Raw genomic sequence first — 57671 nt, 5'->3', positions numbered from 1 at the left:
AGCTGAATAATGCGGATCAGTGTACTATGTCCTACAAAATCCATCTTACTAAATGTAGTCGTTATTGAATGGATAAGTACGATACTTAAACAAGCAATCGTGCGCATCCAAAAAATAACAGAGGTATATGTTTTCATTGTGCATGTTTCCTTTCATGTTTCTCTGTTTATATGATTAGAAATTAAAGCGTATACGCAAATGTAACATATCTGTTTATAAGTGAATGTAAATTTTAAGTTACAAATTGTTAAAATATTTTGATGTTTATTTTTATTAAAATATGGAAATATTATGGAATATAATAACAAAGTACAATAAAATATGCGAATTAGACGATATACTATTTATTTTCACAAAAATGGTTGTAAGCGATTGCATTTGTTGTGCTATACATATACAATGAAAAAGAATGGATTGTTTCCATTTCAGTTTTCTATTTACAAACTAACATGGGGGTAGAAAAATGGTAGTTAATTATCACAACGAGCCAGGCATTGACTTCACTGATGGTAGCAATGTCGAAGCATTCAAAGAGGTTTTAAAAAAAGTTAAAGGTGAATTAAATCAAAAAATTCCATTAGTTATTAATGGTGAACATAAATTCACTGATGACACGTATCAGTCTATCAATCCTGCCAATACTAGCGAAGTAATTGCAGAAGTCTCTAAAGCGACTAAAGCAGACGTGGATAAAGCGTTTGAAGCTGCTAATGAAGCTTATAAATCATGGAAGAAATGGACACACAAAGATCGTGCAGAATTTTTAATTAGGGTTGCTGCAATTATCAGACGTCGCAAACAAGAAATTTCAGCCTTAATGGTTTATGAAGCAGGTAAACCATGGGATGAAGCGGTTGGCGATGCTGCAGAAGGTATTGATTTCATCGAATACTATGCAAGATCAATGATGGAATTAGCAGATGGTAAACCTGTATTGGATAGAGAAGGAGAGCACAATCATTACTTCTACAAACCTATTGGTACTGGTGTTACGATTCCACCATGGAACTTCCCATTCGCAATTATGGCTGGTACAACATTAGCACCGGTCGTTGCAGGGAATACAGTATTATTAAAACCGGCAGAAGACACACCATTAACTGCCTATAAATTAATAGAAATCTTAGAAGAAGCTGGATTACCTAAAGGTGTTGTAAACTTTGTACCTGGTGACCCTAAAGAAATTGGTGACTACCTTGTAGATAGTGTACACACACACTTTGTAACATTTACAGGTTCACGTGCTACTGGTACACGTATCTTCGAAAGAGCGGCTAAAGTTCAAGAAGGTCAACAGTTCTTAAAACGCGTGATTGCTGAAATGGGTGGTAAAGACGCGATTGTTGTCGATGAGAATATCGATACTGATTTAGCGGCTGAAGCAATTGTTACTTCAGCATTTGGTTTCTCAGGTCAGAAGTGTTCTGCATGTTCACGTGCAATTGTACACAAAGATGTATATGATGAAGTATTAGAAAAAGCTGTTAAATTAACTAAAGAATTAACAGTTGGTAATACTGAAACAAATACGTACATGGGACCAGTAATTAATAAGAAACAATTCGATAAGATTAAAAATTATATAGATATCGGAAGTAAAGAAGGTAAATTAGAACAAGGTGGCGGAGCAGACGACTCTACTGGTTACTTTGTTGAACCTACTATTATTTCTGGTTTGAAATCAAGTGATCAAATTATGCAAGAGGAAATCTTCGGACCAGTTGTTGGTTTCGTTAAAGGTAACGATTTCGAAGAATTACTTGAAATCGCAAACGACACAGATTACGGTTTAACTGGTGCAGTTATCACGAACAATCGTGAACACTGGATCAAAGCAGTACAAGAATACGATGTAGGTAACTTATACCTTAACCGTGGATGTACTTCAGCTGTTGTAGGTTACCATCCATTTGGTGGTTTCAAAATGTCTGGTACAGATGCGAAGACAGGAAGTCCTGACTACTTATTAAACTTCTTAGAACAAAAGGTAGTTTCAGAGATGTTCTAAATTTAGCTATTGCTAAATTATAAATGATATACACAAATAAAGAGGGCACATCCGTTTTTATGACGGTTGTGCCCTTTTTGTATGTGGCATTTTTGGGGTGTTGAACATATAAGTTTGCTAAAGCATATAGATTAAAAAATACAAAGAAGATGACCGTTGCTCATACCTTTATGTTAAAACGTATAATGTTGTTGTTTATTTTGATAGTTGCTGCTGTTAATAGAGAAAGCGTAAGGTTCTTAATAACTAATTATCAGAACACTTTAGTCCTTTATTTTAATGTTAATTAATTTATGAAAATAATCATCAAGCGCTTGTGCAGTACAGTTGGCATTATTTTCACGTGACCATTCCATAATACCGAAAAGGCTAGAACCATAAATATAAAAAATTAAGTCCTTTGGTATCGTTGGATCAACTTCAATTCGATGTATGTTTTGTTTAATATCTTCTTGGATTACTTTAATAAAATGATTCCCAGTAGTTCGTTCAAATTCTTTATCCCCTTGTTGAAAATCACCAATTTTTTTCAATTTATCAATGTGGTTAATCGTTTTTTCCATAGTGCTAAAGGGGCTATTGATACGTTCCTTTAAATCTATAGAAAAATAGTCTTTGGTTAAATCAGTGATTAAATAAATGAGTAAATCATATTTGTCATAGAAATGTTTGTAAAATGTTGTTCTATGAATTAACGCATTTTCACATATTTGATTTACTGAAATTGATGAAAATAGTGTTGTTTCCAAAAGCGTATAAAAACTGTGACTTAAGGCGCGTTTCGTTTTAATCACACGTAAATCATTTTCATTCATTCTACAATTCTCCTTATGTGTAGTTTAAATATACAGTTCTATATTATTAATTCTTTATAAAAGAATCAAAAATGATTAGTATGTTACTATGAATATGTAAGATACAGATAATCTACATAATATATTTAAAATATAACGTTGATTAAATAGGGAGGCAAATAGTTTGGCAAAATTTTTGTATAAGTTAGGGTCTTTTGTCGCAAAACATAAGTGGTGGAGCATTATTGCATGGCTTATCCTGCTGGCTGCGATTATTACACCGTTGACATTAAATTCACCCAAATTTGATAATGACATCACGATGAATGGCCTGAAATCATTAGATACAAATAAAAAAATTGAAGATGAATTTGGGCAAGATAGTGAGAAAGCTCAGATTAGAGTTGTATTTAAAAGTGATGCCGATAATGGCATTGTTAAACCCCAAGTTACAAAAGATATTAAATCAGCATTAAAAGATATTAAAGATGATGATAAAGATGTTAAAAATGTAACTGATCCATTTGAGAGTAAACAGATTAGTAAAGATAAAACGACTGCCTTTGCAGATGTAAACTACGATGTTTCTGCAACGAATTTATCTGATAAATCTAGAGATAATGTCAAAGATAAAATAGACAAAATTGAAAAAGAACATAATGTCCAAGTCGAGCGTATGGGAACAGGTATGGAAAGTACAGAGATTGGTGGCTCTTCTGAATCAATTGGTATTATTGTTGCATTTGTCGTATTATTTATTACATTTGGTTCGTTCATTGCTGCAGGTATGCCAATTGTCAGTGCTATTCTAGGTCTTGGTACCGGTGTCGGAATTATTTCATTGTTAACTTATGCCTTTGATATTCCTAATATAACATTAACATTAGCTATTATGATTGGTTTAGCTGTTGGTATCGATTATGCGTTATTTATTCTATTTAGATATAGACAGATTATGAAGACGGAAACAGATCATGTGAAAGCAGTTGGTTTGGCTGTAGGTACTGCAGGGAGTGCGGTTATCTTTGCTGGAATCACTGTAATTATCGCTGTATGTGGTCTATCACTCGTTGGAATCGACTTCTTAGCGGTAATGGGATTTGCATCCGCTATTAGTGTGTTAGTTGCTGTATTAAGTGCGCTTACACTATTACCAGCATTAATTAGTATATTCCATAAACAAATTAAACCTAAGAAAACAAAGTCAGAATTCAAAAATGATGTTGATACATTTTGGTCTAAATTTGTTGTTGATAAAGCATTTGTAGCAATTTTAATTGGTTTAATTATTCTTGTCTTAGCAGCAATTCCTATTAAAGACATGCGTCTTGGTATACCAGATGATGGTGTGAAGGCTGCTGATTCAACACAGAAAAAAGCATACGATATTATATCTGATAAATTTGGCGAAGGTTTTAATGGTCAAATTGCAATGCTTGTAAATGTTAAAGATAAGAAAGATAATCCGCAACAGCTTAAACAAGATTTACAGAAAATGTCACAAGACTTAAAAGATAAAAAGAATGTTGATTTAGTGACACCACCACAGTTATCAAAAGATAAAGATTATGCATTAATTGCTGTAATTCCTGAAAAAGGACCTAATGCAGAATCTACAAATAATCTCGTTCATGACTTACGTGATTATAATGATACTGCTAAAAAAGACTATGATTTCAAAACTGAAGTATCAGGTCAAAGTGTAATTAATATTGATATGTCGCAAAAATTAAATAATGCAATTCCGTTATTTGCTGGTGTTATCGTCGTATTAGCCTTTATATTATTAATGGTTGTATTCCGTTCGATTATCGTACCGTTAAAGGCAGTACTCGGATTCGTACTGTCTCTTGCGGCAACACTTGGCTTTACTACATTAGTTATGCAAGAAGGTTTCTTATCTAATATATTTGGCGTCAGTGAAACAGGGCCATTATTGGCATTCTTACCAGTAATTGCTATTGGTTTACTCTTTGGTTTAGCCATGGACTACGAAGTATTCTTAATGTCACGTATTCATGAAGAGTATAGTAAAACGGGTCAAAATAAATACTCTATTCGAGTAGGAATTAAGGAAAGTGGACCAGTGATTGTAGCTGCTGCATTAATCATGTTTAGTGTATTCTTTGCTTTCGTATTCCAAGAAGATGTAATGATTAAATCGATGGGTATATCATTAGCGTTTGGTGTATTATTTGATGCCTTTATTGTGAGATTAATGCTTATTCCAGCGTTAACTGCGTTATTTGGCAAAGCTTCTTGGTATGTTCCAAGTTGGTTGAATCGTATTATGCCGAATATTGATATTGAAGGACATGCATTACAAGAGAAATATACTAAAAAATAATGATTGAAGTATAACAACATGAAAGTAGTTCGACGAAATGGTCGGGCTACTTTTTTTGTCTAAAAATCAACAAAATAAATATTTTATAGAAAAAATATGTAAAGTCATTGAAAATATATTGTGATGAGGTGAAATATGAACAGCGAATACAATATAACATTTAATGACACGATGCATAGTACACGGCGGATTAATAAAGGTATGTTAATCGTCTTGGTATTAAATGGTTCACTTTCTGTAGAACAGGGATATACATCGACCATTTATCCTAAGGGCGGAATATTTATTATTAACCATAATGAAACATACCAATTCAAAGAATTAGCAGATTGTTATTATATTAGTATCCATATTCTACAAAATTACTTACAGATGACGTTATCAGAAGATATTGGGAAATATTTTATATTAAAAAGAAAAAAACTACAAGATACAATATATCAACAGTTAGGACATACTATTGCCAAAATAGGTACAGTATTTATTAGAAAAGGACGGTTTCATCAACTTTATATCGCACAACAAATGATAGATTTACTTTTTATTATCATACGTTATATACCGACTAAAGAAGAATCTACAACCATAGTCAAAAATAAAGATAAACGTATTGTAGCAGTTTGTGATTATATTAAACATTATTATAGTGAACCGATAACTTTGAATGAAGTTGCTGATCACTTTGATGTAAGTGTGTCATATTTATCACGTAAATTTAAACAACAAATGGGTATTGGCTTCACGCATTATATTAACCAAATTCGCTTAGAACATGCGAAAGATGATTTGTTGCATACACAACTCACAGTTACGCAAATTGCCTTTAAAAATGGCTTCAATTCTTCTAATTTACTAATTAAATATTTTAGACAAGAGATGAAACAAACGCCTTCTGAATACAGAAAGCAGTCTCATGAATCGAGACGATATACAACATTAGAACATATAAAAGAACCACATAATTATCAAAAATATTTGTATTATTTATCACTATTTATAAATCAAAATATGGATAATATTGTGCACTCACCTGAAGCGCAAAAGGTTATTAATGTACAATTAAAATCTAGCAACAAGGTATTGACACCGATTAAGCAAGTCGTACAAATAGGAACTTTGGATAACTTACTAGTTGAGCGCTATAAACAACAATTAAATGAAATAGAGCGAGACATGGGGGTAAGCCATATAATCATTAAAGATCCGATATTTGTAGGTGGATTAAATCAAACTTATATGGACAGTGATGAACAAATCCCTCATGTGCATCCATATATGCATATTGATGAAAGTTTAAATTATTTGATGATGAAAGGTATTGCTTTAGGGATAGAACTTGTACCACCACAGTCGGCGTTTCAATTTAAGCAGTATTTTAAAGAATTGAAACAATTGATTAAACATATGTGTAATGTCTATACACACCAAACTGCTTTACAGTTAGTAATCTATATACAAAGTGGAGATAAACAACAATTTTTGGATATAAGCAAGTTATTTAAAGCGTATTTTGTAGAAGTAAAAATGATACTTAATATACCTGTGCTTGACTTAGCGCACTTGGATCAAGATATAGATTGTTATCTAGAATTGATAGATGGAGTCGCGTTTTCAGCGAATCAAAATGATGTGATAGACCTTCAATCATTAGAAAGTGAACAATTTAATTTAGCAGAGAAGCATATACAGCAACAAATACGTCAGTTGAAGCATTACCTACAATCAAGGCAGCGTACATTATCATTTACGTTACTGAATTGGAACACGCTTACAGGTAATACGAATCTAACAAATGGTGAATACTTTAGAGCGGGAATTATATTTGAGCAATTGTTACAAATTAATCATGAGATAGATTACATAGGGTATTGGCTTAATTTCGAAATTCATCAAGCCTTTAATAGTGATGCCAGACCATCACAAGTGGGGGGCATAGAACTCTATCATCAATTTGATGCTAAACGTCCGGCGTACTTCACAAGTATGTTTTATAAACGTTTGTTCAAGCAAATTATGTATCAATGTGATTATTGTCTAGTTGTTGGTGATAAAGCACACTTTCAACTCGTTCTTTGGGATGCAGAGCATTATAATCCTTACTTTATAACAAAGAATGGGCGACAACAGTTAAATCATAGTGAATATCAAATTAATATCCGTGATATGGATGCTGGAAAGTATAAAGTTAAGCACTTTACCTTAGATAAAAATAATGGCGCGCTATATAAAATATGGCAACAATACAATACAACACATGGCATGGACCAAGAAACAATAGATTATGTCAATCGAATCACCTATCCTCAATTAAAGGTTAATGAGGTAGAGGTATTGTCATTTTTTACGTATCATATAAAATTGACAACTAATGCAATACATATAATTGAATTTAAGAAATATATATAGGGTATAAGAAAACATGTGATTTATTGCAACAGGCGCAAGCAATAAGCATTATTTGTATGAATCGAATTAGTGTAAAAGTATTTGTATTATGCATGAGTTGCAACGATCTATAGTGATAACGTTGGTGCCGTCTCAGTTATTGATATCTTTGAAATATAAATCAAATAAAAATTGAAGGAGGTAATAGAAAAAACAGGAAATAGCCGTGAATGTTTTGCAAATAACAAAAATGAATGACTCAAATTTGCTTTATTTTACTAAGGTGAAAAATCTGTCATAAATTATCATGGTTGATAGCAAAAATGGCATATATCGTCCGAAGCACGTTCTCTATAATGATTTTTGAACTAAGAAATGTCTAAAGCATTAATTGTATTTTAAGACATGGTTATTATAGGAGGACAAGTTTATGGCAGAAGAGGTCAATACACAGCACTATAAAGGTGATAATAAACTGATATTAGGTATTGTGTTAGGTGTAGTTACGTTTTGGTTATTTGCGCAATCACTATTAAATGTTGTACCTGAATTACAACGTTCATTCCATAGTAATATTGGTACGATTAGTATTGCAGTAAGTATTACCGCTTTATTTTCCGGCATGTTTGTCGTAGGTGCAGGTAGTTTAGCTGACAAAATTGGACGTGTAAGAGTAACTTATATAGGGTTATGGTTAAGTATTATAGGATCGCTCTTGATTATAAGTACCAATATCCCATTATTCTTAATCTTAGGAAGAATTATACAAGGTTTATCTGCAGCAGCGATTATGCCTGCAACGTTGGCAATTATGAAGGCATATTACGAAGGGAAAGAGCGTCAACGTGCGCTTAGCTTTTGGTCTATTGGATCTTGGGGTGGCTCAGGATTAGCATCATTATTTGGTGGCATGGTATCCACATTTATTGGTTGGCGTTGGATATTTATACTTTCAATTATCATTGCATTAATTTCAATGTTGCTGATTAAAGGAACACCAGAAACAAAATCTAAAGGCAATGTTGCAAGTAAATTTGATTTCTTAGGATTAATTCTTTTTGTAGTCATGATGTTAAGTATTAATGTTGTGATTACGCAAAGTGCAACATTTGGGTTACTTTCTCCAATTATACTAGTACTCATCGTAGTATTTATTATATCTACTGTGGCATTTATTAAAGTTGAAAATAAAATTAACAATCCGTTGATTGATTTTAAATTATTTAAAAATAAGGCCTATACAGGTGCTACATTATCTAACTTTCTATTAAATGGTGTCGCAGGGGCACTATTAGTAGCAAATACTTTTGTACAAAGAGGTATTGGATTTAACGCCTTCCAAACAGGACTGTTGTCAATTACGTATCTTATTACAGTATTGTTTATGATTCGAGTTGGAGAAAAGGTGTTACAAAAGGTTGGCGCTAAAAAACCGATGTTGTTAGGTACTGCTTGTAACATGGTTGGTATTATTTTAATATCATTTACATTTTTACCTAATATGGTCTATGTCGTGGTATGTATTGTAGGTTATTTATTATATGGTTTAGGTCTAGGTTTTTATGCAACGCCTTCAACAGATATGGCAATATCAAACTCTCCAGAAGATAAAGTAGGCGTAGCTTCTGGAATCTATAAAATGGCGTCATCTCTTGGCGGTGCATTTGGTATTGCTTTGTCAGGTGCATTGTTTGGCATTGTGTCAAGTATGACAAATATTCATGTTGGTGCACTTGTTGGACTATGGCTCAATGTATTAATGGCAATCTTGTCGTTCGTAATCATTGTATTTACTGTCCCAACAACCAAAAAATATTAATTTTTTAGAGAATTTAAACATTTAACTTTTAAAGAATTAGTCAGAAAATAACAGTATGTTACGTATTAAGCTATATAGGAGGAATGCACTATGATGAATGCATTAATAGAAAAATTAAAAACTAAAGAACAACGTATGATAGATATACGAAGATATTTACATCAACATCCTGAACTGTCATTTCACGAGGAAGCAACACCGAAATATATCGCTGATTTTTACAAGGATAAAGATTGTAAAGTTGAAACGAATGTGGGTCCAAATGGCGTTAAAGTAACGATAGATAGTGGTAAGGCAGGAAAGACGATTGCGATTCGTGCTGATTTTGATGCATTACCAATTGAAGAGCAAACAGGTCTATCCTTTGCATCGAAAACACAGGGCGTTATGCATGCGTGTGGTCATGATGCACATACGGCATATATGTTGATCTTGGCTGAAACTTTAATTGAACTAAAAGACGAGTTTAAAGGTAAAGTAGTTATCATACATCAACCTGCCGAAGAAGTACCACCAGGTGGCGCACAAGGTATGATTAAAGATGGCGTGTTAGATGGTGTTGATCATGTGTTAGGCTTACATGTGATGAGTAACATGGAAGCAGGTAATATATATTATCGTGAAAAAAATGTCCAAACAGGCAGAGACTTCTTTAAATTGAAAGTCATTGGTCAAGGAGGACATGGTTCTTCACCTCATTCTGCTAATGATGCGATTGTAGCAGGTGCGCATTTTGTATCTGTATTACAAACAATTGTATCTCGTCGTTTAAATCCGTTTGAAACAGGTGTAGTAACGATAGGTTCATTCGATGGTAAAGGGCAATTTAATGTAATCAAAGACAGTGTTGAAATCGAAGGGGATGTACGTGCTTTAACAGATGAAACAAAGCAAACAATTAAAAATGAAGTACATCGCTTATCTACAGGTTTAGAGGCAATGTTTGGAGTGACTTGTGAATTAGAATATCACGATGATTATCCAGCGTTATATAATGACCCTGAATTTACAACATTTGTAGTAGACTCTATTAATAATGCAGAAACGGATGCTATCAAGAACGTTGAACGATGTGAAGCACAACCACCATCAGAAGACTTTGCATATTATGCGAAAGAACTACCTAGTGCATTTATCTATGCTGGTGCTGCACCTGAGGATGGCAAGATTTACCCGCATCATCATCCGAAATTTAATATCAGTGAGTCATCTATGAGAGTTGCTGCTGAAGCGGTTGGCTTAACTGTATTAAATTACTTGAAATAATCAATTGTAAATATTAGAAACAAGGGTTGGGGCATAATGTCTCAACCTATTTTTGTTAAGGTAAACATTTTATAAGAGGTGAATATTTAATGTCATTTCTAAATAGTAATTAGGGTTATTTGTTATGCTTATACATCAACGCGGGTGTATCTTCCATCTAGTTTAATATTGTATATTTGAGTGTATATATAAACTAATAAGAATTTATTCAAAGGATGATGGAAGATGAATGGAGATAAGAAACTGACAAGTTTGCTTGAAACATATAATAAATCGTTAAAAAAGTTATTTAAATACGATAAATCTAAAGCATTAAAGTTTGATCAGGATAGTAGAAGTAAAGTGAAGGAACAAAAAGGTGTATTTGTTATTTTTAATAATAAGCAGCCATTGTTTGTCGGGCAAGCCGGAGGTTATATGACAGGATATAAATTGACGCAAAAGGATTTAAACGACAAATTAGCGCAATTTAATTCGAAATCAGAAGCAGGTACAGCTAAATTTAGAAAAGCATTTTTAGAACAACAAAATATTACTGAAATTGAGTCGAAGGATTTTAGAGCGGAAGATTATCAATTAAAGTTTCAATACATTAAAGTTAAAGGGAATCCAGCACTAATAAATCTGCTTGAAATACTTGCTTTAGAATATGCCAAGGAAAATGATATTAAGTTATATAATTTTCAATGATATAAATAGTGAGTAGGATAGCAGAGAAGGAAGTAGGCGATAATGATGAATATGAGAAAGTTAAATCTTTGTTACGATAGCTTTGAGCTCAAGGTAAAGTTGCCGAAAAGTTATTTTAATAATTCAACTCGAAACTATCCACTCCTTATTGTACAAGATGGTGATTATTTATTTAAGGATGTTGAAGCAGAAGTTATTTTCGTAGGGGTATTACCTCATGATAGAACGGCGGAATACACACCGTGGCCAGAAGAGGTATCTAGCAAGCATTATCTTGGTGAAGCCGATGCTTATTTAAATTGGATTGTACAATCACTCATTCCTTATATGAGAAAATGCTTTAATATATCTGATAAGAGAGAGGAAATCGGTATAGCTGGTGCTTCATTTGGAGGATTGGTTTCCTTATATGCTTTATTTAAATATCATGATGTATTCGGTCACTATATATTATTATCTCCTTCAATTTGGTATCCGAATTTCATTTCATTTATGCGACATCAAACGATTATTGAAACAACACAACATATCTATTGGTATGTCGGTGCGCTTGAAGGTATAGATAGCACACATCTAAATCGTTATATGGTACCAAATACAGAACGTGGCGTTGATATATTAGATGAACTATTGATATCTGAAGAAACGACATTGCAGTTTATCCAAAATAGAAAAGGACTGCATAGGGATCATTTCTTTAAAAAGTATTTTGCTAAGGCAATTAAAAAAATATACTGATTTTGTAAAAATATTGCTGTTGATTGTTTATAGCACCTGAAACTAAGTTGTAAATAAACACTTTTTAGTATGAATAGTGCTAAGGTAAAAAGTATAAGTATAAGTTGAATTGCATTGCATTAATAATGCAATATAGTAATAAAAGTTCGAGGTTGAGAAACATTACAGTTCACAACCTCGTTTTTATTTTATGTTCAACGACTTTTTGTTTTAACTATTTTACTAAGGGTGGGGGATACTTTATGAAACAGCAAAACAAAAATATAAGTGAGCAGCAATTATTGTTAGGTATTGTACTGGCAATTTTGACCTATTGGTTATTTGCGCAGTCATTTCTTAATATTGGACCAAAAGTACAAGGGACTGTCAGCACTTCTCCAGATATAGTGAATATTTCTATCAGCCTTACTTCATTTGTGACAGGGGTATTTATGGTTGTCGCAGGTAATATTTCAGACAGATACGGTATGTTAAAGATGACACGCATTGCATTAGTATTAAGTATAGTTGGTTCATTAATGTTAATCATTACAAATAGTGTTGTGCTGTTGTTAGTTGGAAGAATGATTCAAGGATTGTCAGCAGCAATTTTAATGCCAGCAACAATATCGATGGTCAATTATTACTTTGAAGGTGCTTCAAGACAACGTGCTTTAAGCTTTTGGTCAATAGGTGCATTTGGCGGTACAGGACTTTCTTCATTTTTCGCAGGGGCAATTGCAACATTTTTTAATTGGCAAGCGATATTTATGATTTCGATTATTGTCTCGGTATGTGCCTTGTTTTTATTTAAAAATTTATCTAACCAGCAGTTTGAAAAACACGCTAAAGTAACCAAATTTGACATCAAAGGCTTAGTATTATTTATTGTGATGATTGCGAGTATAAGTTTCGTGATTACGCAAGGCTATAAGATTGGTTGGTTGAGCGCAATTACCTTCATATGTATAGGGGTATTTATTATTTGTGGTTATTTATTTTATTATGTTGAACAACGACAGTCGACGCCATTCATCAATCTACAACTATTTAAGAATAAGCCATATATTGGCGCAGTGATTGCAAACTTCTTGTTAAATACAGGGGTTGGTGTGATTGCGTTGTTAAATATGTATATCCAATCTGGAATTCACTTAAGTCCTTTATATGCTGGATTAATTACATTGCCTTATTTGATTGCTTTACTCATTGTCATACGGTTAGGAGAAAAAAGTATCAAGCGCTTTGGTGCGAAACGTGCAATGATTGTAGGACCGATATTGACTGCTTTAGGTGTTATATTATTTAGTTGTACCTTTTTAAACGCGACACAATATATTGTATTAGCATTGATTGCTTCTGTACTGTTTGGTGCAGGGACAGGTCTATTTGCTACGCCAGCATTGAGTACAGCAGTATCAACGACTGACCCGGATAAGGTTGGAGTAGCATCCGGAATTTTTAAGATGGGGTCGACGTTAGGTGGTGCATTTGGTATTGCGATTATGACTTCTCTTTTTACTGGTGTGATGCAAGGAGGATATAGCGTACATGTAGCGGCGGGAGTTGGTTTTATTGTAGGTAGTATGCTTATCTTTGGAGCAGTTTGTGCAAGTGCAATTGTGATACCAACACGGTCAGTGAAGGGGTCGGTTATAAATAGTAGATAGTTAGTATCAAAGGTTGAACAATGAGTTGTAACTAAATGGATGTTAACACATGATGTAACAGACGATTTAGACAATGAATAATGTTCAACCTTTTGTTTTGTTTATGATTTGTATTTAAATGCTAAGTGTACATCATGAGCAAAAGCAATTAGAGGTCGAATGGTCATTTGAATACTCCCTATGACAAAGAGTACGGTTCCGCTAAAGGTTGTTGCACTATTGAAAAAGAGCAAACTACCAACTAAAAAGACTAATCCTAAAATAACATCATTTAATTGATAAAGAGCTTTATAAATCATTGTAAGCCGTGTAGGTTGTGTATGATGATTAAAGTTAAGATCAGGATTTGTGGCGTTTCTATTTAGTTTGTTCAACTTATTTTTACTTGGCATTTGAGCATCCCTCTTTTCTTTGAGATATAGCAATCGTTCCCTCAATTAGTTTACATCAAACGCTGTGAGCATTATGATGATATTAATAATTGGGGAATGAAATGAGGGTGTGCTATGCATTATAAAACATATTATGAATCACCAATTGGGCGTATTGCTTTAACGTCTGATGGTACTAATCTAACTGGATTGTGGTTGCCAAAGCATAAAGACTTTGAACAACAATATAATGAAACATTAAGAGAGGCTGAGCTACCTGTATTTGATAAGGTAAGCAATTGGTTAAATGACTATTTCTCAGGAAATAATCCAGAGATAAACTTTCCATTAGCTCCTGAAGGAACGGAATTTCGAAAGCGAGTTTGGAATTTGTTGCTTAAAATACCATATGGCGAGACCGTTACTTATGGAGATATTGCACAAGACATTGCACGACAACTAGGCAAGGAGAAGATGTCTTCTCAGGCTATTGGCGGTGCCGTTGGTAGTAATCCAATTTCTATTATTATTCCATGTCATAGAGTGGTAGGAAAAGATGGAAATCTAACGGGATACGGAGGCGGAATAGACACTAAAATAGCCTTGTTTAAAATTGAACAAATGAATATGGCTAATTACTATAGACCTAAATTTAGTACCAAACCATGATGTACTAAATTTGTATACTGTCATTAGTATTAAGTGCAAGTAGCAGAAAAATAAAAAAGCCGCTTAGCTCAAAATGTTTATGAGCATGTAGCGGCGAATTTTTATGCATTTAGTTTTCGTAAGTATCTGTCCTAAATAATTTATCACAATCTTAATTCACAGGATAAGATTAAGTGATTTAAGCATTAATTTAAGGTATTATAGTTACGGATATGATCATTGATGCTATCTAAGTAGAAAATACTATTTTGTTCATTATCTAATTCAGTTTTATGATCAAATTCTAAATTGTCAAAACGTTTGAAGAATGTTTCATACGTATCTACTGAAATCTCAGTACGGTTATTTAATAAATCTTTATGGCCTTGAATATCTAAAGCATTTTGGTAGCCTTCTACTAATTTTCCGCTAAAGAATTCACCGACTGAACCAGAACCGTAACTGAATAAACCAATGTTTTCACCAGCAGAAAGGTTATGAGTTTCTAATAATGAAATGAGGCTGAGATATAAAGAACCAGTGTAAATATTACCTACATAGCGGTTATAATATGTTGCTGCATCGTAGCCAGTAGTTAAACGTTCTTTTGTATCTTCGTCAATGTCATCTGTTAGAATAGAATCAAGTGCTTTTTTACCCATTTTTGTAAATGGAACATGGAAGCACAATGATGAAAAATCACTGAGCGATTTATTGTGACGGCGTGCATATTCATTCCAACTTTCTTGGAAAGAATGAATGTAAGCATCTTTTGATAATGCACCATCAACAAGTGGATAAGGTTGGCCACTTGGACGCCAGAAATCATATACATCTTCAGTAAATGCAACTGCATCATCATTTAGTTCAAGAATACGTGGATTTTGTGATATTATCATGGCAACAGCACCTGCACCTTGTGTAGGCTCACCACCAGAATTTAAACCATATCGTGCAGTATCACTGGCGATGACTAATACTTTTTCGTCTGGACGTTGAGCTAAATAATCTTTAGCTAACTGAATTGCTGGCGTTGCAGCGTAACAAGCTTCTTTCATTTCAATACAACGTGCGAATGGTTGTATACCTAGCAAGTTATGTATTTGGACTGCAGATGCTTTAGCCGAATCAATAGCAGATTCTGTTGCAACAATAACCATGCTAATTTGTTTTTTGTCTTCATCCGTGATGATTTCTTTGGCAGCATTTGCACCCATAGACACGATATCTTGGCTCATAGGACTTACTGACATTTCAGTTTGCCCAATACCGAGTAAAAATTTATTTGGATCAACTTGACGAGCTTCGGCAAGTTTGGCCATGTCTACATAAAATTTTGGAACATAAAAATTAATTTGATCAATACCAACTGTCATAAAGCGTATCGACACCTTTCTGTATATAAATAAGCAATTGTATCATACCAAATCAAACGAAGAAAATACAATAATTTAAAAATAGTTACAAAGGAGATTTATAATGAATAATATAGCTATTGTTAGCGCAAAGCGTACACCAATCGGGAGATATAAAGGGAAGTTAAGCAATTATTCAGCTGTAGAGCTTGGTACTAAAACATTAGAAGCAGCTATGAAAGCGGTTGAAATTAATCCGGAAATCGTAGATCAAGTCATTTACGGAAATGTATTGCAAAGTGGTAGTGGGCAAAATCCAGCACGCCAAATTAGTATAAATGCTGGTATCCCGAATACTGTACCAGCGATGACAATTAATGAAGTGTGTGGTTCGGGACTGAAATCGATTATCTTGGGTAAACAGCTCATTCAATTGGGAGAAGCCAAGGTCGTTGCTGTAGGCGGTGTAGAAAGTATGACTAATGCACCTAAGTTAATACTAAACGATGATGAAACACCTGTAGCAAGCTTTATGCATGATGGTTTAACAGATGCTTTTATGGATGTACCAATGGGCATCACTGCAGAGAAAATAGCAGAGAAATATGATGTGACAAGAGAACAACAAGATGCATTTGCTAACGAATCTCAAAGAAAAGCACATGAAGCAACATTATCAGGGAAGTTCGACAACGAAATTGTACCGTTAAAAGATATAGACGGTGAATGGATGACGACAGATGAAGGTATTAGAGGCAATAGTAGTATAGAGAAATTAGCGACATTAAAAACAATCTTTAAAGAAGATGGAACTGTAACAGGTGGCAATGCTTCAAGTATCAATGATGGTGCGTCAACAGTGATACTTATGGATGCAGATTACGCGAAACAAGAAGGTTTTGAAATACTAGCTTATGTTGGTGAACATGCAGAAATTGGTTGTGATCCAGAATTTATGGGTTATGCACCATATCATGCTGTCACACAACTATTAAATAAAGCTGATAGAGATATTGATGAAGTTGATATAGTTGAAATGACAGAAGCATTTGCAGCACAAAGTATTCCTGTAACAAAGAATTTAAATATTCCTGAAGAAAAACTTAATTTATATGGTGGTGCAATTGCTTTAGGTCATCCAATTGGTGCGAGTGGCACAAGATTAGTAACAACTTTAGTGAACGCTTTAGCACAAGAGCAAAAGCAAACAGGTGTTGCAACGGCTTGTATTGGTGGGGGCTTAGGTATCGCTATGTTGATTGAGAAGGGGGATAAATGATGGAAAGCTTAGGCAAGACATTTCGTCATTTGTCACGTAAAGAAAAATTAGAGGAATTGGTTACTAAAGGCTGGTTAAGTGAAGAGAATCGGGATATGTTTTTACATGATCCATTAATTTCCGAGGAAATCGCTGATAGTTTAATTGAAAATGTAATTGGACAAGGTGCATTACCAGTAGGTTTATTGCCGGAAATTATTGTCGATGGTAAATCATATGTCGTGCCAATGATGGTAGAGGAACCGTCAGTTGTTGCAGCAGCAAGTTATGGTGCAAAGTTAGTAAATCAGACTGGTGGGTTTAAAGTTGTAGCTAGTGAGCGCTTGATGATAGGTCAAATCGTATTTGATGGCGTTACTGATACAACAGCATTAGCCAACAAATTACAAGAATTAGAACCGAAGATTAAGCAAATTGCTGATGAATCTTATCCATCTATTTTAAAGCGTGGCGGTGGGTATCATAAAATAGAAATTGATACCTTTGCAGAAGCGCAATTATTGTCATTAAAGGTATATGTTGATACACAAGATGCAATGGGCGCTAATATGCTAAATACTATTTTGGAAGGTATTACGGCCTACTTGAATAATGAATTGTCAGATATAGATATTTTAATGAGTATACTGTCAAACCATGCGACAGCATCAGTTGTGAAAGTGCAAGGTGAAATTGACGTCGATGCTTTGACAAAGGGTGATCGAGACGGACACGTTGTTGCAAAACGCATGGAACGAGCTTCTGTCTTAGCACAAGTGGATATTCATCGTGCTGCTACACATAATAAAGGTGTTATGAATGGAATTCATGCAGTAGTGTTAGCTACAGGTAATGATACAAGAGGAGCTGAAGCTAGCGCACATGCTTATGCTAGTAAAGATGGTCAATATCGAGGTATTGCTACATGGGAATATGATGAGCAACGACAAAAATTAATCGGCACAATCGAAGTTCCAATGACATTAGCAACCGTTGGTGGAGGTACGAAAGTATTACCCGTTGCAAAGGCGGCATTAGATTTAATGAAAGTAACCTCAGCTAAAGAATTAGGTCATGTTGTTGCAGCAGTTGGACTTGCACAGAATTTCTCAGCTTGTCGAGCACTTGTATCTGAAGGGATCCAACAAGGACATATGAGTTTGCAATTTAAGTCGTTAGCTATCGTAGTTGGCGCACAAGGTGCAGAAATTGAACAAGTTGCTCAGTTGTTAAAGCAACAGCCACAAGCCAATACGGCAGTTGCCGAGCAATTATTAGCTGACATTAGAACGCATCAATAATAAATATAATATAGTCTAAACGCTAGTATCAGATTTGAAGTACGATGTACTTTATTATAGATGATAACTGGCTTTAGGCTTTTTTTATAGTATTACTACAAATAAAGTAAGCGTTATCATATAATAAGTGAGGATACTATTTGAGGAGGAATAAGCATGACAAATGAAATTCCAAAGTTAAATTATACGGGTGCAGCAGCTACTGCAGTTCCTTTACAAGCACACGAACAATACTTACAAACTGTTACTGCAGAACCATGGGTGAAAATTTCTGATGATGGTTTACAATTAGAAGGACTATGTTTTGATCGTCAAGGAGATTTAATGTTGTGTGAGGTTTTTGGAGGGACTATCTTTAAAGTTGAAATGCCTGAAAAGAAAGTAAAAGCACATTTTACTGCTAATAAACAAAATCCTGCTGCAGTCAAAATTCATAAAGATGGTCGATTGTTTGTATGTTATTTAGGAGATTTTGAAAGTTCAGGTGGTATTTATGCGGTCGATGCTAACGGTGAACAACAACAAATGATTATTTCGGATATTGAAACGGAATACTGTGTCGATGACTTAGTATTTGATAGTAAAGGTGGTTTTTATTTTACTGATTTTAGGGGCTATTCGACAAATCCAAAAGGTGGCGTTTATTACGTCGATCCTGAATATAAAAGTGTGACACCTGTTCTGTTAAATCTTGCAGTAGCAAATGGTATTGCATTGAGCACGGATGAGCGTACTCTATGGGTAACTGAGACGAATGCGAATCGTTTGCATAGAGTCGATTTATTAGAAGATGGTGTCACAATTGCACCGTTTGGCGCATCAATCCCTTATCATTTTACAGGGCATGAAGGACCAGACTCTTGTTGTATAGATGCAGATGATAATTTATATGTTGCGATGTATGGTCAAGGACGTGTGTTAGTTTTTAATCCTAAAGGTTACCCTATAGGCCAAATATTAATTCCAGGTAGAGATAGTGGGAAGATGTTACGTTCAACACATCCTGCATTTATCCCTGGTACAGATCAGTTGCTGATTTGTTCAAATGATATTGAAAAAGGTGGCGCATCTTGGATATATACAGCTAAAGGTTTTGCCAAAGGTCATCATAGTTACCAATTTCATTAAGATAACTATTCATAGATCGTTAGCGTTCGGAATGTTACTTGTCGCTAGCGATTTTTAAGATTTAATGCTTTCAATTAAAGATTGGTAAAAGCTGAAAATATAAAGTACAAATTATATAGAATATATTATGTTCAATGATAATTAGTGCTGAATAAAATACAGATAAAAGATAAATACGTTGTTGAAAGCGCTTTCTTTTTTAGGTATTATTTATTTAACAAAGGGAGGCGCTGTTAATGTTTAATAAGAAAAAAGGAACTGAACAAGACAAAGTCACTACGAAAAAAGAAATAGGGATTACTGCTGCAGTATTTACATTAGCAATAATGATAGCTTGCATGTTATTTACAGTTGCTGTACTTGAGAAGGAACCCCACATTCCACTCATGATTGGAACTGCAGTTGCTATTATTGTCACTATGTTACACGGTTATACATTTGAAGAAGTGGAAGAAATGATGTATAAGGGGATACGTCATGCTTTGCCAGCGATCGTTATTATTATCTTAGTTGGTTTGATCATCGGTTCATGGATTGGTAGCGGTGTTGTAGCTACGATGATTTATTACGGTTTACAATTAATTGATCCTAGATACTTTTTAACGGTGGTCGTTATTCTATGTGGAATTGTGGCTTTAGCTATTGGTAGTAGTTGGTCGACTATGGCAACAGTTGGTGTAGCTTCTATGGGGATTGGTATTAGTATGGGAATATCACCTGGGATGGTTGCCGGTGCGGTCATTTGTGGTTCGTATTTTGGTGATAAAATGAGTCCACTGTCAGACACTACCAATTTGGCTTCAGGTCTAAGTGATGTAGATTTATTTGATCACATTAAACACATGCTTTATACAACAATTCCTGCGTTGATAATTACGTTGATTGCCTTTTTCTTTATTGGTCAACAATTTGGTGCTAAGCATTTTGATACTAAAAATATCGACAAAATATTACATACAATGCAAGATCAATTCGTAATTACGCCATGGTTATTATTAATTCCACTTATTGTAATTGGGCTTGTCGTAGTTAAAGTTCCAGCAATACCAGCCATTGTCGTAGGTATTATTCTAGGATTCTTTGCACAAATCTTTATTCAAGGTGGCAGCTTAACGGAAGCATTAACAGCCTTACAAACGGGTTATACGATTGATTCAGGTAATAAGTTAGTCGATGAATTGTTTAACCGTGGTGGTTTGGAGTCAATGTTCTACACGATATCATTAACGCTTGTTGCAATGACATTTGGTGGAGTATTGGAATATTCCGGTATGCTTGCAGCATTGATTTCTGTAATCTTAAAGTTTGCAAAATCGACGGGATCACTTATTGCGTCAGTAATTGTGTCATGCATAGGAACAAACTTTACATGCTCAGAACAATATATATCAATCATTGTACCTTCTCGCATGTATGCAAGTACGTTTAAAGAGAAGGGATTACATCCGAAGAACTTATCAAGAGCATTAGAAGATGGAGGGACACTGACGTCTGTATTTGCGCCATGGAATACTTGTGGTGTGTTTATCGCTTCGACATTAGGTGTTTCAGTTATGGAATATGCACCTTATGCTATCTTAAATTATACTGTGCCTATTATATCTATTATATTTGGTTATATTGGCTTTAAAATTATTAAATTAGACGATGATAATGATGGAAAATCATTAAATAATACTAAAGGAACAGAGTTAGTTTAATTACACTTTGTTAAAGCATACTTTAGACACTCGTTAAAGTCTATCGGCATGATAAGACAACATATGCGAATCAATATGTGAATATGGCTAATATTAATGGCTTACTGTTCAATATTGTAGGATGTGTATGAGTTAAGTCTGAATCATTGAGTCCGAATGACTATGCCGGGTGTCTATCTTTTTTTGTCACAGCTCAATCAGTGTTATACTACTGATAATCAAGCTTTCACTTTGTTTGGATTAGGGGAGACATACTATGGATATTAAGCAGATGAAATACTTTGTTGAAGTGGTAAATCAAGATGGCATGACAAATGCGTCTAAATCATTATATATTGCACAACCGACAATCAGTAAGGCGATCAAAGATTTAGAGAAAGAACTTAATATGCCACTATTTGACAGAAGTAAACGTCAATTGGTATTAACGGATGCGGGTAAAATATTCTTTCAAAAATGTAAAGAAATATTGACGCTTTATAATGATTTACCCAAGGAGATTAATAGCTTACTTGGTTTAGAGACAGGACATATTAGCATTGGATTATCTGCTGTAATGAATATGAATCAATTTATCCATATTTTAGGACAATTCCATCAACAATATCCAAATGTAACATATAACCTAGTTGAAAATGGCGGAAAAATGATTGAAACACAACTTATTAATGATGAAATTGATATAGGTATAACAACATTACCCGTAGATAAAACGATATTTCATTCAATACCACTTTATCAAGAAGATTTACGTCTCGTACTGAATAAGGAACATGAGCTAGCACGTTACGACGAGATTGAAATGCACATGTTAAAAGATGAAGACTTTATTTTATTTAATGAAGATTTCTATTTAAATGATAAAATTATTGAAGCAGCTAAAAATGCAGGGTTTATCCCTAATACAATTTCCAAGATTTCGCAGTGGAACTTTATAGAAAATTTATTAAGTGCGCACCTTGGTGTAAGTATATTGCCAGAAAATATTGTGAATATGCTTGATAACAATTTTAAAAATATAAAAATTGTAGATCAATCCATGCGTTGGGAATTAGGAGTTATTTGGAAAAAGGATAAATATTTAAGTCATGCCACAAGACAGTGGATAGATTTTATGAAATTACATTTATAATGCGTGACATAATATAGAATAGATTATTGAATGATAGCTCTATCGACAACTGAAAAGTCGATGGGGCTTTTTTTAATGTAATAAATTCATATTATAAATAACTATAATGTAAAGCGTTTCCATAGAAAAAAGTAATACTTTATATTAAAAATCAATATTTTTATTATGAGTGATTCTCACTTATACTTATATATGTAAACAAAAATAACAGTTCGTGAAACTGTTCTAAAGGAATGATGAGTATTGCATATCGCACGCAAAGTTATTAGAACACTGATGCAAATCATGGTCATAATGGTTATTACTTATTTGGGCAATGTGCTACAACAAGTGTTACACATCCCCATCGCAGGTAGTATTGTAGGTTTATTTTTATTTTTCTTATTATTACAATTTAAAGTTATACCATCTAAATGGGTGAATGATGGTGCTAACTTCTTTTTAACATTTATGGTGTTTTTCTTTATACCTTCAGTGGTAGGTGTCATGGATGTTGTGTCGGAAATTGATGTTAACTTCGTGTTGTTCTTTACAATGGTAATATTTGGAACATGTTGTGTGGCATTAATTTCAGGATTTATTGCTGAAAAAATGGTTAAAATCACAAGATACGGGAATGGACAAAATTAGATGTTAATACTAAAAACAATTTTCATGATTGTATTAACTGTAATCATGTATATCGGCGCCAAGAAATTACAACAACGATACAAAAGTCCATTTTTAAATCCAGCATTAATATCATCCATAGGCATCATCATCGTACTATTATTATCAAATGAAGGTTATCAAGATTATATGGTCGGTGGACAATGGATCAATTATCTTCTAAATTGTACGGTTGTATGCCTTGCTTTTCCTCTTTATCAAAACCGTCAAAAGATAATGGCCCATTTAAAGATAATTGTTAGTAGTGTACTCGCAGCAGTGTTATTAAATTTCATATTTGTATATAGTATTCTTAAACTATTTGGCTATTCTAAAGAAGTGATAGTTACAATGTTGCCAAGATCTATGACTGCAGCAGTAGGTATTGAAGTATCTCATCAACTCGGTGGTATAGACACGATTACCGTTATGTTTATCGTTGCAACTGGTTTGATTGGCAGTATTGTGGGTTCTTATTTGTTAAGATTCGGCAGATTTGAAACATCAATAGCTAAAGGTTTAACATATGGAAATGCGTCACATGCATTTGGTACGGCAAAGGCATTAGAAATGGATCTAGAATCAGGTGCATTTAGCTCAATAGGTATGATTTTAACTGCAGTGATGAGCTCAGTGTTGTTACCAATACTCATCCTTTTCTTATATTAGAGTAATCGTTTTTTAGATTTTTGAATTATGGAAATTAAAAATATATAGTGAAATGTTTGAAAGGGGCTATTTTAAAATGGCAAAAATTAAAGCAAATCATGCATTAGTTAAAGCGTTACAAGCTTGGGATATTGATCACTTATATGGTATTCCAGGAGATTCAATAGATGCTGTCGTAGACAGTTTAAGAACAGTGAGAGAAAATATTGAGTTTGTACATGTAAGACACGAAGAAGTTGCAAGTTTAGCTGCAGCTAGTTATACAAAATTAACAGGGAAAATTGGGGTCGCTTTAAGTATTGGTGGACCTGGTATTGTTCATTTATTAAATGGTATGTATGATGCCAAGATGGATAATGTGCCACAATTGATTTTATCAGGACAAACAAATAGCACAGCATTAGGTACTAAAGCATTCCAAGAAACTGATATTAGTAAAATGGTTGAAGATGTAGCTGTGTATAATCGCCAAATTTCAGAAAATGATAAAGATATCTTTGGCATTGTTAATGAAGCGATTCGTACAGCTTACGAGAAAAAAGGTGTGGCAGTACTTATCTTGCCAAATAACTTGTTAACTAATAAGGTTAAAGACAATACCAATACACCAGTTGATACTGCTCCACCAGCACGTATTGCACCTAAACCTAGAAGTATTAAAAAAGCAACTAAATTAATCAATAAGAGTAAACGACCAGTTATGTTAATCGGTACTGGTGCTAAACATGCTAAAGATGAAGTACGTGAATTTATCGAAGCGGTAAAAATCCCTTCAATTATCACATTACCTGCAAAAGGAATTTTACCTGATGCACATCCATATAATATTGGTAATTTAGGTAAAATAGGGACTAAAACATCTTATCAAACGATTCAAGAAGCAGATTTATTAATTATGGTAGGTACAAATTATCCATATGTAGATTATTTACCTAAGAAAAATATCAAAGCAATTCAAATTGATACAAATCCGGAAGCAATTGGACATCGCTTTGACATTAATGTAGGTATAATTGGAGACAGTAAATATGCTTTACAACAACTTACAGATTCTGTGAAGTTTGTTTCTAATAGAGATTTCTTAAATAAAACATTAGAACGTAAGGCTACGTGGGACTCTTGGATGACTGCAGATAAACAAGATGAAAGCAGTCCAATTCGTCCAGAGCGCTTAATGGATGCGATTAATAAAGTCAGAACAGATGATGCAATCTTCTCTATAGATGTTGGTACATCTACAGTTTGGTCAACACGTTATTTAGATTTAACTGTTAATAATAAATTTATTATTTCAAGTTGGTTAGGTACAATGGGTTGTGCATTACCAGGTGCAATTGCTGCTAAACGTGCATATCCAAATCGCCAAGTCGTAGGTATTGCAGGTGACGGTGGCTTTGAAATGGTAATGCAAGACTTTGCCACTGCAGTTCAATATGACTTACCGATGACAATATTTGTCTTAAATAATCAACAATTGTCATTTATTAAATACGAGCAACAAGCAGCAGGTGAATTAGAATATGCTATTGACTTTACAGACATTGATTTAGCAAAATTTGCTGAAAGTTGTGGCGGTGTCGGTTATACATTAACTGACCCACATCGAATCGATGAAGTTGTTGAAGATGCAATGTCACAAGACAAACCAACAATTGTCAATGTATATGTTGATCCAACTGCAGCACCATTACCAGGTAAAATTGTTAAAGATGAAGCAATTAATTATGGTAAATGGGCGTATAGATCAATCACAGAAGATAAAAAATTAGACTTTGATGAATTACCACCAATGTCTACTGCAATGAGACGTTTCTTCTAATCATTTAAATAGTAATCAATCAACAACCCGAAATGAGCAACGAGCTTATTTCGGGTTGTTTTTTATATGAAATTAAGGTAATTGAATATTTCCCGGAAAATAGGTTATTGATATATAGTAAAATTACATATGTGATGTATTGAAGGGGATGTTTATTCACAATGACAAAACGAATTAAACAATTGAAACATATTAAAACACCACATACTTATGCGCTACTATTATCTATTATTGTCTGTGCAAGTGTATTAACTTATATTATACCTGCCGGTGCATATGATAGAGAGAAAAAGGATGGACAAACATTAGTGGTATCAGGTACATACCATGAGATTAATCAGCATGGTGTATCATTTTTTGATATATTTCGTGCAATACCAGAAGGGCTTATTAGTGGTGGCGAAATTGTATTTTATATCTTTTTAGTTGGTGGCGCGTTTGGAATAGTTCATAAGACTGGTGCATTTGAAAATGGTGTCAACACAGCGATGCAAATATTGGGTAGATTTAAAGTGCTGATGATTCCGTTAACGATGCTCATATTTTCAATATTAGGATTTACAATTGGATTAGCGGAAGAAACAATCATATTTGTGCCAATAGGCATTATTATTGCACGAACATTGGGGTATGATGCAATGACTGGCGTTTCAATGGTTATACTTGGTGCCGCAAGTGGATTTTTAGGAGGCATGCTCAATCCATTTACCGTTGGTGTTGCACAATCTGTAGCAGAATTGCCTATGTTTTCAGGTTGGGGATTACGAACAGTGATTTATATTGTGGTGTTACTTGTAGCGATATCTGTCGTTATGTTATATGGTCGCCGGGTGAAAAATGACATGTCTAAAAGTATCGTTTATGAATTAGAGCAGAAAGAAAGGTCAGTACAAACGACGGTCGAGCAGTCTCGTTTTTGTAAGAGACAAGCGCTTGGTCTACTTTTTATTGTTGCAACCATCTTGTTAAATGTTTACGGTATATTTTCTTTCGGGTGGTCATTTAATGAAATGAGTGCAAACTTTATTATAGCAGGTTTATTAGCAGGATTTGTTGGTGGTTTGGGCGTAAATGGGACCTTCGACGCAATGATTGAAGGGATGAAAGACATCTTATTTGGTGCTATGATCGTTGGTTTTGCAAAAGGTATTATCGTCATATTAGAAAATGGCCATATCATAGATTCTATAGTTCATGGTATGACATTATTGTTACATGGCGTACATCCAACAATAGTGATATTGATGATGTTTGTATTACAATTTTTATTAAACTTCTTTATTCCTTCCGGGTCTGGTCAAGCATTAACAACGATGCCGTTAATGGTTCCAATTTCCGATTTGTTGGAAATCAATAGACAACTTACAGTTTTGGCCTTTCAATATGGTGATGCGATTAGTAATGTATTATTTCCAACATCAGCCATTTTGATGGGGGCGTTAGCAGTAGGCAAGATTACGTATATACAATGGTTAAAGTTTGCTTGGAAGCTCATACTACTTTGGGTGGTTGTTTGTAGTGTAGCAATGACACTTGCATTGTTATTAGGGTATTAAACTGCATTGTTGTATGAATGTAAGAAATTTTTCTTTAAATATGAAAAAAGATATTGTCGAAATAGCGCTTTCATTATATAATGATTTTAAATACAATATCATATTGCGTGTTACTGGTGATGCAGGCATGAGCAAACGAAATGACTATGGAAATGTATAGTCTTGTTTGTTCATGCCTTTTTTATATGCTTATAACGCGTAATAAATGAATTAAGAAGGGATGTTATTCATGTTTAAGAAGCTTTTTGGACAATTGCAACGAATTGGGAAGGCATTGATGTTACCTGTTGCAATTCTTCCAGCTGCTGGTCTATTACTAGCACTTGGAACAGCTTTTCAAGGAGAGTTTTTACAGTCTTATTTACCATTTATTAAAGCGGAAGGTTTTCAAAATGTAGCTCAAATGATGGAAGGTGCCGGTGGGATAATCTTTGATAATTTACCGATTATCTTTGCGCTCGGTGTAGCCATTGGTTTAGCGAGTGGTGATGGTGTAGCAGCTATTGCTGCCTTTGTTGGATTTATTGTTATGAATAAGACAATGGGTGCATTTTTGCATATTACACCTGAAAATGTTAATGACACTGCAAGTGGTTATGCTAGTGTGTTGGGTATACCGACATTACAAACAGGGGTGTTTGGCGGTATTATCGTCGGGGCACTAGCTGCATGGTGTTACAACAAATTCTATAATATATCGCTACCGAGTTATTTAGGATTCTTTGCTGGTAAACGTTTTGTACCAATTATGATGGCAACATGTTCGTTTATCTTAGCATTTCCAATGGGAGTAATTTGGCCGTTTATTCAAACTGGCTTAAATGCCTTTAGTGAAGGATTACTTGATTCAAATACAGGTTTAGCCGTATTCTTATTTGGGTTTATCAAACGTTTACTCATTCCATTTGGCTTGCATCATATTTTCCATGCACCATTCTGGTTTGAATTTGGTAGTTATAAAAATGCAGCAGGTCAAATCATTCATGGTGATCAGCGTATATTTATAGAGCAAATTAGAGACAATGTACCATTGACTGCAGGTAAATTTATGGGTGGGGAATTCCCTGTTATGATGTTTGGTTTACCAGCAGCTGCCTTAGCAATTTATCATTCTGCTAAAAAGGAAAATCGTAAAGTAGTCGGAGGTTTAATGCTTTCAGGTGCTTTAACGTCATTCTTAACAGGTATTACAGAACCATTAGAATTCTCATTCTTATTTGTAGCACCATTATTATTCTTTATTCATGCAGTGCTCGATGGTTTGAGTTTCTTAATTATGTATGTACTTCATGTATATCTAGGTTATACATTCTCAGGTGGCTTTATAGACTTTTTATTATTAAATATTATGCCAAATAAAACAGCATGGTGGCTTGTTATACCTGTTGGTCTTGTGTATGGCGTATTATACTACTTTATCTTTAGATTTATTATTAAGAAATTCAACTATAAAACACCAGGCCGAGAAGATAAAGATATGCAAAGTAACAGTGTAGCGAAAAATGATCTGCCGTTTAAAGTCTTAGATGCTATGGGTGGAAAATCTAATATTAAACATTTAGATGCTTGTATCACACGTTTAAGAGTTGAAGTGAATGATAAGTCAGCTGTAAACGTTGAAGCATTAAAGCAACTAGGTGCATCTGGAGTACTTGAGGTTGGAAATAATATGCAAGCTATTTTCGGTCCTAAATCAGATCAAATCAAGCATGACATGGCAATGATTATGAGTGGTGAAATCACGAAACCAAGTGAAACAACGGTTACAGATGATGATGTAGTACAAGTACCAGCAGCAGATAATCAAGATACAGCCGATAAACAGACATTGATAGAAGTATTTGCCCCTGGTACTGGTAAAATCGTACCTTTAAGTGAAGTGCCGGATCAGGTATTTGCACAAAAAATGATGGGCGAAGGTTTAGGCTTTATTCCAGAGGATGGCACGATTGTTGCACCATTTAATGGTACTGTTAAGACAATATTCCCAACAAAACATGCGATAGGGTTAATTTCAGAAGATGGATTAGAACTATTAATTCATATTGGAATAGATACAGTTAAGCTAGAAGGTAAAGGATTTGAAAGCTTAGTAGCAACAGATGAACATATTAAAAAAGGTCAGCCAATTATGAAAGTGGACCTTGATTATATTAAAGAACACGCACCAAGTATTGTGACACCGTTAATATTAACAAACTTAGAAGAGCGTAACTTTAAAGTTCAAGATGTGGAACATGTAACAAGTGGTGACTTGTTGATTACTGTGAGATAATCAATACATTTACTTACTGTTAGATTATAGTAAGACAGTATCAAAGATATAATATAGAGTCTGGGACATATTTAACCAGCAAAAAGCCCCTCAAAGATCAAAAATCTTTGAGGGGCTTGTTAATTTATATCAATACTTCGTATTATTATTGCTTGCTCGTCTAGGAAGTTGATTCGAGTCTCATGTCGACACTCACCTTACTCACATAGATGTCTCGCAAACCATACACAGTGCTTTTATCTTATTACTAAAAAATAAGACCCGATCGTATCATTTAATAAACACCACTAAACAAAATTAACGAGGCACGGGGCGTCTGATGTATAAAAATTTATAATATGTCTCAATTAACGCTACTGGTGGAAACGGAAATGTTTATCTCTGAAAATGATAACTTTAAATAGCTAATTTCAACAATCCATACTTCGTCCAAATTAAATGTTGAAAAATTCTGAATTTATATCTACTATGAAATAAATAGAAAAAAAGGGTGATTATATGGAGTATCAACTAGCGATAAATGTTACACCTCAAATTAAACTTGTACAGCCAGAATTATATATGGCAGAAGCGTTGTACAATACAATAAAATCAAACTTTCAACATTTAGTAACCTTTCTAGATTTTATTCAAGAGGATATGACGCTTGAAGATGAGCAACAATATTTAACAATGATGCTAAATCATCAAGCACAAAATAAAGGTCGCTTGTATCTTATCTATTTTGAAGATGAATTGATTGGTACAATTGATTTGCATAAGATTCAAATGCAACATAAAAAGGCGGAAATTGGTTATTGGATTGCGGAAAGTTATGCAGGTCGTCAAATAACGACGCAATGTGTTCAACATTTGTGCTATCTTGCCTTTGAAGTATTTGGCTTGAATAAATTAACTATCAAGGCAGATGTACGCAATATTGCTAGTAATAAAGTAGCAGAAAAGGTTGGTTTCTCTTATGTTGGAACAGACTTAGAAGATATGTTTGATGGTGAGGCATACAGAGATATGAATCGTTATTCACTATTAAAGCGCGATTATAACAAGCAATAATCATTGCTCATACAGAATTATTTTACATGTTACGTGTTCTGAAATTTTAACGCGTTGTAGTAATGATTTAATGGAACAAAGATAATCGAAGGGGGAATGACCAATGTTACAAAGAAAGTTAAATATAGCGAATTTAAATACACCTATTCAAAAATTAGATCAATTAAGTAGTACATTAGGAAAGCAAATTTATGTAAAACGTGATGACTATACGGGAGCAGAAATATCTGGAAATAAAGTGAGAAAGCTAGAATATACGATTCAATATGTGTTTGATAATGGATATGACACAGTTATTACAACGGGAGCTATTACTTCAAATCATGCCCGCGCAACAGCAGCATTATGTGCTAAATACAATCTAGAGTGTCATTTGGTATTACGAGGAGATGCAGCTATTTTCGAAGGTAATTTATTTTTAGGTACGATGCTCGGTGCAAAAATTCATCAAATCAGTGCTGACACTTCGAGAGAAGATACAATGGATGAACTGTATCATCAATTAAAGTCTGAGGGTAAACATCCGTTGATTATACCCGTAGGTGCCTCGGATTGGATTGGTACTCATGGATATATCAATGCATATGAGGAAATACTTAAACAACAACAAACGATGAATATTCATTTTGACTCTATCAATGTAGCAGTAGGTTCAGGTGGTACATATGCAGGCTTGTGGTATGGGAACAACGTACATAATGAGCAGACAAAAGTGATTGGTTATGCAGTCGATCAAAGTGCGCCTGCCTTTACCGATAAAGTGAAAGAAATCATACATGATATAGATAAATCAGTAACATCATTCGATTCAATAAATATTAATGATCATTATATTGGTTTAGGATATGGTCAAGCTACGGATGAAGAATTAGCATTCTATGTTGAAATTGCGCAACAAGAGGGGATTATTTTTGATCCTACTTATACTGGTAAAGCCTTTCGTGGTTTAATCTCCGAGATAAAGCAAGGAAACTATAATAATCAAGAGCACATATTATTTATTCATACTGGTGGTCTACAGGGCTATACAGAAGAGACAAGACAACGCATTCAACACATGATTAGTAACCAAGATTAAGTTGACCAATGTAAAATATATTTGAATTTTAGATAGAATATAAAGCTAAATTGAAAAGACTATAAAAAAGCAAATTGATTGCTATTTTATAGGACAATGTTTCATAATGAGATACACTTTATGTGGTAAGGAAGGTGGTCATAAGTGGAGCAATTATTGTCAACAATTGCAGCATATCAGGATTTTGTTCATACGCATAAACTAGCTGTCATACATGTTATGAGAGATAATTGTAGTGTGTGTCATGCTGTATTACCACAGATCAGAGGTTTAGTCGAAGAGTATCCAGGCGTAGTTCTAGGCGTAATTAATCAGAGTGAATTAGAAGCCATTGCAGGTGAATTAAATATCTTCACTGTACCTGTTGATTTAATATATTTAGAAGGCAAAGAAATGCATAGGCAGGGAAGATTTATTGATATGCAATTATTTGAAAAGCAATTAAACTTAATGTATCAAAGTATAGCGTGAAAAATGAATATAGAAGGAAGTATGGATGCTTCTTTGACGAACAATCACTCAGTTGGCATGGTTCGTTGGAGAAGCTTTCTTTATGTAAAGTGCTAGCTATAAATGTTGTGCAAAATAAAAGATGGTTTCATTAAATAAGTTGTATCTTTATTAAATGAAATATTGTATTATAGTGATAATCAATAGGGGGAGGTTAATTGTATGAGAATTGAGCGAATATGTCCCGACGAAGCTGAAGCGCTATATCGTTGTATGAAACAAATTGATAAAGAGTCACAATTTATGCTGTATTTGCCCGATGAAAGAAATTTTAATCAAGAAAAGTTAGCAGAAGAGCTTAAATTAAACTTTTTTATCGGTGTGAAAACAGATAACAATGATATTGTAGGATATTTAATGGTTCATATTAGTACAGTTTCTAAAATAAAGCACATTGGTTATATTGTTATTGGAATGATGAATGATTATCGTAAACGTGGATATGCCACACAGATGTTTGAGGAAACATTGAAATGGGCTGAACGTAAGGGTTTGAGAAGATTAGAATTAACTGTGATAACGACGAATACCCCCGCAGTGAACTTTTATGAAAAGTTAGGATTTAAGATAGAAGGTATCAAACGTCAATCTATATTTATGGACGAACATTACTTTGATGAATTGTATATGGCAAAGTTATTAAATGAAGGTATAGATGGAGATAATGGCATAGTTTGGTAATTTCTACATTGAAGCACTTTGTACGTTATGCTTAATACATAATTTTATAAAACAAAACCTTTTTCAAATAAATATTAATTCATTATGATTGGAAAAGGAGGCGATAATATGCTGAAAAAAATAATGCTTGTACCATTGATAACCATTGGTGCTACCTTTGCTTATGCTAAGATTAAGGAGAAGAGAAGTTACAAAAGCTTTCTCATTGAACAGGTATTCAAAATGACAAGAAGTAAATTGACATTTTCGACAGTTGAAGGGGCGCAGCGTGCACAATCTGTCACTCAATATGAAACGAAAGGATTGCATCAGCAACCGAAACATCAATTTGAGAATACAGTAGAAAGATGTGACCAGAATGATACTACAACTTACATAATTAATCAGCAACCGGATGATGCGCAAGATATTGTATTATATATTCACGGTGGTGCTTGGTTTAAAGATCCACTGCAAGGCCATTTTGAATTTGTTGATCAATTAGCCAGTGAATTATCAGCTACCATTATAATGCCAATATACCAGAAAGTACCTCATGCGGATTATCGTGCGACGTTTAAACTTATCACTGCTATTTATGAGCGTATACTAGACACATATCAAGCTCAAGACTGTTCTCGCATTATTCTAATGGGCGATTCTGCTGGTGGACAAATTGCTTTAGCCTTTGCACAGTTACTGAAGCATAAAGACATGAGACAACCGGATAATATAGTATTAATATCTCCTGTTCTTGATGCAACATTCAATCATTCAGCAACGATTGAATATGAAACTGTTGATCCGTTATTAGGTATACAAGGGTTAAATTATTTCTTGAAACAATGGGCAGCAACGCTTCCACTAGAACATAGTATATTGTCACCAATAAATGGAGATATGACTGGATTAGGTCACATTACATTAGTAATTGGTACAAAAGAGTTACTTTATCCAGATGCGTTGAGGCTATCGACAAAGTTAAATCACAATAACATCGAACATGAATTTATTGTTGGATATAATCAATTTCATATTTATCCTATTTTTAATATACCTGAACGCCGACAAACAATTAATAAATTAAAGCGAATATTGAAGCGATAATTGAATAAACGATGCAATTCGTACCTAAGCTGACGCTTAGGTATAGGTTATTAAAGATATTGAGTAGTGAACATAATTAACAAAGCGTGCGCTTGAACCTTTAAGTTCTTGCGACACGCTTCTTTTATAATATCAAGTTTGCTGTATATTGATTGTTTAATCATTCAGTATCGCTAGGTTGTTTCTTTAACGATAATGTTAAAATTAAAATAATAATTAATAGAATGCCTAGAATTTGTAATGGTAAAAATTGAACATGTAGCCAAAGTGCACTAGAAACAATGGCCATTACTGGTTCTATTGTCCCAAATAATGTAGTTTCCTTTGCACTTAGATAATTTAAGCTTTGGATAAAAAATAAAAATGCTACTGCCGTGCCAAATATAATCCCGAAAGCAAGGTATATACCGGTTGAGTATGTGATATGATTAACATCAATGTGCCAAATTGGTGCTTTGAAATTAAGTAAAATACCTGAAATTAACATTGCCCAACCAACGACTAAAATAGAAGGATAACGTAACAATAACCTCGTAGCATATAATGTATAAAAGGTGAGGGACAATCCTGAAATAATCCCCCAGTAAACACTAGGCATCGGCACAGTTAAATTGCTTATGGAACCATTCGTTAGTAATAAAAATGTACCTGACAATGTCAGTAAAATAGCTATACAGTCAAACATTTTAAATCGTTCTTGTCCTCGTAGTACATACCATATAATAATATATAATGGTGCGATATATTGTAATAATGTAGCCACTGCTGCATTACCGTAGTTAATAGATGCCATATATGAATATTGCACTAATAACATACCGAATATAGAAAAAATAATCAGTTGTATAAAACTACGTTTTGATGTAAATATGATGAAAATGGATTTACGAGGATTAAGTAGCTTATATATAATCAGCAGTAAGATGCCACTAATTAATAATCGTGCTGTAACGTACCAGTTTATTTCAATGTTGCGATGTTGAAATAAAAAATCTGATACAGTTCCCCCTAATCCCCAAAAGGAAGCGCCAGCAATAGCTAGAAAAATACCTAAAATTCTCTTTTCTGTGTTGTGTTGCATAATATCACCTATAAAATATAATTATATTTAAACTATAAGCTAAAATTCAGTGATATAATACGTAAATATCATTAAAAAATAACAATATATAGAGGTGGTGGCATATTGTATAGTGAAATTATTGTTACAGATACAAGAGAAGAATTGGTTCAATATCCGAATCAACAATGGAAACATGTCGTATTGTATACTGTGTTAAACCAAACACGTTTTGGATATATACCATTACATTGGCATAAGGCATTACAATTCATTTATGTAATTGAAGGTGCGTTAGACGTTGCAATGTCAGAACTTAATGTTCCACTTAAGCAAGGAGAAGGACTCTTTATCAATTCTAATACGGTACATGAAATTACAGAACAGGATCACGACACAAAATTTTATTGTTGGAATATAGAACTTACCGATCCATCTAACTACATTGAATATAGTTACGTGAGTCAAATCGTTACCAACGCGACGAAATTACCATATTTAAAGTTAACATCAGATATAGCTATTCACAATCAAATATTAAAATTAATTGTCGAAGCCGCTAATCTATATCTAAGTAAAACGACAGATTACATGTTAGATGTAACTATTAATTACTTTCAAATATTAAAATTTATTAATAGAATAATGGATAACCAAGTGACAACTAACGCATATCATTTTGATTCGCGTGTTAAACAACTGATTGAATATATTCAAAATCATGCTTATACAAAGCTAACACTTGCAGAGCTGAGTCAAGTCATCCACATGAGTGAATCTGAAACGATTAAACTATTTAAACAATATATGCAACAAACACCTTTTCAATATTTACTCAATTTTCGATTGGAACAAAGTATAGACATGCTCTGTAGTAACAGTGAATATACTATTACTGAAATAGCATTAGGATGTGGTTTCTCTACAACAAGTTATTACATCAAATTATTTAAAGTGAAATACGGTGAAACACCGAAACAATATCAAAGACGCATGCGTCAGTTAAATATATAAGTGCAAATACCATAACACCCACTACCTATAGATTAAGGAACATTGTTCGTATTGTGTGAACAATATTAACCTGAAGTAGTGGGTGTTTGATTTATTTTAAATTTTGTAAATATGTGGGGAACATTTCGCTAAATAATTTAACAAATGATAAATATATTGCTTTATCTACATGTTCGTCAACTTGATGTGCTTGGCTAACATTACCGGGACCAAACATTATAAATGGGAATTGTTCATCCTTATCGACTAATAAATCAGCAGCATCTGTTACGCCTGGAGAAGCTTGTGCTTCTAGCTTTGTATTTAAGTATTTCATGGCGAAAGTTTGTGCAATCTGTACCAGTGAATTGTCACCTGTTGTAAAGACTGGTGGTCTTGACATATAAGTATCCATGACGAGTTGTGACTCTGTTGATTCAACTTGTTGAAGGATGCGTTTGAAATAAGAAATGAATTGATTATTATCATGCTCAGGAATTGTACGAATATTAAATTCTGTTTCGGCATGTTCAGGTAATGAATTGACCTGATTTCCGCCTTTGAAGATTGTCGCATTAAGTATTGGTGGACCTAGTAAACTGTTCGTTTGAGTGAAGTCCTTAAAGCCCTCGTCTACAGTATAGACAAATTTTATTAAAGGCTTAATTGCATTAAAGCCTAAATGTGGCATAGAACTGTGTGCGGCTTTACCTTTAGAGGTTACACGTATATCCATCGAGCCTTTATGTGCGTAAATAATTCTGTCTTCTGAAGGTTCGGCAATGATTAAGGCACTAACATCATCCATATAACCTTGTTGATGAAAAGCCTTTGCACCTTCACCGACGATTTCCTCTCCTGCAGTAGCAAGCAGACGAATTTTACCATAGTTTAAAGTGCCAGCAGCTTGAATTTGAATCATACTAATAACAAGAGCAGCTAATCCTGATTTCATATCAGCTGTCCCACGACCATATAACTTGCCATCGACTTCTGTCATAACAAAAGGATCATAATGCCACTTTGAAATATCTCCTTCAGACACGACATCCATATGACCAGATATAGCTAATACTGGACCATGCTCTCCAATTTCTGCAACTAGATTCGCACGCGTTTCAGATAATTTAATAATTTGAGCAGGAATGTTATGTGCCGCTAGTAAATCTTGCAGATAATGACATACTTCAATTTCATTGTCATTTACAGATTTAATACGAACTAAATCACTTAATATGTTTACAATTTCTGTATCAGTTAATTTACCCATTAATAAAACCTCACTTTAAACACAGAATAATAATTCAACTTAATTATAACTTAGTTGATATTAGAATTTGGGAAATTCACCTATGTGTAAAGTGTAGCCTCAAGGTTAAGGTTAAAAATTAAATAAAATTGCGCGATTTATTCATAAAAATAACTCATACATGACTGGTAGATTTAGTGCTATCTACTGACCATGTATGAGTTAATTTTTCATATTGAATGGCTTTATTTTGTGTATTGAATGATTGAGTATCTTTTGGAATACGAGATGTTTCAGAAGTTGTTGCTTCCTTTGAACTATTTGAATTATTATTTTTATTTATATTTTCGACATTTTTATTATTATCAGCATCTAAGACAGCGCCGCGCATATCATTTCCTTGAAAAGTACCAATTAAAATCATGATTAAATAACTACAACATAATACTGCTACGACTGTAAGATAAATTGAAACGGCAAACTTAACAGATCTACTCAATGAACTGCCTCCTAAATATAGTTATTAACTACTTCACATATAATGTAACACTTAATCTTTAATATCATGTAAAGATGCAGTAAAGTTTATATTTTTTACAAAAGCTAATTACTGTAAGAATAAAAATTTATTAAAATTTCTTTGTGGTTTTTATAAAATTATATTTTGTTTATAAAACGTTGTCATAACAGTATTTCAAACGGCACAACAGTGTAATATTACTTGCATTGTAAAGGTTGATTTACATTTAATTAACGCGTCCTTTAAACAGTTAAAACTAAATCAATAACGCCGTGATAGCATATCTGTATTGAATGATAGGGAGTAACTAACCTCATATTAGTTCACTCTTTTTAATAACCATAATTCAAGTATCCTGAGATTCTTAAAGGAATAATTAAGTATTCAAATAAAAATTAAATGTGCTGACGAAAAGAGGGACCCAAGTTGCTACTAATCATAATTTGTGTAGGCTTAATTCTTTGGTTGGGTATAGTCGAAAAGAAACGACACTCACGCCGATTAGAAAGAATACCTATACGTATAAACATTAATGGTATAAGAGGTAAATCAACCATTACAAGATTGATATACAGCACACTGCGTGAGGACAATTACAGAGTAATTGGTAAAACAACTGGCACTGACGCACGTATGTTGTATTGGTTTACACCAAGAGAATATCCAGTCTATAGAAAGCCTCAAGGTGCAAACATTGGTGAACAAAGGGATATCATTCGTAAAGTGGTCAAACACAAAGCGAATGCTCTAGTTAATGAATGTATGGCAGTAAATCCTGATTATCAAATCACTTTCCAAAAGGAATTGGTTAAGGCCAATATTGGTGTGATTGTTAATGTTATGGAGGATCACATGGATGTACTTGGCCCAACATTGAAAGAAGTAGCAGAAGCGTTTACCGCAACAATTCCATATAAAGGGCATCTTATAGTAATGAAAGATGATTATACTGAGTTCTTTGCAAAGGTGGCAAAACGACGTAAGACCAAACTTATTGTTGTTGATAAAGATGAGGTTCCAGAATCTTATTTAAGACAATTTGGATACATAGTCTTTCCAGATAACGTTGCGATTGCAATGGGCGTAGCAGAAGCCTTAGGTATAGATAGAGAAACAGCATTGAGAGGTATGTTGAATGCGCCTCCTGATGTTGGCGCTGTAGAAGTAAAATACTTTAATGCAAACAATTCGACAAACGTCTATGTCAATGCATTCGCTGCAAATGAGCCAAAATCTACGATAGCAATATTAAACAAAGTCGAAGATTACAATTATCCGTACTCAAGCATTGTTATCGTATTGAATTGTCGGGCAGATAGAGTGGATAGAACAAGACAATTTGTTGAAGACTTTATACCTCATGTTGAGTTCGATACGTTAATTTGTACTGGGAAAAGTACACAAATGGTCACTGAGGCAATGAAAAATCAACCAGATAAGAAATACTTGAACTTTGAAGGCAAAAGTATAAAGGCAGTTGAAGAAGCATTATATGCTGAATCGACAAATGCCTTAATCTTCTGTGTTGGTAATATTCATGGACCAGGTAAACAAATAGCGCAATATATAGAAGGGATCAAATAATATGATAGGTTCAGAGTTATATTTTTCATTATTTGTGGGCATCGTATTGAGTTTAATCTTTGCCGAAAAATTTGGTATTAGTCCAGCGGGTCTTGTTGTCCCAGGATACTTAGCTTTAATATTTGATCAACCAGTTATGTTATTATCCGTACTTATCATCAGTTGCATTACATATTTTATTGTAAATCATGGTGTGAGTCGCTTTGTCATATTATATGGACGTAGGAAATTTGCGGCAATGATACTTACTGGTATGGTACTAAAATTTATATTCGATTTAATCTATCCACTGACCCCATTTGAAATGGTGGAAATGTCAGGTATTGGGGTTGTTATACCTGGTATTATTGCAAATACGATTCAAAAACAAGGTGTCATTATTACTTTATCTACATGTATGCTATTAACATGTATTACTTACGTCATCTTATTCTTTTATAGCTTTATTAATTAGTAAGGAGCATGTATATGAAGAATTCAAAACGACTTTCTATAGATGAACGTGTATTAAAGTGGACCAAGCGGCATAAAAAGCGCAACACTATATACACCAGTATTATCTTAATAGCTGCAGTAGTACTGTTAGTATTCACCATGACATCACAAAAAACATATCCAGTTAAGGCGATGACCAAAGCTAAGAATGACATCAGGATGACTTACTTGGGTAATGTTGAATTAAATAAACACATTCGTAAGAACGACATAAATGACGCTTTTAGTGCGGTGAAACCAATCTTGAAAGGGAGTGATTACTCCACAGCAAGCTTGAAATTTTCTAAATTCGCAAATGATAAGAATGGAAATATTAAAGGTAATTTAAATAATGTCATGTTCTTAAAGGGATTAAATATTAAAAGTTTAAATATTATCAATCAGGTGACCGATAATATTACTGCCAGAGATTTTAGTAAAGCAGTTGAAGCTAAAGCAGGTTATAACTATTTAACTGGCAATGGTTCGAATCCTATTAATAGTAAGACTGTTCAACAAACTGTAAAAGGGAAAAAAATTGCAACAGTATCATTTTCAGATGTTGAATCTGACTATACAGATCCTTTGAAAAATACGACATCCATTAGTTTAGAGCCAAATATCTTTATTCCATTAATTAAAAAACTAAAAGAAAACAATGATTACGTAGTAGTTAATGTGGATTGGGGCATTCCTGATGAAAGGAGTGTCACAACACGTCAAAAACAATATGCACATGCTTTATCTGATGCTGGTGCTGATGTAATCGTTGGTCACAACACAGTTGTTCAAGAAATTGAACAATATAAAAACACGAATATTTTTTATAGTTTAGGTAATGTTACTTCTGAAGGATTTTTATCTAAAAATAAACAAGGATTAACCGTTCAACAAAACTGGGACGGTAAGAAGTCACAATTTATGGTAACACCGATTAAGTCACAAGGTGGCAAGATTACTGAATCAAGACCAAACAAAATAGAAGAAATAAAACTGTTAAATAATTTGCAAAGTGATAGCGTAAAACTTAAAAAAGAGAATGGAGGTTACGTATATGAACATTAAAGAAAATTGGGTGAGCATTACAGTGATTGTAGTTGTGTTAATCATTTTCTTATTGATCGTTTTTGCTAGAGCAAATGAAGGTCTTGATCAATATGAATTGAATGAACTTAAATCAACGCATCATCAATATCTGTCTAAAGGAGCCTGAGTATGAGCATTTATAATAAACGTGTGCTCATCGTAATACTTATCCTTACTATCATTATTTCTGTGTTATTTTTCTTAGTTACGAAAAAAGACAACTATGATAAAGACGATTTGTATGAGAATAAAATTGCTGATCATAAACAAGACACATCAGACAAAAATTACGGTGTAGCATCAAATAACCCTATCGCGACACGCGTAGGTGAGAAAATAATTAGAGATGGAGGCAATGCAATCGATGCATCTGTAGGTGTCTCTTATGCCTTAGCTGTTACTGAACCACATTCATCAGGTTTAGGCGGAGGGGGTGCAATGTTAGCTTATGATGGACAAGCAAATGTTGCACCAAAACAATGGCAATATAAAGATATCTCATCATTTAATTATAAAAATAAAGATCAAATCGGTACACCAGGTTTTGTTCGTGGTCTCCATGATGCACATAAAGATGCCGGTAAAATGGACGAAAAGAAAATACTTAACTATGTTATACCACTAGCCGAAGATGGTTTCGAAGTAGATTCAGAATTAGAGCGAAGCTTAAAATTGTATGGGTCTGACGTGGATAGAGATTCTCCTTTCTTTGATGGTAAACAAACGAAACGAGAAGGAGATGTGATTAAGCAACCAGAATTAGCGAAAACATTACGCGGTATTAGAGATAATGGTCCGGATTATTTTTACGATAAAGTCGGTAAAAGTATTTCTAAACAAGTCGATGATAAATTGACTGAAAAGGACTTCAAAGCCTATAAAACAACGAAAAAAGAACCTGTAAGTACAGATTATTTAAATACTAAAATTTATTCTGCATCAAATCCACTAGGCGGTACACTCATGCTACAAGGTATGAAGATTGATGAGGCAACCGATAATAAAGGGGCACCAGACAACCGTTTGGATTACATTACAGGTATATTGAAATCAAGAGCATTAATGTACAGAAATAGAGACATCGTTAATGGTCAGGATGAAGATTACGATCAATATTTATCTCAAGATTATTTATTAGGAAAATTAAACGAAGTTAATTTCAATAGTAACTTCAATACGACGAATATGGATAATACGAGTACTACGCACTTTGTTGTTATAGATAAGAAAGGTAAGTTAGTGAGTACAACCAATACATTGTCTAGTTTCTTTGGTACTGGTAAGTATATGAAAGAAGGATTCTATATGAATAACTCACTTTCAAACTTCTCTACGAATCCTGCAAGTCCAAACTATGCAGGTAAACATAAGGAACCAAGATCATTTACCGCACCTAGTATCGTTGTCGGACCAGATTATTACTTAGGCATAGGAACACCTGGAGGTAACAAAATACCGACTACCATTAATGAAGTACTTGTCGATTATTTAAGAGGCAATGGAACATTGCAAGAATCAATTGATAAACCTCGTTTCTATAATGATGGCGGAAAAATTTTCTATGAAAATGCAACCTCTAAACAAGATATAGACATATTCAAAAGTTTAGGATTCCAAATTGAAGAAAAACGCAATGATCCAAACTTTGGTAGTGTACAGGCAGCGCTATTCAATAAAAATGATAAAACTGTCGAAATAGGTCACGATGTTGGTAATAGATAAAATATAATATCAAACGTTTATGATGATTTATCTATAAATGTTTAAACAATCAAAAAAGAATAGATATCCTTATTGTTAACTACAGGTAAGGGTATCTACTCTTTTTTTAAACAGTAAAAGCATGTTGAGGTATTAGATTAGGATTACCAGCCTTGACCAGCAATATTGTAGTTGTCTAGTTTGCCGGATTGTAAATCTTGGATCGCAGCTTCCAATACATTGAGCGCTTGATCAAGTTGTTCGTAAGTAATAACTAAAGGTGGTTGGAAACGTAAGACATTTCCAGCTACAGCGATAATGACAACACCATGATCGAAACAACGATTACAAATCTTTAATGCAGCTGTAGCATCTCGAGTCTTATTCAATTTATCGGATACAATATCGATGCCGATTGATAAACCTTTGCCGCGTACATCACCAACAGCAGCATATTGGTTAACCCATTGATCCATACGTTTACGTACGTAGTCGCCTTTATCTTTACTTGCTTGCAGTAAATTTTGGTCCTCAATCATCGACAAAGTAGCTAGCGCAGCTTCACAGCTAACTGGGTTTGCCCCAGTCGTAAATAAGTGAGCTGGTGCATCTAAATAATCCATGATTTCAGCTCGGCCAACAATAGCAGACATCGGGAGACCACCGGCAAGTGATTTACCGAAAGTGATGATATCGGGTTCGATATCAAAGTGTGAAACAGAACTCCATTCACCAGTTCGACCAAGACCTTGTTGAATATCATCAACTGCTAACAGAATACCATGCGCTTTACACAGAGCTTGTAAGGCTTCAAAGTAACCATCAACTGGCTCTAATAGACCGCCATCACCTTGGAATGTTTCAATCATGATGCAAGCAACTTCTTCAGCGGGAACGTATTTTTCAAACATTTCTTTGAGTGGCGCTAAATAAGATTCAACAGAATTAGCTTCTGTATTGCCATACATGCCACGATATTTATCAGGATAAGGGATGTGATAGAAACCGGGTAACATAGGACCATACTTTTTACGCATATTTAAACTAATTGCAGACATGGATAATGAACCATAAGTTGATCCATGATAGGCATTAACGAAACTGATAACGTAAGGTCGACCGGTGTAAGCTTTTGCTAATTTGATTACGCCATCATTAGCATCGGACCCAGACAAGCCGAAGAGTACGCGTTTGTCGTAATCACCAGGTGAAATTGCACATAACTTTTTAGCTAACTTCACGAGTGGTTCATGGTACATGTAGGCTGGTGTGTAATGTATAAAGCGGTCAACTTGTGCCTTAATGGCATTCGTTACAGGTTCAGGTGCATGGCCGACATTTTGTGAACTGGCACTGGATAGTAAGTCTATATATTCATTGCCGTCAACATCGACTAAAGTTGCACCATAGCCGTGTGAGATAGCTAGAGGATAATACGGTATTCTGCCAGGTTTAGCAAAGTATTGATTATCTTCCATGATGATTTTTTCAGATTTAGACATAATTAATTCGCCTCCCAAGATATGGTGTTTGAGTTTAGCACTATATCATTCGAGGTCCATGTCTTTAAAATACGCATAATACCTCGTTTCATGTTATGCAATAGCGCTTTTGTTAGCTTTAAAATGTAAAACTATAGTTCGTAATCTATGCTATATGTAAAAATATACTAATGATTATCTGACTTGTAAATATATTCTGAAAATTTAAAGTTGAATAAAACTAAAATTAGATGTTATTTTCTCAAAAAGGGAAAAATAACATTTATGTATTAAAGTTTTAATTTTTATAAAAATATATCTAGAGTCAAAAAGTGGGATAAAACACTTCCACGTGGGGTATAACTACAAAAAAGGAATTAGTGATAGATATAATTATGTTTCTTACAAATGAATTGGGAGTCGTTAACGAAAATTTGATGAAAATAAAATTCAAGTAACTAAGCACACAGTAGATAGAGAGAATGTAATTCTTAGGGAGGAATTTATATGATTTATGCTGGTATCTTAGCAGGGGGCATTGGTTCTAGAATGGGAAACGTACCATTGCCAAAACAATTCTTAGATTTAGATGGTAAACCAATATTGGTGCATACAGTAGAGAAATTTCTGCTAACTAATGAATTTGACAAGATATACATTGCAACACCGCAAAAATGGATTTCACATACCAAAGACACATTAAAAAAACATAAAATCGATGATGACAGAATTACCATTATTCAAGGTGGCGCAGATCGCAATGAAACAATTATGAATATTATTGCAGCGATAGAAGCGGAATCTGGAGTTAATGAAACGGATGTAATTGTTACGCATGATGCTGTAAGACCGTTTTTAACAAGAAGAATTATTAAAGAGAATATTGATCAAGTCATACAACATGGTGCAGTCGATACGGTTATTCCGGCAACGGATACCATTATTACTTCAGCCGATGGAGAGTCGATACAATCTATACCAGTAAGAAATGAAATGTATCAAGGACAAACACCGCAATCGTTTAATATCAATTTATTACGCTCGAACTATAACAAATTATCTGCAGAAGATAAGCAAGTGTTAACGGACGCTTGTAAAATACTTGTCGTTAGCAATGAACACGTTCAATTAGTGAATGGCGAATTATACAACATTAAAATTACGACACCTTATGATCTCAAAGTAGCTAACTCAATCATAAAGGGTGGGATGTCGAGTGATTAATCAAGTATACCAACTCGTTGCACCAAGGCAAATCGAAGTCACGTACAATAATGAAGATATTAAGAGTGATCAAGTCGTAGTTCGACCGTTGTATTTATCCATTTGTGCAGCTGATCAACGCTATTATACCGGAAGTCGTAATCAAAGCGTCTTGCATAAAAAATTACCAATGTCATTAATACATGAAGGTGTTGGAGAAGTTGTTTACGATCAACAAGGTGAATTTGCAGTAGGAACGAAGGTGCTATTGGTTCCGAATACGCCTACTGAAGTAGACGATATGATTTCAGAGAATTATTTAGCGAGTAGTAAATTTAGGTCGAGTGGTTTTGATGGATTTATGCAGGATTATGTATTTATGGATCATGATCGACTTGTAGAATTGGATGATTCGATAAAGGATTTAAGTACAATTGCATATTCAGAATTAGTAAGCGTGAGTTGGCATGCAATTCAACGATTTAAACAAAAATCTATTTCAAATAGAAAGAGTTTTGGAATATGGGGAGATGGTAATTTAGGATACATTACAGCAATGTTGCTACATAAACTTTATCCTGATGCCAAAATTTATGCTTTTGGTAAAACAGACTTTAAATTAAGTCATTTTTCTTTCGTAGATGCAGTTTACCATATTCATGATATTCCAGAAGGTGTAACATTTGATCATGCTTTCGAATGTGTAGGTGGTAAAGGAAGCCAAGCTGCAATCAACCAAATGATAGATTTGATTTCTCCTGAAGGCAGTATTAGCTTACTAGGTGTTAGTGAATATGGCGTTGAGATTAATACGCGTATGGTATTAGAAAAAGGACTCACCTTGTTTGGTAGTAGCCGAAGTGGTGCGCAAGATTTTAAGGATGTAGCGCAATTATATAAAGATAATCCAGATATTGTAGAAAAGCTATCTTTATTAAAAGGTGAAGAATATGAAGTCAAAACCATCAACGATGCAATACAAGCATTTGAAGCAGATCTGTCTACATCATGGGGAAAGACAGTGATTAAGTGGACAATGTAGCATACGTAGATAATACACAAATTAGAATTGTACAACGTTAAAGTGAAGCTAGTTGATGAAAATATAAACCAACGTACTTAGAGAGGATTTGTTAAATTGACTCAATCAAAGTTTATAATCGATCATATATATTGGGAACGAATACAATTATATATTGAAGGTCATGTTGAAGGTATTGCGTTAAATGATAAAGCTATTTACCTTAGAAATTTGACAGAAACTAAGCAATTGTTAGCGAATCAGGTAACGATTGAGGATAATCATTTTACTGCACGATTTAATGTTGCCATTTTAGATGATGGGAATTATTTACCAAGTGGAGAATATCTTGTCGTTTACAAGGGTGATTATGATTATATTGCGCAAGTAAATGATACCTTATTAGACCCTACTAATTATGAGTTGTCAGAAGAAGCGATAGAACAATATGAAACTCAAGAAACAATAAACAGTAAACATAACTTTTTACTAGATCATTATAAATGGGTATTTAAAAAAGGCGGGAATTCAAAGCAAACAGAATATAGCGTCAAGCCTATGATATCTAGTGAAGTAAATGAATTTGTCTTAGATATTAACTTTAAAAGTCCAGCACCAAAGGTAAATCCATTAAAAAGAAAAATAGATGAACTAAAGGCAAAATATAATAAATACTCATATAATATAAGGGATTTTACCTTTAAAACAATATTCAATATAACGAAGTTTTTCCATTTGAGAAAAGGCAATACAGTATTGTTTACATCAGACTCTCGGAGTGATATGTCCGGTAATTTCTTGTATGTATACGAAGAAATGTTACGCCAAAATCTAGATGCTCAATATCAAATACATGCATTATTTAAATCAAATATTTCAGCACGAAGAAATTTTATAGATAAGTTTAGATTTCCTTATTTATTAGGTAAAGCTGATTACATATTTGTAGATGATTTCCATCCATTGTTATACAAGGTTAATTTTAGAAAAAGCCAAGAAATCATACAAGTATGGCATGCAGTGGGTGCATTTAAGACGGTTGGTTATAGTAGAGCAGGTAAAAAGGGCGGTCCTTTCTTTAACTCTGTGAATCACAGAAACTATACCAAGGCATTTGTATCTTCAGAAACGGATATTCCATTTTATGGAGAAGCATTTGGCATAAAGGAACAGAACATTATTCCAACAGGTGTACCTCGAACGGATACATTATTTGATGAGCAATATGAACAACAAATTGTTGCTGAAATGGAAGCTGAATTACCGATTATTCAAAGTAAAAAAGTTGTGCTCTTTGCACCAACCTTTAGAGGAAATGGTCATCATACAGCGCATTATCCATTCTTTAAGATCGACTTTGCACGCTTGGCACAATATTGCCAAACAAATCAGGCTGTAATTTTATTTAAAATGCATCCTTTCGTTAAAAATAAACTGGAAATACCTAGGCAATATCAAGAATATTTTGTAGATGTTTCAGAATTTAGAGAAGTAAATGACATATTATTTGTCACGGATATCTTAATTAGTGATTATTCATCACTTGTATATGAATTTGCAGTATTTAAACGACCAATGTTGTTTTATGCTTTTGATTTAGAAGATTATATTACGTCGCGTGATTTTTATGAACCTTATGAAACCTTTGTACCAGGAAAGATTGTTGAGACATTTACTGAACTTATGATTGCACTAGAGCATGGCGACTATGAAGCGGAAAAAGTAGAGCCATTCCTTAATAAACACTTTAAATACCAAGATGGACGTTCTAGTGAAAGATTAGTTAGAAATGTGTTTGGTAGTTGATTCATACTCAGTTACATGCATAGAGACGACTTGATAAAGGTGGAATAAATAATGAAATTTTCAGTGATTATACCTAGTTATAATTCAGAAAGGTATATAGCCGAATTACTCGATAGTTTGAAGAATCAAACAATTGATAAACAACAATATGAGGTGTTATTAGTCGATGACTGTTCGACGGATAAAACACTAGAAATTGCTAAAACTTATGAGAATAAGATGAATTTAATAATAAAACGTTTAGAACAGAACTCTGGAGGTCCAGGCAAACCAAGAAATACAGCTTTGAAAATAGCACAAGGGGAATTTGTCTTCTTTGTGGATTCTGATGATTATATACACCAAGATACATTAAAAGATGTGCAACAGTTTATTGAACGTAATAATCAGGACGTGGTTTTAGTGAAAATGGAAGGCGTTAATGGTCGCGGAGTTCCAAAATCAATGTTCACTGAAACAAAGGCTGATGTTGCAATTGAAGATTCTAGAATCATTTATACATTAAGTCCAACGAAATTTTACCGCACAGCATTACTCAGAACGCATGATATTTATTTTCCAGAGCATATTAGAAGTGCTGAAGATCAAATATTTACCATGCAAGCCTATGTGAATGCTCAGAAGATAGGTGTGTTAGCAGATAAATCATATTATTATGCAACGAGACGCGAAGGTGAACATATGAGTGCTGCTTATGTGGAGCCTAAAGATTATTATCAAGCAATGCAACAAATCGTACGTGCTATTGTGCATAGTAAGACACTCAACAGCACTGATGCCGTATTACGTATATTTATCGAACGACACTTTAGTTTCTCAAGAACGACGCAATTTTCATTGAGAATTGCTGATGATAAGAAAGCTGAATGGATGGACGCAATTGGTGACTTTATTCATGAAATACCAGAGCGAGTTGATCAAATTGTTAGTGATAATTTAAAGCCATTATTATATTATGCGCGAAAAAAGGATCTATATCATTACCAAAAAGTGGAAGAAGGCTATCAAAATGGTGATATCTATGATATTAGTGCACATAAGAATAGTCTAACGTTACAGTTTGGAGAAGGAGAACCATTTTTCCACTTTGAGAATGCAGTCAAACCCGATATCAAGATGACTGACTTTACCTTTGATGAATCAGGAGTTAATTTGGAAATTGAATTTCTGAAAACATTGATTAATCCAAATCAATTAGCATCTAAGATTCAGTTGAAGCTAGTATCTAGAAATAAAAAGGAACTGATCTATATCCCTTTAGCAGTAAATGATAAGACGCGATTTAAATTTAGTATTAAGCATAATGAGTTAGTGCCATTTTTATTGAAAGAAAGAACTTGGGACTTATTCTTAGAGATGCGTGTCGATCAAATGACAATAACGAAACGGATTGGAAACAAGCGCGCTAAATATCGTTATGACAAAGAGACTAGTACAATTGTCAAACATGGTGAACGCTATTTTAGATTTACACCATATTTCACAAAAGACTTCGATAATTTATCATTCTATATAATTGAAAATGAATTAACACAAATGCTCAAACCGAAATTAGTTGGTAAACATCAAATTCAGTTGGAGTGCCAAGAATTTAATTATATCTTGAAAGAAGGTATTGCAACAATTAAGTCAGATGCGACATTTACAATAGGGTATTTATCGGTGAGTAAGACACAGCAACGATATAACTATCAAGTTGAAGTACCAGATAAAATGAAAAATAAAAATTTAAAAGGTCAATTTAATATCGAACTTCCGAATTTAAATTTAGAATTTTAAATTGAAAAATGATGTGTGAATCAATGTTAAATTGGTTCGCACATTTTTTAATTACAATGTTATTGATAATGGTTTTCAATTATAGTATGGTTTTAATAATACTATAAATAATTTATAAAAATGTACTTAAATTAATGATTGAAGGGATTTATAAATGGAAAAGTCTAACATCGATGTGAAAGATTTAATTAATATTGGATTATTTACTGCCGTGTATTTTATCTTTATTGCACCGCCAGGTATCTTGGGTATTATTCCGATATTTATGCTATTGTTGCCTGCAATGATAGGTTTGATTGGTGGGATACCTATTTTGTTATTAATCACGAAGACGCAAAAGTTCGGCGCAGTAACAATTTGTGGCAGTATGATTTGTTTGATTCTTGCTGTAATGGGTCATCCTTGGATTGCTTTAGTGCTCAGCATTCCAGTAATTGTAATTGCCGACTGTATTTTAGCATGGGGTAAATATAAAAATTTAAAGCTAAATTATCTTGGTTATATGGTATTTTCATTATGGCCAATTGGGAATTTGTTGCCGTTTTACTTTATGAGAAATGATTATTTGCAATTTATACAGCAAAAATATGGTATTGCCTATGAAAGTACTGTTGCAAGCATATTCTCAATACAGATGATTCCTATCATTGTCATAGCAACATTGATTGGTTCATGGGCGGGCTTCTGGATAGCAACACAAATATTGAAGAAGCATATGAAACGCGCAGGTATTATTTAATATGAATAAAACTATGGATATAAACAAAGGAAGTTTATTATTAGATCCAAGAACTAAAATGTGTCTTATGTTCATTGTTTCAATTATAAGTTTAACAGGAAGTGAAGCTGTTCCTGCAATTTATATACGACTTTTGGTGATGTTATTACCGATAGTATTATTGTTAACAATTAAAAAATTTATACAAAGTATATTGTGCGCAAGTATTATCATGGTTGCATGGATGGTAGAATCGGTGATTTATATTAATTACGCTCCTATATATACCCTTATATTATTTATAACTGCTGGTATCGTTACAAGATTTTTACCAGCACTACTAATGGGTTATTATATTTTGAAGACGACAGAAGTAGCAACATTTATCACTAGTTTAGAACAAATGCATTGCCCACGAAAATTGACGATACCTTTATCAGTTATGTTTAGGTTTATACCGACGATTAAAGAGGAAGGACAAGCGATAAAGCGTGCAATGAAAATGCGTGGTATAGATTATAAGTACGCCCTGCTACATCCGTTAAAGTATCTAGAATTTAGAGTAGTACCTTTATTAAACAGTGTGATAAAAATTGGTAACGAGTTATCGATGGCTTCAATTACTAGAGGTTTAACATTACAACACGCTAGAACAAACATGATTACTTTAACCATTAGGGCAGTCGATTGGATAGTCATCATTGTAATGATGTTATTAGGTATACTTTATTATGTAATATGAGGGATAAATATGATTGAAATTAAAGATGTATCATTCAGCTATAAACAGACGGATGGTATGAAACAATTAAAGGATATAAATTTAAATATTAATAAAGGTGAAGTCATTTGTTTAGCAGGGGCTTCCGGATGTGGAAAATCTACATTAATACGTTTGTTAAATGGCATCATTCCAACCTTTTTTCAAGGTGATATATCTGGTGTGATTAAAGTGGATGATCAATCTCTATTTGATCAATCAATGGATGATATTTCACGTTGGTATGGTACCGTATTTCAAAATCCTAGGACACAGTTTTTTTGTTTAAATACAACACGTGAGCTAGCTTTTGAATCAGAAAATATAGGACTACCAGCATCTCAGATTGTAGAGAGCCTGACACAGAGTGTTGAGAAATTTGAATTAGAACAATTACTGGATCGTTCTATTTTTAAGTTGTCAGGTGGGGAAAAGCAATTGATCGCCTGTGCAAGTGTTTATATTACTGGGCACCAATGTATTATTTTAGATGAGCCCTCATCGAATCTGGATATTAAGGCAATAAAGAAATTAACACGCATGCTAGAGATTTGGAAAGCTGAAGGGAAAACAATCATTATTGCAGAACATCGATTACATTATATGATTGATATTGTCGATACCTTTGTCATTATGGAACGAGGTCGTATAGTAAATGAATTGACCAATCAATCATTTAAACAACTGACGACAGAAGATATACAGCAATATGGTTTGCGAAGTACAACGATAGAACAATTACAATTTAAATGTGTAAAAAATCAAGGATATCGCACACTTAATATTGAGCGATTGCAATTTAAATACCAAGGACAACAAAGTCTAGTGTTAAACATAAATCCAGTTAAATTAGAGTTTGGAGCAATAACAGCAATCATTGGAGAGAATGGTGCAGGTAAATCAACTTTAGCACGATGTTTAACAGGACTAGAACGTAAGATGAATGCACAAATAACAATAGATGATCAATCACTTAATGCCAAAGACTTGGCAAAAATGGTATTTCAAGTATTCCAAGATGTAAACAATCAATTGTTTACCGAAAGTATTGAAGCGGAACTACGATTAAGTAATGATTCTATAGCTGAAGATCAAATAGTCAAACGTTTGCGCGAACTAGGCATTTCTGAACATATTGAACGACACCCATTATCTCTGTCAGGTGGTGAAATGCAACGCTTAGCGATTGCAAGTGCACTAGAATCTAATAGAAAGATTTTAATTTTTGATGAACCTTCGAGTGGATTAGATGGAAGAAATATGCGCAAGCTTAGTACATTACTGAATGAATTAGCACGATCTGGACACATGATAATAATTATTACGCATGACTTCGAATTTGTTACGTATTGTGCAGACCACATCGCTACAATGGAAAATGGCCAAATCATAGATTACTGCGACAATAATCCGCTCAATCGTGATAGGTTAGCCCATTATATTGGATTATAAACATGAGCCTATTGTAGTAAAAGTACAAATAGCATGCTTGGTACATGCTGTGTTGCAAAAATAAAAGCAAATATTAAATTTAAAAAGATCAATCAGTTTTTAAACATTTGGCGTAACTTAGCTACATCTATTTGATGTATGGCCAAAATCATTTAACCTCTGGTTGATCTTTAATATGTATAGCGTCATGTGTGCAACGCGATAATATTAGTTTAAGTTATGATGTTTTCCGTCATTATTTGGAGATAGCATCATATATTGTATCGTTGCTGTCTCTAATGAAATAGATAATGGTAGTTTATTGCTATGCAAAGTTAACGTAGCTAAAGGATGATTAGATTGATTTATTTGTTGTAATACTTGTGGATCAATAAACGTATGGTTCAATTGCGCAGAAATCATATTCGTAATCAATCCGTGTTCAGGATTTAAAATTCTATTAAATACAAAATACTCATTTGTATAAGGTGTCGTAACGGACATAACTAAAGGCGCTGTATTTGTTAATGCATTATTTTTGTTAATGAGTAACATATGAAAATCACTATTCACCTTACAAACAATGCCGTTTGGTAAGCGCAATATATATTGATCAATAAATGGTGCTAATAAACTATAAATATAAACAATTGGCATCGTATTTTGATGTTGATCTATAAGCATGACCTGATCATCATCAGCTGCATAAAGTGGAAAGCCGATTCCAGCTATTTTCCCATTTAAGTCTAATAAAAGGCGAGATAATAATATATGTGATTCACTTATACTATTTTCGTAGTATTTTAATAAACTGCTATAAGTCACATTGTTAATAATTAACTTATTTGAATGTGGTACTAGATAGCTAATAAATTGCATAAATGTTTGCTTTAAGTCAGAACAGGGCTGAATAAATTTGTTGTGAATTAAGTCGTGAAATAACTTGAGATCACTATTAATATAATAATTAGTTGCAGGATACATTGTGATTGCATTGATTATTTCAGGTATCGTTTGATATTCAGTTAAAAGATTATCTATTACAATACCTATGCCCATATTGCGATATCTCTGAGTTAGTAATTGCATGATAGATTGGAAGTATTCGTCTTCCCAATTTGCAGGATTAAATATCAATGTCAAATACCTTAATATAGATTGGCGTTTATCTGTTTTGGCCAATGGCCTGATAATTGCGTTATGTATGGAATGGAAATGATCAACAGTTGCAACGGTTAATGTAACTTTAAAGTCATTACTTGCTAACCGTTGGATAATATTTAACAATTTCTGTAACTCTAAATTATTAAGATATTTAATGTCTACATTATGAATGTGTAAATTCACTTTCGAGAAATTTTCCGCAATCAATGACTCAAAATGGCTTTCTGAAAAATTAATCAGTTCATATAAATTGTTTAGTTGAATCACGTTAACCATCGGTTCAAAGTGATTGTTAAATTGTAAGTCATCTAAATTTATATTAGAAATTACATTGTTCTTTAATTTAATATTCTGTTTTAGTTGAGATAAATATTTCGAAATATATTCAACGTCTGTATGAATTTTGACAGGGTGATCGCCTTTCATACTACGATAGTGATAAATAAATTTTTTTGGAGGCATATGAACAAAATTTTTAAAATGCTTTGAATAGGTACTCACATTAGTAAAGCTAAAATGTGTTGCAGTCTCATGTATAGATTTACTATGTTGTACTAAATCATACAAGGATAATGCGACTTTTAAGGATGATACATAAAACTTAAAATTTATATTGAGCATTCTTGAGAACATAATAGAAATATATGATTGTGAAATGAAGAATTTTTTTGAGACATCTTGTGTAGTTAAATGCTCATGTATATTTAAATTAACGTAGCGAATTAATTTTTGTGCCAGTAAATTTTTGGTTCGTAAAGTAGGTACATAAGTAGTATGTAATGTGACTTTGGCTTCCTTTAACAAAAAATCAACAATGTCTGCTACGTAATGTAACTGACCATTGGTCAAATAGGCTTCATTATATAAAATTTGTAATACCAAAGTTCTGAATTGATCAGTATTACGAATTTGTGCAAAATCAAAATAACAATTGGATAAAAATTGCTCTTGTTCAAAAAATATGGGAAGTGGAATCTTTAATTCGACAACATCATCTAATTTAATCATTTGATATAAATCTGAATTATTTATAATTAATCCATTATCAACGGACAAAATAATCCCATTTAAATTAACCTTACATGGTTTATTTAATGGAAGTAGTATAATAATTTGGTTTATGCAGCGCGTAAATTCAGTTGAATAATCTTTTCTTACAGTTAATGAGCTAATCATAAATACCACCTAAGTCAGAAATTAGAACTATCAGTTAATAGTAATAAAATCATTGTACATCTGTAATAAGAAAAAAGAATGATAATCCCACATTATTATTAAAGTGACGATATAAATTAATAAATAGCACTTTTGCGGAGAATTTTTCAAAAATTGTAAGTAAATTAATAATAATTTGAAGTGGTGTAGTAATAAACGTATAATCTTAGCATTAATATGTTAAAAGATAAAAAAAGAGATCTAAAAACACTGCCTGAAAGTGACTTTAGATCTCTTATTATTTTCGTCCATAGGAACGAAGTTATACTGAGAATGTTGTGTTATTTACTTTGTTTAAATGGGTGCATAAAGTTTAATTCTGGGAATGGAATATAACTATGATGATAGATGGCAAGTTAAATAGCCGTTTATAACACATAAAATACATCCTCACACAATATTATATAACTAATAATCTTCTAATACAATATACAATTATTTTGTTATTTAATTTATTCTGGGCTTTAACTGAGCTGTTTGCTATTAAGGGTACACGAATTGTCAGATTAAACGAATGAGAAAACTTATAATAAGATTTATTTGCTGTCTTTTCTATATAGATCATATGCTTTGTAAAGAAATAAAATAATCGTAATGACTAAGAATAGAGTAAATAGACCATTGAAGATGGAATTGCTATAAATTTTAAAAATTGTAATAGAACTTAAGCCTTCTAAAAATACTGAACCGGTTGTTTTAATTTCAAAAAGATCAAATGCAAGTAGCGTTAATGAGATAAGCGTCATGTATCCGAGCGTAATAATAAAGAGGTTAAACAAATCGACGAAAAATATTTTTCTCATAACAACCAGCCTCCTCTCTTACTTTTATATTGCCAACTAATCAATGATTTAAAGCTTGGTTTAATATAATTTACATAAAATTTACAATCAATAATTAGGTGGTATACAGAGTGGTTGTCGAACAAATATAATATTTATTGATAATAAATTAACTAAAATTACAAGATTCGTAAACAAATTTAATTCTAAATTGTTTTGAATGTGTGTTTATTGTGTAAAATAATAAGTAAGTTTCATTTTTATGGAGTTGCAGAGGAGGGAAAGTATGTATAAGGCTATTATTTTTGATGTGTATGGTACTTTGTTTGATATGGATTCATTAAAAAATGAAATGATTGAGTTTGATGAAGATACTGCAACAAAGATTACTAAGTTATGGCAAAAGACTCAATTAAGACATATGTTTATGAGGCAGGTTATGCAAAGATATATCCCTTTTGATGAATTGACGAAAGACTCACTACGACATACTTTAAATGTTTATGATATTCAATATAATAGAGAAGATATTAATAGATTGTTTGAAGCGTTTTTTAATTTAAATTATTACAAGGAGATACCTAAATCATTAGCCAATTTAAGAGATAAAAATATTGATGTAGGTATACTATCAAATGGTAATGATAATATGTTAATGCCACTCATAGATAATTCAGAACTAGGTGGTTATATCGACACACTTATTAGTGTTAATGAAATTAAACAATATAAACCGAGTGCTGCAAGTTATGCACTTGTATTAGAGTATTATCATATGAATAGAGAAGATATATTATTTGTCTCTTCAAACTCATGGGATATTACTGGTGCTAGTAACTTTGGATTTGATACAGCTTGGGTAAATCGAACAAATAAAAAGTTTGATGTAAACGGTCCAACACCAACGATAACGGTAAGTAATGTGAGCGAAATGGTGAAATGGCTAGAGTTAAATCATAAATAAAAAAGCAGTAAAATTCATGTTTAAGTCGACATGAATTTACTGCTTTTTTTATATTTAGCGAAGCTAAATATGCTTATAAAAATAAGGAGAACTTTAAAATTAAAAAAACTATATTCGCTACACAAATAATATATCATGAATAAATGATATTGTGACCTAACAGTTATGTCACATTTAGAATTTCACTATGGAATTTAGGCTTCCAATAATATAAAAAGATTGCAGTTATCTCTACAAAGATCATGAAAATTTTAGTTAATTCAAACATACATAAGCATAAAATGGGTATGGTTAAGCAGTAATAAAATTCATGAATAATAAAATAGTTATTAAAATTATTATTAAAAGATATTAATTAGGAGGGCATCATGGTTATTTCAAAAAGGTTCACAGCAATTGCATTACCTGTATTTTGCATTATTTTAGTACTCGCTTTATTTATTGATTTGCCAGTATCTAAACATTTTATGAATCAAAATTCAATCTTTGGGACAGTATTTCAAGATTTAGGTCTTTTTCCGCCAACTGTTATTTTGATTCTTTCAATGATTATTTTGAATTTTTATGTGTTTTCAAAGTTTGAAAGTAAATTGATTAAATATATCATTTTATTTTTATCTTTTATTTATACTTTGATAAAAGCTAATACTTTGGTATCTGAAACATTTAAATATATCTTTGCAACAATGGACAATATTGAACGACATAAGCCATTA

The 57671-nt window shown here is 33.2% G+C and carries 49 protein-coding genes (2 of these 49 cut by a window edge); 39 read left to right on the top strand and 10 right to left on the bottom strand.

Annotated elements, in window-relative coordinates; genetic code table 11:
• Positions 1 to 137, bottom strand: the beginning of a protein-coding gene (locus tag SH09_RS14835) for an acyltransferase family protein (protein WP_042740364.1). 934 nt of this gene lie to the left of the window's left edge; only the first 137 of its 1071 coding nucleotides appear in the window; it begins with the start codon at positions 135 to 137; its stop codon lies beyond the left edge, outside the window.
• 326 nt (positions 138 to 463) lie between these two features.
• Here SH09_RS14835 and pruA point away from each other — a divergent pair, with 326 nt between their 5' ends.
• Complete coding sequence (pruA, locus tag SH09_RS14830) at positions 464 to 2008, top strand: L-glutamate gamma-semialdehyde dehydrogenase (RefSeq protein ID WP_042740363.1); 1545 nt, start codon at positions 464 to 466, stop codon at positions 2006 to 2008.
• Positions 2009 to 2271: 263 nt separating this feature from the next.
• On the opposite strand, the gene SH09_RS14825 is transcribed toward pruA, so the two are convergent.
• Positions 2272 to 2823 carry a TetR/AcrR family transcriptional regulator gene (locus SH09_RS14825; protein ID WP_042740362.1) on the bottom strand — a complete coding sequence of 184 codons (552 nt, stop codon included), beginning with the start codon at positions 2821 to 2823 and terminating at the stop codon, positions 2272 to 2274.
• Positions 2824 to 2986: 163 nt separating this feature from the next.
• On the opposite strand from SH09_RS14825, the gene SH09_RS14820 reads away from it, so the two are divergent.
• The 7 genes from SH09_RS14820 (at position 2987) to SH09_RS14790 (ending at position 13696) form a co-directional block, all read left to right on the top strand.
• Positions 2987 to 5149: an MMPL family transporter gene (locus SH09_RS14820; protein WP_042740361.1), complete on the top strand. Its 2163-nt coding sequence runs from the start codon at positions 2987 to 2989 to the stop codon at positions 5147 to 5149.
• Between the two features lie 135 nt (positions 5150 to 5284).
• Positions 5285 to 7555: a transcriptional regulator AryK gene (gene aryK / locus SH09_RS14815; protein WP_042740360.1), complete on the top strand. Its 2271-nt coding sequence runs from the start codon at positions 5285 to 5287 to the stop codon at positions 7553 to 7555.
• Between the two features lie 409 nt (positions 7556 to 7964).
• Entirely contained in the window at positions 7965 to 9353 is a 1389-nt protein-coding gene (locus SH09_RS14810; protein ID WP_042740359.1) for an MFS transporter, read from the top strand.
• Positions 9354 to 9443: 90 nt separating this feature from the next.
• Complete coding sequence (locus SH09_RS14805; protein ID WP_042740358.1) at positions 9444 to 10619, top strand: M20 family metallopeptidase; 1176 nt, start codon at positions 9444 to 9446, stop codon at positions 10617 to 10619.
• A 225-nt stretch (positions 10620 to 10844) separates the two neighbouring features.
• Positions 10845 to 11309, top strand: coding sequence for a hypothetical protein (locus SH09_RS14800; RefSeq protein WP_042740357.1), 465 nt, complete (start codon positions 10845 to 10847; stop codon positions 11307 to 11309).
• Positions 11310 to 11351: 42 nt separating this feature from the next.
• A complete protein-coding gene (locus SH09_RS14795) occupies positions 11352 to 12047 on the top strand; it encodes an alpha/beta hydrolase (protein ID WP_229366531.1) in 696 nt (231 codons plus the stop codon).
• Between the two features lie 242 nt (positions 12048 to 12289).
• Entirely contained in the window at positions 12290 to 13696 is a 1407-nt protein-coding gene (locus tag SH09_RS14790) for an MFS transporter (RefSeq protein WP_042740356.1), read from the top strand.
• 101 nt (positions 13697 to 13797) lie between these two features.
• Here the strand turns inward: SH09_RS14790 and SH09_RS14785 are convergent, their stop codons facing one another.
• Complete coding sequence (locus SH09_RS14785) at positions 13798 to 14088, bottom strand: YrhK family protein (protein WP_042740355.1); 291 nt, start codon at positions 14086 to 14088, stop codon at positions 13798 to 13800.
• A 114-nt stretch (positions 14089 to 14202) separates the two neighbouring features.
• Between SH09_RS14785 and SH09_RS14780 the strand changes: the two genes are divergently transcribed.
• On the top strand, positions 14203 to 14736 hold the full coding sequence (locus SH09_RS14780) for a methylated-DNA--[protein]-cysteine S-methyltransferase (protein ID WP_042740354.1): 534 nt from the start codon (positions 14203 to 14205) through the stop codon (positions 14734 to 14736).
• A 185-nt stretch (positions 14737 to 14921) separates the two neighbouring features.
• Here the strand turns inward: SH09_RS14780 and SH09_RS14775 are convergent, their stop codons facing one another.
• Positions 14922 to 16091 carry a hydroxymethylglutaryl-CoA synthase gene (locus SH09_RS14775; RefSeq protein WP_042740353.1) on the bottom strand — a complete coding sequence of 390 codons (1170 nt, stop codon included), beginning with the start codon at positions 16089 to 16091 and terminating at the stop codon, positions 14922 to 14924.
• Between the two features lie 103 nt (positions 16092 to 16194).
• Between SH09_RS14775 and SH09_RS14770 the strand changes: the two genes are divergently transcribed.
• The 15 genes from SH09_RS14770 to SH09_RS14700 all read left to right on the top strand — a co-directional run bounded on the left by SH09_RS14770 (position 16195) and on the right by SH09_RS14700 (position 33964).
• On the top strand, positions 16195 to 17349 hold the full coding sequence (locus SH09_RS14770) for a thiolase family protein (RefSeq protein WP_042740352.1): 1155 nt from the start codon (positions 16195 to 16197) through the stop codon (positions 17347 to 17349).
• Positions 17349 to 18629, top strand: coding sequence for a hydroxymethylglutaryl-CoA reductase, degradative (locus SH09_RS14765; protein WP_042740351.1), 1281 nt, complete (start codon positions 17349 to 17351; stop codon positions 18627 to 18629). Before SH09_RS14770 ends, SH09_RS14765 begins: the two co-directional genes overlap by 1 nt.
• 156 nt (positions 18630 to 18785) lie before the next feature.
• Positions 18786 to 19757: an SMP-30/gluconolactonase/LRE family protein gene (locus tag SH09_RS14760; protein ID WP_042740350.1), complete on the top strand. Its 972-nt coding sequence runs from the start codon at positions 18786 to 18788 to the stop codon at positions 19755 to 19757.
• A gap of 236 nt (positions 19758 to 19993) precedes the next feature.
• The gene (gene nhaC, locus SH09_RS14755) at positions 19994 to 21457 is read left to right on the top strand and encodes a Na+/H+ antiporter NhaC (RefSeq protein WP_042740349.1); all 1464 of its coding nucleotides are present in this window, start codon (positions 19994 to 19996) and stop codon (positions 21455 to 21457) included.
• Between the two features lie 256 nt (positions 21458 to 21713).
• Positions 21714 to 22589: a cidABC operon transcriptional activator CidR gene (gene cidR / locus SH09_RS14750; protein ID WP_042740348.1), complete on the top strand. Its 876-nt coding sequence runs from the start codon at positions 21714 to 21716 to the stop codon at positions 22587 to 22589.
• A 243-nt stretch (positions 22590 to 22832) separates the two neighbouring features.
• Positions 22833 to 23219: a CidA/LrgA family protein gene (locus tag SH09_RS14745; protein WP_042740347.1), complete on the top strand. Its 387-nt coding sequence runs from the start codon at positions 22833 to 22835 to the stop codon at positions 23217 to 23219.
• Positions 23220 to 23906 carry an LrgB family protein gene (locus SH09_RS14740; protein WP_042740346.1) on the top strand — a complete coding sequence of 229 codons (687 nt, stop codon included), beginning with the start codon at positions 23220 to 23222 and terminating at the stop codon, positions 23904 to 23906.
• 76 nt (positions 23907 to 23982) lie between these two features.
• Positions 23983 to 25725, top strand: a complete 1743-nt coding sequence (locus tag SH09_RS14735) for a pyruvate oxidase (protein ID WP_042740345.1) — start codon at positions 23983 to 23985, stop codon at positions 25723 to 25725.
• A 161-nt stretch (positions 25726 to 25886) separates the two neighbouring features.
• Entirely contained in the window at positions 25887 to 27281 is a 1395-nt protein-coding gene (locus SH09_RS14730; RefSeq protein WP_042740344.1) for a YfcC family protein, read from the top strand.
• A 229-nt stretch (positions 27282 to 27510) separates the two neighbouring features.
• The gene (ptsG, locus tag SH09_RS14725; RefSeq protein WP_042740343.1) at positions 27511 to 29556 is read left to right on the top strand and encodes a glucose-specific PTS transporter subunit IIBC; all 2046 of its coding nucleotides are present in this window, start codon (positions 27511 to 27513) and stop codon (positions 29554 to 29556) included.
• 498 nt (positions 29557 to 30054) lie between these two features.
• Entirely contained in the window at positions 30055 to 30609 is a 555-nt protein-coding gene (locus SH09_RS14720; RefSeq protein WP_042740342.1) for a GNAT family N-acetyltransferase, read from the top strand.
• Between the two features lie 103 nt (positions 30610 to 30712).
• On the top strand, positions 30713 to 31687 hold the full coding sequence (locus SH09_RS14715; RefSeq protein ID WP_042740341.1) for a D-cysteine desulfhydrase family protein: 975 nt from the start codon (positions 30713 to 30715) through the stop codon (positions 31685 to 31687).
• A gap of 144 nt (positions 31688 to 31831) precedes the next feature.
• Complete coding sequence (locus SH09_RS14710; protein WP_042740340.1) at positions 31832 to 32158, top strand: thioredoxin family protein; 327 nt, start codon at positions 31832 to 31834, stop codon at positions 32156 to 32158.
• A 201-nt stretch (positions 32159 to 32359) separates the two neighbouring features.
• Positions 32360 to 32878, top strand: coding sequence for a GNAT family N-acetyltransferase (locus SH09_RS14705; RefSeq protein WP_042740339.1), 519 nt, complete (start codon positions 32360 to 32362; stop codon positions 32876 to 32878).
• 108 nt (positions 32879 to 32986) lie between these two features.
• On the top strand, positions 32987 to 33964 hold the full coding sequence (locus tag SH09_RS14700; RefSeq protein ID WP_042740338.1) for an alpha/beta hydrolase: 978 nt from the start codon (positions 32987 to 32989) through the stop codon (positions 33962 to 33964).
• 160 nt (positions 33965 to 34124) lie between these two features.
• Here SH09_RS14700 and SH09_RS14695 read toward each other — a convergent pair whose 3' ends face one another.
• Positions 34125 to 35045: a DMT family transporter gene (locus SH09_RS14695; protein WP_042740337.1), complete on the bottom strand. Its 921-nt coding sequence runs from the start codon at positions 35043 to 35045 to the stop codon at positions 34125 to 34127.
• Positions 35046 to 35150: 105 nt separating this feature from the next.
• Here SH09_RS14695 and SH09_RS14690 point away from each other — a divergent pair, with 105 nt between their 5' ends.
• Positions 35151 to 36038, top strand: a complete 888-nt coding sequence (locus SH09_RS14690; RefSeq protein ID WP_042740336.1) for a helix-turn-helix domain-containing protein — start codon at positions 35151 to 35153, stop codon at positions 36036 to 36038.
• 91 nt (positions 36039 to 36129) lie between these two features.
• Here the strand turns inward: SH09_RS14690 and SH09_RS14685 are convergent, their stop codons facing one another.
• Positions 36130 to 37287, bottom strand: a complete 1158-nt coding sequence (locus SH09_RS14685; protein ID WP_042740335.1) for an ArgE/DapE family deacylase — start codon at positions 37285 to 37287, stop codon at positions 36130 to 36132.
• A gap of 154 nt (positions 37288 to 37441) precedes the next feature.
• Positions 37442 to 37765, bottom strand: coding sequence for a hypothetical protein (locus SH09_RS14680; protein WP_042740334.1), 324 nt, complete (start codon positions 37763 to 37765; stop codon positions 37442 to 37444).
• Between the two features lie 447 nt (positions 37766 to 38212).
• On the opposite strand from SH09_RS14680, the gene pgsB reads away from it, so the two are divergent.
• The 5 genes from pgsB to SH09_RS14660 are packed head-to-tail and all read left to right on the top strand — an operon-like array spanning position 38213 to position 42652.
• On the top strand, positions 38213 to 39370 hold the full coding sequence (gene pgsB / locus SH09_RS14675; RefSeq protein ID WP_042740333.1) for a poly-gamma-glutamate synthase PgsB: 1158 nt from the start codon (positions 38213 to 38215) through the stop codon (positions 39368 to 39370).
• Position 39371: 1 nt separating this feature from the next.
• Entirely contained in the window at positions 39372 to 39824 is a 453-nt protein-coding gene (pgsC, locus tag SH09_RS14670; protein ID WP_042740332.1) for a poly-gamma-glutamate biosynthesis protein PgsC, read from the top strand.
• Between the two features lie 14 nt (positions 39825 to 39838).
• A complete protein-coding gene (locus tag SH09_RS14665; protein WP_042740331.1) occupies positions 39839 to 40909 on the top strand; it encodes a CapA family protein in 1071 nt (356 codons plus the stop codon).
• Complete coding sequence (locus SH09_RS16915; RefSeq protein ID WP_162846347.1) at positions 40899 to 41057, top strand: hypothetical protein; 159 nt, start codon at positions 40899 to 40901, stop codon at positions 41055 to 41057. Before SH09_RS14665 ends, SH09_RS16915 begins: the two co-directional genes overlap by 11 nt.
• A 2-nt stretch (positions 41058 to 41059) precedes the next feature.
• A complete protein-coding gene (locus SH09_RS14660; protein ID WP_042740330.1) occupies positions 41060 to 42652 on the top strand; it encodes a gamma-glutamyltransferase in 1593 nt (530 codons plus the stop codon).
• Positions 42653 to 42795: 143 nt separating this feature from the next.
• Here the strand turns inward: SH09_RS14660 and SH09_RS14655 are convergent, their stop codons facing one another.
• Positions 42796 to 44133: an aspartate aminotransferase family protein gene (locus SH09_RS14655; protein WP_042740329.1), complete on the bottom strand. Its 1338-nt coding sequence runs from the start codon at positions 44131 to 44133 to the stop codon at positions 42796 to 42798.
• 486 nt (positions 44134 to 44619) lie between these two features.
• Here SH09_RS14655 and SH09_RS14650 point away from each other — a divergent pair, with 486 nt between their 5' ends.
• The 7 genes from SH09_RS14650 to SH09_RS14620 all read left to right on the top strand — a co-directional run bounded on the left by SH09_RS14650 (position 44620) and on the right by SH09_RS14620 (position 52851).
• On the top strand, positions 44620 to 45336 hold the full coding sequence (locus tag SH09_RS14650) for a D-ribitol-5-phosphate cytidylyltransferase (RefSeq protein WP_042740328.1): 717 nt from the start codon (positions 44620 to 44622) through the stop codon (positions 45334 to 45336).
• Positions 45329 to 46357 carry an alcohol dehydrogenase catalytic domain-containing protein gene (locus tag SH09_RS14645; RefSeq protein ID WP_042740327.1) on the top strand — a complete coding sequence of 343 codons (1029 nt, stop codon included), beginning with the start codon at positions 45329 to 45331 and terminating at the stop codon, positions 46355 to 46357. The genes SH09_RS14650 and SH09_RS14645 overlap by 8 nt, the downstream gene beginning before the upstream one ends.
• 96 nt (positions 46358 to 46453) lie before the next feature.
• Complete coding sequence (gene tarL, locus SH09_RS14640) at positions 46454 to 48142, top strand: teichoic acid ribitol-phosphate polymerase TarL (protein ID WP_042740326.1); 1689 nt, start codon at positions 46454 to 46456, stop codon at positions 48140 to 48142.
• 51 nt (positions 48143 to 48193) lie between these two features.
• On the top strand, positions 48194 to 49921 hold the full coding sequence (locus SH09_RS14635; RefSeq protein WP_042740325.1) for a glycosyltransferase family 2 protein: 1728 nt from the start codon (positions 48194 to 48196) through the stop codon (positions 49919 to 49921).
• 154 nt (positions 49922 to 50075) lie between these two features.
• Complete coding sequence (locus tag SH09_RS14630; RefSeq protein ID WP_042740324.1) at positions 50076 to 50660, top strand: MptD family putative ECF transporter S component; 585 nt, start codon at positions 50076 to 50078, stop codon at positions 50658 to 50660.
• A gap of 1 nt (position 50661) precedes the next feature.
• The gene (locus SH09_RS14625) at positions 50662 to 51381 is read left to right on the top strand and encodes an energy-coupling factor transporter transmembrane component T (protein ID WP_042740323.1); all 720 of its coding nucleotides are present in this window, start codon (positions 50662 to 50664) and stop codon (positions 51379 to 51381) included.
• Positions 51382 to 51390: 9 nt separating this feature from the next.
• Positions 51391 to 52851: an ABC transporter ATP-binding protein gene (locus tag SH09_RS14620; protein WP_042740322.1), complete on the top strand. Its 1461-nt coding sequence runs from the start codon at positions 51391 to 51393 to the stop codon at positions 52849 to 52851.
• A 207-nt stretch (positions 52852 to 53058) separates the two neighbouring features.
• Here the strand turns inward: SH09_RS14620 and SH09_RS14615 are convergent, their stop codons facing one another.
• Both SH09_RS14615 and SH09_RS14610 read right to left on the bottom strand, forming a co-directional pair.
• Positions 53059 to 55170: a helix-turn-helix domain-containing protein gene (locus tag SH09_RS14615; protein ID WP_042740321.1), complete on the bottom strand. Its 2112-nt coding sequence runs from the start codon at positions 55168 to 55170 to the stop codon at positions 53059 to 53061.
• Between the two features lie 575 nt (positions 55171 to 55745).
• Positions 55746 to 56012, bottom strand: coding sequence for a hypothetical protein (locus tag SH09_RS14610; protein WP_042740320.1), 267 nt, complete (start codon positions 56010 to 56012; stop codon positions 55746 to 55748).
• A 265-nt stretch (positions 56013 to 56277) separates the two neighbouring features.
• On the opposite strand from SH09_RS14610, the gene SH09_RS14605 reads away from it, so the two are divergent.
• Together SH09_RS14605 and SH09_RS14600 are read left to right on the top strand one after the other, a co-directional pair.
• Positions 56278 to 56955, top strand: coding sequence for a haloacid dehalogenase type II (locus tag SH09_RS14605; RefSeq protein ID WP_042740319.1), 678 nt, complete (start codon positions 56278 to 56280; stop codon positions 56953 to 56955).
• A 368-nt stretch (positions 56956 to 57323) separates the two neighbouring features.
• Positions 57324 to 57671, top strand: partial view of a phosphatase PAP2 family protein gene (locus SH09_RS14600; protein WP_042740318.1) — the 5' portion only. 555 nt of this gene lie beyond the right edge of the window; 348 of the gene's 903 nt are visible here — the first part of the coding sequence; its start codon is at positions 57324 to 57326; the stop codon falls past the right edge of the window.

The organism is Staphylococcus gallinarum (assembly GCF_000875895.1).
In the GTDB taxonomy this organism is placed as follows: domain Bacteria; phylum Bacillota; class Bacilli; order Staphylococcales; family Staphylococcaceae; genus Staphylococcus; species Staphylococcus gallinarum.
Note: the sequence above shows the minus strand (reverse complement) of the source record. Positions and strands in the feature narration are given on the sequence as shown.

Coding starts and splice junctions, on each gene's coding strand:
- SH09_RS14735 (WP_042740345.1), top strand. CDS start 23,983: ATGGCAAAAATTAAAGCAAATCATGCATTAGTTAAAGCGTTACAAGCT.
- SH09_RS14700 (WP_042740338.1), top strand. CDS start 32,987: ATGCTGAAAAAAATAATGCTTGTACCATTGATAACCATTGGTGCTACC.
- SH09_RS14625 (WP_042740323.1), top strand. CDS start 50,662: ATGAATAAAACTATGGATATAAACAAAGGAAGTTTATTATTAGATCCA.
- pruA (WP_042740363.1), top strand. CDS start 464: ATGGTAGTTAATTATCACAACGAGCCAGGCATTGACTTCACTGATGGT.
- SH09_RS14615 (WP_042740321.1), bottom strand. CDS start 55,170: ATGATTAGCTCATTAACTGTAAGAAAAGATTATTCAACTGAATTTACG.
- SH09_RS14695 (WP_042740337.1), bottom strand. CDS start 35,045: ATGCAACACAACACAGAAAAGAGAATTTTAGGTATTTTTCTAGCTATT.
- SH09_RS14620 (WP_042740322.1), top strand. CDS start 51,391: ATGATTGAAATTAAAGATGTATCATTCAGCTATAAACAGACGGATGGT.
- SH09_RS14655 (WP_042740329.1), bottom strand. CDS start 44,133: ATGTCTAAATCTGAAAAAATCATCATGGAAGATAATCAATACTTTGCT.
- SH09_RS14785 (WP_042740355.1), bottom strand. CDS start 14,088: ATGCCAAGTAAAAATAAGTTGAACAAACTAAATAGAAACGCCACAAAT.
- aryK (WP_042740360.1), top strand. CDS start 5,285: ATGAACAGCGAATACAATATAACATTTAATGACACGATGCATAGTACA.
- SH09_RS14765 (WP_042740351.1), top strand. CDS start 17,349: ATGGAAAGCTTAGGCAAGACATTTCGTCATTTGTCACGTAAAGAAAAA.
- SH09_RS14800 (WP_042740357.1), top strand. CDS start 10,845: ATGAATGGAGATAAGAAACTGACAAGTTTGCTTGAAACATATAATAAA.
- SH09_RS14810 (WP_042740359.1), top strand. CDS start 7,965: ATGGCAGAAGAGGTCAATACACAGCACTATAAAGGTGATAATAAACTG.
- SH09_RS14740 (WP_042740346.1), top strand. CDS start 23,220: ATGTTAATACTAAAAACAATTTTCATGATTGTATTAACTGTAATCATG.
- cidR (WP_042740348.1), top strand. CDS start 21,714: ATGGATATTAAGCAGATGAAATACTTTGTTGAAGTGGTAAATCAAGAT.
- SH09_RS14760 (WP_042740350.1), top strand. CDS start 18,786: ATGACAAATGAAATTCCAAAGTTAAATTATACGGGTGCAGCAGCTACT.
- SH09_RS14660 (WP_042740330.1), top strand. CDS start 41,060: ATGAGCATTTATAATAAACGTGTGCTCATCGTAATACTTATCCTTACT.
- SH09_RS14720 (WP_042740342.1), top strand. CDS start 30,055: ATGGAGTATCAACTAGCGATAAATGTTACACCTCAAATTAAACTTGTA.
- pgsC (WP_042740332.1), top strand. CDS start 39,372: ATGATAGGTTCAGAGTTATATTTTTCATTATTTGTGGGCATCGTATTG.
- SH09_RS14605 (WP_042740319.1), top strand. CDS start 56,278: ATGTATAAGGCTATTATTTTTGATGTGTATGGTACTTTGTTTGATATG.
- SH09_RS14795 (WP_229366531.1), top strand. CDS start 11,352: ATGATGAATATGAGAAAGTTAAATCTTTGTTACGATAGCTTTGAGCTC.
- SH09_RS14780 (WP_042740354.1), top strand. CDS start 14,203: ATGCATTATAAAACATATTATGAATCACCAATTGGGCGTATTGCTTTA.
- SH09_RS16915 (WP_162846347.1), top strand. CDS start 40,899: ATGAACATTAAAGAAAATTGGGTGAGCATTACAGTGATTGTAGTTGTG.
- nhaC (WP_042740349.1), top strand. CDS start 19,994: ATGTTTAATAAGAAAAAAGGAACTGAACAAGACAAAGTCACTACGAAA.
- SH09_RS14775 (WP_042740353.1), bottom strand. CDS start 16,091: ATGACAGTTGGTATTGATCAAATTAATTTTTATGTTCCAAAATTTTAT.
- ptsG (WP_042740343.1), top strand. CDS start 27,511: ATGTTTAAGAAGCTTTTTGGACAATTGCAACGAATTGGGAAGGCATTG.
- SH09_RS14630 (WP_042740324.1), top strand. CDS start 50,076: ATGGAAAAGTCTAACATCGATGTGAAAGATTTAATTAATATTGGATTA.
- SH09_RS14635 (WP_042740325.1), top strand. CDS start 48,194: ATGAAATTTTCAGTGATTATACCTAGTTATAATTCAGAAAGGTATATA.
- SH09_RS14730 (WP_042740344.1), top strand. CDS start 25,887: ATGACAAAACGAATTAAACAATTGAAACATATTAAAACACCACATACT.
- SH09_RS14610 (WP_042740320.1), bottom strand. CDS start 56,012: ATGAGAAAAATATTTTTCGTCGATTTGTTTAACCTCTTTATTATTACG.
- SH09_RS14790 (WP_042740356.1), top strand. CDS start 12,290: ATGAAACAGCAAAACAAAAATATAAGTGAGCAGCAATTATTGTTAGGT.
- SH09_RS14825 (WP_042740362.1), bottom strand. CDS start 2,823: ATGAATGAAAATGATTTACGTGTGATTAAAACGAAACGCGCCTTAAGT.
- SH09_RS14770 (WP_042740352.1), top strand. CDS start 16,195: ATGAATAATATAGCTATTGTTAGCGCAAAGCGTACACCAATCGGGAGA.
- SH09_RS14685 (WP_042740335.1), bottom strand. CDS start 37,287: ATGGGTAAATTAACTGATACAGAAATTGTAAACATATTAAGTGATTTA.
- SH09_RS14705 (WP_042740339.1), top strand. CDS start 32,360: ATGAGAATTGAGCGAATATGTCCCGACGAAGCTGAAGCGCTATATCGT.
- SH09_RS14715 (WP_042740341.1), top strand. CDS start 30,713: ATGTTACAAAGAAAGTTAAATATAGCGAATTTAAATACACCTATTCAA.
- SH09_RS14650 (WP_042740328.1), top strand. CDS start 44,620: ATGATTTATGCTGGTATCTTAGCAGGGGGCATTGGTTCTAGAATGGGA.
- SH09_RS14665 (WP_042740331.1), top strand. CDS start 39,839: ATGAAGAATTCAAAACGACTTTCTATAGATGAACGTGTATTAAAGTGG.
- SH09_RS14805 (WP_042740358.1), top strand. CDS start 9,444: ATGATGAATGCATTAATAGAAAAATTAAAAACTAAAGAACAACGTATG.